Annotated in this window: 53 protein-coding genes; 39 read left to right on the forward strand and 14 right to left on the reverse strand. The window is 68.0% G+C overall.

Features of this window, described 5'->3' with window-relative positions; genetic code table 11:
• Positions 1-69: 69 nt before the first annotated feature.
• On the reverse strand, positions 70-978 hold the full coding sequence (locus ACVBEQ_RS20400; protein ID WP_447155145.1) for a hypothetical protein: 909 nt from the start codon (positions 976-978) through the stop codon (positions 70-72).
• Between the two features lie 24 nt (positions 979-1002).
• Between ACVBEQ_RS20400 and dapE the strand changes: the two genes are divergently transcribed.
• The 10 genes from dapE to ACVBEQ_RS20450 all read left to right on the forward strand — a co-directional run bounded on the left by dapE (position 1003) and on the right by ACVBEQ_RS20450 (position 9942).
• The gene (dapE, locus tag ACVBEQ_RS20405; RefSeq protein WP_447155146.1) at positions 1003-2064 is read left to right on the forward strand and encodes a succinyl-diaminopimelate desuccinylase; all 1062 of its coding nucleotides are present in this window, start codon (positions 1003-1005) and stop codon (positions 2062-2064) included.
• A gap of 115 nt (positions 2065-2179) precedes the next feature.
• Positions 2180-2968 carry an LOG family protein gene (locus ACVBEQ_RS20410; RefSeq protein WP_447155147.1) on the forward strand — a complete coding sequence of 263 codons (789 nt, stop codon included), beginning with the start codon at positions 2180-2182 and terminating at the stop codon, positions 2966-2968.
• 87 nt (positions 2969-3055) lie between these two features.
• The gene (locus ACVBEQ_RS20415; RefSeq protein WP_447155148.1) at positions 3056-3850 is read left to right on the forward strand and encodes a hypothetical protein; all 795 of its coding nucleotides are present in this window, start codon (positions 3056-3058) and stop codon (positions 3848-3850) included.
• A gap of 50 nt (positions 3851-3900) precedes the next feature.
• The gene (gene aroC / locus ACVBEQ_RS20420) at positions 3901-5136 is read left to right on the forward strand and encodes a chorismate synthase (RefSeq protein WP_447155149.1); all 1236 of its coding nucleotides are present in this window, start codon (positions 3901-3903) and stop codon (positions 5134-5136) included.
• Complete coding sequence (locus ACVBEQ_RS20425; protein WP_447155150.1) at positions 5133-5660, forward strand: shikimate kinase; 528 nt, start codon at positions 5133-5135, stop codon at positions 5658-5660. Before aroC ends, ACVBEQ_RS20425 begins: the two co-directional genes overlap by 4 nt.
• Positions 5657-6799, forward strand: coding sequence for a 3-dehydroquinate synthase (gene aroB, locus ACVBEQ_RS20430; protein WP_447155151.1), 1143 nt, complete (start codon positions 5657-5659; stop codon positions 6797-6799). The genes ACVBEQ_RS20425 and aroB overlap by 4 nt, the downstream gene beginning before the upstream one ends.
• Entirely contained in the window at positions 6796-7965 is a 1170-nt protein-coding gene (locus tag ACVBEQ_RS20435; RefSeq protein ID WP_447155152.1) for a M24 family metallopeptidase, read from the forward strand. The genes aroB and ACVBEQ_RS20435 overlap by 4 nt, the downstream gene beginning before the upstream one ends.
• A 37-nt stretch (positions 7966-8002) precedes the next feature.
• Positions 8003-8566, forward strand: coding sequence for an elongation factor P (gene efp, locus ACVBEQ_RS20440; RefSeq protein WP_447155153.1), 564 nt, complete (start codon positions 8003-8005; stop codon positions 8564-8566).
• Between the two features lie 48 nt (positions 8567-8614).
• Complete coding sequence (gene nusB, locus ACVBEQ_RS20445; protein WP_447155154.1) at positions 8615-9049, forward strand: transcription antitermination factor NusB; 435 nt, start codon at positions 8615-8617, stop codon at positions 9047-9049.
• 35 nt (positions 9050-9084) lie between these two features.
• On the forward strand, positions 9085-9942 hold the full coding sequence (locus tag ACVBEQ_RS20450) for an ERCC4 domain-containing protein (RefSeq protein WP_447155155.1): 858 nt from the start codon (positions 9085-9087) through the stop codon (positions 9940-9942).
• A gap of 19 nt (positions 9943-9961) precedes the next feature.
• On the opposite strand, the gene bldD is transcribed toward ACVBEQ_RS20450, so the two are convergent.
• Positions 9962-10444 (reverse strand): transcriptional regulator BldD, encoded by a 483-nt coding sequence (bldD, locus tag ACVBEQ_RS20455; RefSeq protein WP_447155156.1) that lies wholly within the window; start codon positions 10442-10444, stop codon positions 9962-9964.
• Positions 10445-10740: 296 nt separating this feature from the next.
• On the opposite strand from bldD, the gene pyrR reads away from it, so the two are divergent.
• The 8 genes from pyrR to pyrF all read left to right on the forward strand — a co-directional run bounded on the left by pyrR (position 10741) and on the right by pyrF (position 20894).
• Positions 10741-11346 (forward strand): bifunctional pyr operon transcriptional regulator/uracil phosphoribosyltransferase PyrR, encoded by a 606-nt coding sequence (gene pyrR / locus ACVBEQ_RS20460; protein ID WP_447155239.1) that lies wholly within the window; start codon positions 10741-10743, stop codon positions 11344-11346.
• A 92-nt stretch (positions 11347-11438) separates the two neighbouring features.
• Positions 11439-12398, forward strand: coding sequence for an aspartate carbamoyltransferase catalytic subunit (locus ACVBEQ_RS20465; RefSeq protein WP_447155240.1), 960 nt, complete (start codon positions 11439-11441; stop codon positions 12396-12398).
• Complete coding sequence (locus ACVBEQ_RS20470) at positions 12395-13780, forward strand: dihydroorotase (protein ID WP_447155157.1); 1386 nt, start codon at positions 12395-12397, stop codon at positions 13778-13780. Before ACVBEQ_RS20465 ends, ACVBEQ_RS20470 begins: the two co-directional genes overlap by 4 nt.
• An 11-nt stretch (positions 13781-13791) precedes the next feature.
• Positions 13792-14358: a PH-like domain-containing protein gene (locus ACVBEQ_RS20475; protein WP_447155158.1), complete on the forward strand. Its 567-nt coding sequence runs from the start codon at positions 13792-13794 to the stop codon at positions 14356-14358.
• Positions 14355-15575: a glutamine-hydrolyzing carbamoyl-phosphate synthase small subunit gene (carA, locus tag ACVBEQ_RS20480; RefSeq protein ID WP_447155159.1), complete on the forward strand. Its 1221-nt coding sequence runs from the start codon at positions 14355-14357 to the stop codon at positions 15573-15575. Before ACVBEQ_RS20475 ends, carA begins: the two co-directional genes overlap by 4 nt.
• Positions 15575-18955 carry a carbamoyl-phosphate synthase large subunit gene (gene carB, locus ACVBEQ_RS20485; RefSeq protein WP_447155160.1) on the forward strand — a complete coding sequence of 1127 codons (3381 nt, stop codon included), beginning with the start codon at positions 15575-15577 and terminating at the stop codon, positions 18953-18955. The genes carA and carB overlap by 1 nt, the downstream gene beginning before the upstream one ends.
• A 4-nt stretch (positions 18956-18959) precedes the next feature.
• Positions 18960-20027, forward strand: coding sequence for a quinone-dependent dihydroorotate dehydrogenase (locus ACVBEQ_RS20490; RefSeq protein ID WP_447155161.1), 1068 nt, complete (start codon positions 18960-18962; stop codon positions 20025-20027).
• A gap of 33 nt (positions 20028-20060) precedes the next feature.
• Positions 20061-20894 (forward strand): orotidine-5'-phosphate decarboxylase, encoded by an 834-nt coding sequence (pyrF, locus tag ACVBEQ_RS20495; RefSeq protein WP_447155241.1) that lies wholly within the window; start codon positions 20061-20063, stop codon positions 20892-20894.
• A gap of 14 nt (positions 20895-20908) precedes the next feature.
• Here the strand turns inward: pyrF and ACVBEQ_RS20500 are convergent, their stop codons facing one another.
• The 6 genes from ACVBEQ_RS20500 to ACVBEQ_RS20525 all read right to left on the reverse strand — a co-directional run bounded on the left by ACVBEQ_RS20500 (position 20909) and on the right by ACVBEQ_RS20525 (position 27931).
• Positions 20909-21700, reverse strand: coding sequence for an MBL fold metallo-hydrolase (locus ACVBEQ_RS20500; RefSeq protein WP_447155162.1), 792 nt, complete (start codon positions 21698-21700; stop codon positions 20909-20911).
• Entirely contained in the window at positions 21697-22596 is a 900-nt protein-coding gene (locus ACVBEQ_RS20505; RefSeq protein WP_447155163.1) for an alpha/beta hydrolase, read from the reverse strand. The genes ACVBEQ_RS20500 and ACVBEQ_RS20505 overlap by 4 nt, the downstream gene beginning before the upstream one ends.
• 33 nt (positions 22597-22629) lie before the next feature.
• A complete protein-coding gene (locus ACVBEQ_RS20510; protein ID WP_447155164.1) occupies positions 22630-23466 on the reverse strand; it encodes an alpha/beta fold hydrolase in 837 nt (278 codons plus the stop codon).
• 75 nt (positions 23467-23541) lie between these two features.
• Positions 23542-26337 carry a helix-turn-helix transcriptional regulator gene (locus ACVBEQ_RS20515; RefSeq protein WP_447155165.1) on the reverse strand — a complete coding sequence of 932 codons (2796 nt, stop codon included), beginning with the start codon at positions 26335-26337 and terminating at the stop codon, positions 23542-23544.
• Positions 26338-26451: 114 nt separating this feature from the next.
• Entirely contained in the window at positions 26452-27603 is a 1152-nt protein-coding gene (locus tag ACVBEQ_RS20520) for a LacI family DNA-binding transcriptional regulator (RefSeq protein ID WP_447155166.1), read from the reverse strand.
• 4 nt (positions 27604-27607) lie between these two features.
• Positions 27608-27931 (reverse strand): hypothetical protein, encoded by a 324-nt coding sequence (locus ACVBEQ_RS20525; protein WP_447155167.1) that lies wholly within the window; start codon positions 27929-27931, stop codon positions 27608-27610.
• Between the two features lie 388 nt (positions 27932-28319).
• Here ACVBEQ_RS20525 and ACVBEQ_RS20530 point away from each other — a divergent pair, with 388 nt between their 5' ends.
• The 10 genes from ACVBEQ_RS20530 (at position 28320) to ACVBEQ_RS20575 (ending at position 40352) form a co-directional block, all read left to right on the forward strand.
• Entirely contained in the window at positions 28320-29582 is a 1263-nt protein-coding gene (locus ACVBEQ_RS20530) for an MFS transporter (protein WP_447155168.1), read from the forward strand.
• Positions 29583-29869: 287 nt separating this feature from the next.
• On the forward strand, positions 29870-31981 hold the full coding sequence (locus tag ACVBEQ_RS20535) for a glycosyltransferase family 2 protein (protein WP_447155169.1): 2112 nt from the start codon (positions 29870-29872) through the stop codon (positions 31979-31981).
• Positions 31981-32310, forward strand: coding sequence for an STAS domain-containing protein (locus ACVBEQ_RS20540; protein ID WP_447155170.1), 330 nt, complete (start codon positions 31981-31983; stop codon positions 32308-32310). Before ACVBEQ_RS20535 ends, ACVBEQ_RS20540 begins: the two co-directional genes overlap by 1 nt.
• Positions 32307-32729, forward strand: a complete 423-nt coding sequence (locus ACVBEQ_RS20545; protein ID WP_447155171.1) for an ATP-binding protein — start codon at positions 32307-32309, stop codon at positions 32727-32729. The genes ACVBEQ_RS20540 and ACVBEQ_RS20545 overlap by 4 nt, the downstream gene beginning before the upstream one ends.
• Positions 32726-35269, forward strand: coding sequence for an OpgC domain-containing protein (opgC, locus tag ACVBEQ_RS20550; RefSeq protein ID WP_447155172.1), 2544 nt, complete (start codon positions 32726-32728; stop codon positions 35267-35269). Before ACVBEQ_RS20545 ends, opgC begins: the two co-directional genes overlap by 4 nt.
• A 19-nt stretch (positions 35270-35288) precedes the next feature.
• Positions 35289-36494 carry a PP2C family protein-serine/threonine phosphatase gene (locus tag ACVBEQ_RS20555; protein WP_447155173.1) on the forward strand — a complete coding sequence of 402 codons (1206 nt, stop codon included), beginning with the start codon at positions 35289-35291 and terminating at the stop codon, positions 36492-36494.
• Positions 36495-36635: 141 nt separating this feature from the next.
• Positions 36636-37115 (forward strand): response regulator, encoded by a 480-nt coding sequence (locus ACVBEQ_RS20560; RefSeq protein ID WP_447155174.1) that lies wholly within the window; start codon positions 36636-36638, stop codon positions 37113-37115.
• Positions 37112-37516, forward strand: a complete 405-nt coding sequence (locus ACVBEQ_RS20565; RefSeq protein ID WP_447155175.1) for a response regulator transcription factor — start codon at positions 37112-37114, stop codon at positions 37514-37516. The genes ACVBEQ_RS20560 and ACVBEQ_RS20565 overlap by 4 nt, the downstream gene beginning before the upstream one ends.
• Positions 37513-39378: a sensor histidine kinase gene (locus ACVBEQ_RS20570; protein WP_447155176.1), complete on the forward strand. Its 1866-nt coding sequence runs from the start codon at positions 37513-37515 to the stop codon at positions 39376-39378. The genes ACVBEQ_RS20565 and ACVBEQ_RS20570 overlap by 4 nt, the downstream gene beginning before the upstream one ends.
• A 122-nt stretch (positions 39379-39500) precedes the next feature.
• Positions 39501-40352, forward strand: coding sequence for a glycoside hydrolase family 26 protein (locus ACVBEQ_RS20575; protein WP_447155177.1), 852 nt, complete (start codon positions 39501-39503; stop codon positions 40350-40352).
• 249 nt (positions 40353-40601) lie between these two features.
• Here ACVBEQ_RS20575 and ACVBEQ_RS20580 read toward each other — a convergent pair whose 3' ends face one another.
• Complete coding sequence (locus ACVBEQ_RS20580; protein WP_447155178.1) at positions 40602-41327, reverse strand: winged helix-turn-helix transcriptional regulator; 726 nt, start codon at positions 41325-41327, stop codon at positions 40602-40604.
• 136 nt (positions 41328-41463) lie between these two features.
• Between ACVBEQ_RS20580 and ACVBEQ_RS20585 the strand changes: the two genes are divergently transcribed.
• From ACVBEQ_RS20585 to ACVBEQ_RS20600, 4 genes are all read left to right on the forward strand, one after another.
• Positions 41464-42288: a methyltransferase domain-containing protein gene (locus ACVBEQ_RS20585; protein ID WP_447155179.1), complete on the forward strand. Its 825-nt coding sequence runs from the start codon at positions 41464-41466 to the stop codon at positions 42286-42288.
• Complete coding sequence (locus ACVBEQ_RS20590; RefSeq protein ID WP_447155180.1) at positions 42285-42464, forward strand: hypothetical protein; 180 nt, start codon at positions 42285-42287, stop codon at positions 42462-42464. Before ACVBEQ_RS20585 ends, ACVBEQ_RS20590 begins: the two co-directional genes overlap by 4 nt.
• A 132-nt stretch (positions 42465-42596) precedes the next feature.
• Positions 42597-43259 (forward strand): hypothetical protein, encoded by a 663-nt coding sequence (locus ACVBEQ_RS20595; RefSeq protein WP_447155181.1) that lies wholly within the window; start codon positions 42597-42599, stop codon positions 43257-43259.
• A 12-nt stretch (positions 43260-43271) separates the two neighbouring features.
• Positions 43272-43517 carry a hypothetical protein gene (locus tag ACVBEQ_RS20600; RefSeq protein WP_447155182.1) on the forward strand — a complete coding sequence of 82 codons (246 nt, stop codon included), beginning with the start codon at positions 43272-43274 and terminating at the stop codon, positions 43515-43517.
• Between the two features lie 306 nt (positions 43518-43823).
• On the opposite strand, the gene ACVBEQ_RS20605 is transcribed toward ACVBEQ_RS20600, so the two are convergent.
• On the reverse strand, positions 43824-45416 hold the full coding sequence (locus ACVBEQ_RS20605; protein ID WP_447155183.1) for an FMN-binding glutamate synthase family protein: 1593 nt from the start codon (positions 45414-45416) through the stop codon (positions 43824-43826).
• Between the two features lie 317 nt (positions 45417-45733).
• On the opposite strand from ACVBEQ_RS20605, the gene ACVBEQ_RS20610 reads away from it, so the two are divergent.
• The 3 genes from ACVBEQ_RS20610 to ACVBEQ_RS20620 all read left to right on the forward strand — a co-directional run bounded on the left by ACVBEQ_RS20610 (position 45734) and on the right by ACVBEQ_RS20620 (position 48275).
• Positions 45734-46690 carry a homocysteine S-methyltransferase family protein gene (locus ACVBEQ_RS20610; RefSeq protein WP_447155184.1) on the forward strand — a complete coding sequence of 319 codons (957 nt, stop codon included), beginning with the start codon at positions 45734-45736 and terminating at the stop codon, positions 46688-46690.
• 1070 nt (positions 46691-47760) lie between these two features.
• A complete protein-coding gene (locus tag ACVBEQ_RS20615) occupies positions 47761-48000 on the forward strand; it encodes a hypothetical protein (RefSeq protein WP_447155185.1) in 240 nt (79 codons plus the stop codon).
• 77 nt (positions 48001-48077) lie between these two features.
• Positions 48078-48275, forward strand: coding sequence for a hypothetical protein (locus tag ACVBEQ_RS20620; protein ID WP_447155186.1), 198 nt, complete (start codon positions 48078-48080; stop codon positions 48273-48275).
• Here the strand turns inward: ACVBEQ_RS20620 and ACVBEQ_RS20625 are convergent.
• Positions 48240-48668, reverse strand: coding sequence for a M28 family peptidase (locus tag ACVBEQ_RS20625; protein ID WP_447155187.1), 429 nt, complete (start codon positions 48666-48668; stop codon positions 48240-48242). The genes ACVBEQ_RS20620 and ACVBEQ_RS20625 overlap by 36 nt on opposite strands.
• Positions 48669-48713: 45 nt before the next feature.
• On the reverse strand, positions 48714-48914 hold the full coding sequence (locus ACVBEQ_RS20630) for a hypothetical protein (protein ID WP_447155188.1): 201 nt from the start codon (positions 48912-48914) through the stop codon (positions 48714-48716).
• A gap of 789 nt (positions 48915-49703) precedes the next feature.
• Here ACVBEQ_RS20630 and ACVBEQ_RS20635 point away from each other — a divergent pair.
• Both ACVBEQ_RS20635 and ACVBEQ_RS20640 read left to right on the forward strand, forming a co-directional pair.
• The gene (locus ACVBEQ_RS20635) at positions 49704-51749 is read left to right on the forward strand and encodes an eCIS core domain-containing protein (RefSeq protein ID WP_473163195.1); all 2046 of its coding nucleotides are present in this window, start codon (positions 49704-49706) and stop codon (positions 51747-51749) included.
• Entirely contained in the window at positions 51742-52359 is a 618-nt protein-coding gene (locus ACVBEQ_RS20640; protein ID WP_447155190.1) for a hypothetical protein, read from the forward strand. Before ACVBEQ_RS20635 ends, ACVBEQ_RS20640 begins: the two co-directional genes overlap by 8 nt.
• Before the next feature lie 649 nt (positions 52360-53008).
• On the opposite strand, the gene ACVBEQ_RS20645 is transcribed toward ACVBEQ_RS20640, so the two are convergent.
• Together ACVBEQ_RS20645 and ACVBEQ_RS20650 are read right to left on the reverse strand one after the other, a co-directional pair.
• Positions 53009-53704 (reverse strand): LmeA family phospholipid-binding protein, encoded by a 696-nt coding sequence (locus ACVBEQ_RS20645; protein ID WP_447155191.1) that lies wholly within the window; start codon positions 53702-53704, stop codon positions 53009-53011.
• A gap of 83 nt (positions 53705-53787) precedes the next feature.
• Entirely contained in the window at positions 53788-56067 is a 2280-nt protein-coding gene (locus ACVBEQ_RS20650; protein WP_447155192.1) for an MMPL family transporter, read from the reverse strand.
• A 475-nt stretch (positions 56068-56542) separates the two neighbouring features.
• Between ACVBEQ_RS20650 and ACVBEQ_RS20655 the strand changes: the two genes are divergently transcribed.
• Both ACVBEQ_RS20655 and ACVBEQ_RS20660 read left to right on the forward strand, forming a co-directional pair.
• Positions 56543-56770 carry a hypothetical protein gene (locus ACVBEQ_RS20655; protein WP_447155193.1) on the forward strand — a complete coding sequence of 76 codons (228 nt, stop codon included), beginning with the start codon at positions 56543-56545 and terminating at the stop codon, positions 56768-56770.
• A 46-nt stretch (positions 56771-56816) separates the two neighbouring features.
• Entirely contained in the window at positions 56817-57149 is a 333-nt protein-coding gene (locus tag ACVBEQ_RS20660) for a DUF932 domain-containing protein (protein WP_447155194.1), read from the forward strand.
• The last annotated feature ends 110 nt before the right edge of the window (positions 57150-57259 follow it).

Genomic DNA, 57259 nt, shown 5'->3' on the forward strand with positions numbered 1-57259 from the left:
GCACGCGTGCCGCCGCGGCCGCCATCTCGGTCGTCACGGGGCGCTCGGGGATCACGGGGATCACGGGGATCACGGGGAGACGGTGATCTCCGCCTGGGACGGGTCGGCGAGCGACGGCCCCGCCGTCCACTCGTCGTCGGACCACCGCTGGTCCTGCACCGCGACCCCGCTCACCCCGAGGCCCGCGGTGTGCGCGACCGCCCAGGCTGCGAGGGTGCGGCCCGCGGTAGCAGGCTCGAGCTCAGAGCCGGCCAGGCGCGCGGTCCCGGTCAACCCATCCGGCGAGACGGATTGCACGCTGATCCCGCCGAACTCCGCGTTCGCAGCGGCGAGCACTGACGCCAGGGCCGGCTGCGCTCCTTCGATGCCGGGCGGCGCCGCCCGCTCAGGGCCGGCCGCCGTCGGCTGCTCCGAGCGCGGATGGCAGGTGAGCGCCAGCGGCTGGGCGCCGCTCAGCGCGCGCACCAGGGTGGTGGCCTGTGGTTCCCACTTGGCGTAGGCGTCCGGGAAACCGGAGTACTGCACGGCCTGCGCAGCCTGCGTCAGCGGGAGGTCCTGCCAGCCATCGACCTCCACCAGCGCCTCGTAGAACTTGCCGGCCGCGTAGATCGGATCGCTGATCTCCCCGATCGTGCCCCACCCCTGCGACGGTCGTTGCTGGAACAGGCCCACCGAGTCGCGGTCACCGTCCGGCAGGTTCCGCAGCGTCGACTCCTGGTAGGCGGTCGCCACGGCGATGATGCGGCCGCGTTCACCGATGCCTCTGGACAGCCCGACGGCGTTGATCGTCGAAGCGTGTTGCAGCTGGACGGCCGTCGCCTCGACGGCCGGCGAGGCGGTCGGGGCGGCCGGGTCCCCGGGCACCGTGCACTCCGGCCCGGAGAGCAGCCCGGAGCGCCAGACCAGCAGGCCACCCGCGGCGACGATGACCAGCACCAGGCCGGCGATGGCCAGGCTGATCTTCACCGACGTGCGCACGGAGCCGACGGTACTGTGCCTGACGTGCCTGACGCCTTGGATCTGAAGTCCGACCCCGCCGACCTCACCGCGGCGCTGGTCGACATCCCATCGGTTTCCGGGAACGAGCTGGAGATCGCCGACGCCATCGAAACGGCCCTGCGGCGGGTGCCGTCGCTGGAGGTCCTGCGGCTGGGCAACTCCGTGCTGGCCCGGACCGATCTGGGCCGGTCGACCAGGGTGATGCTCGCCGGGCACATCGACACCGTTCCGATCGCGGACAACGTCCCGTCCAGGCTGGACCGCGACACGCTGCACGGCTGCGGCACCACGGACATGAAGTCCGGCGACGCGATGCTGCTGCACCTGGCCGCCACCCTGACCGAACCGTCGCGCGATCTGACGTTCGTGTTCTACGACTGCGAAGAAGTCGAGTACGAGCGCAACGGGCTGACCAGGATCCAGGCCGAGCATCCCGAGTGGCTGACGGCCGACCTCGCCATCCTCGGGGAGCCCACCAACGGCCAAGTGGAGGCCGGCTGCCAGGGCACGGCGGCGGTACAGGTCACCGTCCGCGGCCGGCGCTCGCACTCGGCACGATCATGGTTGGGGGACAACGCGATTCACAAGATGGCCGGCGTGCTCGACCGGCTGGCGGCGTTCGAGGCGCGGATCGTGGACATCGACGGCTGCGAGTACCACGAGGGCCTGAACGCCGTGTCCATCACCGGCGGGGTGGCGTCCAACGTCATCCCCGACGAGTGCTCGATCAAGGTCAACTTCCGGTTCGCCCCCGACCGCAGCCCGCAGCAGGCCGTCGAGGTGCTGGCCACGCTGTTCGCCGACGTCGAGATGACGGTGCTGGACGTCGCGGCCGGGGCGCTGCCGGGACTGTCGGCGCCGGCCGCCGCGGAGTTCGTGGCCGCGACCGGCGGCACCGCACAGGCCAAGTTCGGCTGGACCGACGTGTCCCGATTCGCGGCGTTGGGGATCCCGGCCGTCAACTACGGCCCGGGTGATCCGTCGCTCGCGCACACCCGGGAGGAGCACGTGTCGCGGGAGCAGATCCGGCAGATGACGGAGCAACTGCGGGGTTTCCTGGCGTGACGCCCGGTTCTCCTCCTGGTGGCCCCGGTGCTGGGCCGTGAACGGCTGATGAACGCGTCGCGACAGGGCGGGGCAACGGCTCCTGCGGCCACTGGGCGTCATTACTGTTGCTGCTGTGACTGAATTCGAAGATCCGGACATCCCGCAGGCGGACGGCCACGTCTCGGAGCGATTCCGCGGCCCGGTGCGGCTGCGCGGCGACCAGCGCGACCCCAGCAGCAGCACCACGGACCAGCGATTGCTCGACTCCAGGGGGCCGAGCGACTGGGTGCACACCGACCCGTGGCGGGTGCTGCGGATCCAGGCGGAGTTCGTCGAGGGCTTCGGTGCGCTGGCAGGGCTGCCGCGGGCGGTCACCGTGTTCGGGTCGGCCCGGACCAAGCCGGGCAGCAAGTACTACGGCAAGGCGGAGGAGATCGGCGCCGCGCTGGCGCAGGAAGGCTTCGCGGTGATCACCGGCGGCGGGCCGGGGATCATGGAGGCCGCCAACAAGGGCGCGAAGGCCGCCGACGGCATGTCGGTCGGCCTCGGTATCGAGTTGCCGTTCGAACAGGGCCTGAACCAGTACGTCGACCTCGGCATCAACTTCCGGTACTTCTTCGCCCGCAAGACGATGTTCGTGAAGTACTCGCAGGCCTACGTCTGCCTGCCCGGCGGATTCGGCACGCTCGACGAGCTGTTCGAGGCGCTGACCCTGGTGCAGACCAAGAAGGTCACCAAATTCCCGGTCGTGCTGTTCGGGTCGGAGTACTGGGGCGGGCTGGCGGACTGGATCCGGGCGTCGGTCTGCGAGGCCGGGAACATCTCCGAGGCCGACCTCGGCCTGCTGCACGTGACCGACGACGTCGACGACGTGATCCGGGTGGTGCACGACGCCTACGCCGCCTGGGAGGCCGCGCACTGAGCCGTCCCTCGTCGGAGTGAGCGGTCTTGATGGGCCGCCGATCCAGCCGATACGTTGGCCCCGGGGTGCACTTCTCGGGGGGTAACGGTGGACGGTGGACCGGCGACTGACGCGACACCCGTCGCAGCATCGGACCTTCGGGGCCCACGTCCGTTGGGGATTGCCACCGGGCTCACGGTGCTGGCCGGGCTGTTGTTCCTGGTGGCGGGCGGCCTCTCGATCATGGCGGCTCGGCTGCGCTGGGGCCCGGCCTGCAGCGACGGCTTCGACAATGGTCCGTGCGTGCTGCTCCAGGACCATCGGTACGACTACCTGCTGCCGACGCAGCCGTGGGATCCGATACCGGGAGCGGCGGAGCTCGCCGGGGCGAGCTACATCGTCATCGGGTTCGCCATCGCGCTGGTCTTCGCCGCTGTGCGTTCCGTGATCTGGGTGCGAATGCTGCAGGCGCTGCTCGTGCTGTCGGTCCTGCTGCTCGGTGTCACCACATTCCTGAGCGGCCGAGCGGGCGTGCCCATCGAACCCGCCACCGCTGTCGCGTCGTGGCTCATGCCGCTGTGGATGGTGGCCGCGCCGATGGCTCTGGTCGTCATGTTCACCCGCTGGGCGGTCGGGCCGGAGGACGGCGGGTTGCTGCCGGCGTTGGCCTGGGCGCTCTGGGCGGGCCTGCTGGTGCTCGCGACGCCGTTGCCGGAGTACTTCATCGTCTCGCTCGCTGTCGGCTACACCTCCCACGACACCACGCCGTGGACCGGAGCGGCGTCGGGGGTGATGGTCGCGTTGGCGGGCATCGTGGTGCTGGCCGGGGTGGCCTGGAACTCGGCGCAGCGGAGACGGTTGTCCGGCGCCGGAGGATCGTCGGCGACCGCGTCGCCGGGCTGAGTTCCCACGCGCAGTCGTCGGGGACGGGCCACCGCGGCGGGCGTGGGAGGATGGCGCGCGTGTTGCGCTGGCTCACCGCAGGTGAATCCCATGGTCCCGCCCTGGTCGCCGTCCTCGAAGGACTGCCGGCCGGGGTGCCGGTGACCTCGTCCGATATCGCCACCCAACTTGCCCGCCGCCGGCTCGGTTACGGCCGCGGTGCCCGGATGAAGTTCGAGCAGGACCGGGTGACGCTGATCGGCGGGGTGCGGCACGGGGTGTCGATGGGCGGGCCGTTCGCCGTCGAGATCGGCAACACCGAATGGCCGAAGTGGGAGCAGATCATGGCCCCTGACCCGCCCGGGGACCAGCAGGCCGCCGACGCCTTGAAGGCCCTGGCCCGCAACGCACCGCTGACCCGGCCGCGGCCGGGCCACGCCGATCTCGCCGGGATGCAGAAGTACGGCTTCGACGACGCACGCCCCGTCCTGGAGCGGGCGTCCGCCCGGGAGACCGCGGCCCGGGTCGCGCTGGGAACCGTTGCGCAGCAGTTCCTCCGGGCCGTCCTGGGCGCGGAGGTCGTCTCCCATGTGGTGTCCATCGGCGAGGGCGACGCGGTCGACGGGCCGCTGCCGACACCGGCCGACCGGGACGCGATCGACGCCTCACCGGTGCGTGCCCTGCACCCGGATTCGGCCACCGCGATGATCGCCGAGATCGAGGCGGCGAAGGCCGACGGCGACACCCTCGGCGGCGTTGTCGAGGTCCTGGTCTACGGCCTCCCACCGGGTCTCGGGTCGTTCGTGCACGGCGACCGGAAACTCGACGCGCGGTTGGCGGCGGCCCTGATGGGCATCCAGGCGATCAAGGGTGTGGAGATCGGTGACGGTTTCCTGACCGCCCGCCGGCGGGGCTCGAAGGCGCACGACGAGATCGACCCGCGCCACCCCGGCGTCACCCGGCGGTCCAACCGGGCGGGCGGCATCGAGGGTGGGATGACCAACGGCGAGGTGCTCAGGGTGCGGGCGGCGATGAAGCCCATCTCCACCGTGCCGCGCGCGCTGGCGACGCTCGACGTCGCCACCGGCGAGGAAGCCGTCGCCATCCACCAGCGCAGCGACGTCTGCGCGGTGCCGGCCGCCGGTGTGGTCGCCGAGGCGATGGTGGCGCTGGTCGTCGCGGACGCGGTGACTGAGAAGTTTGGCGGGGACTCGGTTCCCGAGGTCCGCCGCAACGTGCAGGCCTACCTCGCGACACTCGCGGACACCATGCCGCTGGCGGCGGCGCCGCCCGTCCCGACCCGATGACGGCGCCACCGTCCACCGGTCCGCTGGTCGTGCTCGTCGGGCCACCGGGATCGGGCAAGTCATCGGTCGGCAGGGCACTGGCCAGGATGACCGGTACGAAGCTGCGGGACACGGACTCCGACATCCAGGCCCGGGCCGGCCGGCCGATCCCGGACATCTTCTACACCGACGGGGAGCCCGCCTTCCGCCAGATGGAGCGCCGTGCGGTCGCCGACGCGCTGGCCGAGCACACCGGCGTGCTCGCCCTCGGCGGCGGCGCCATCCTCGCCCCGGAGACCAGGCAGGCGCTCGCCGGCCGGACCGTCGTTTTCCTGAGCGTCACGATGCCGACAGGGGTCAAGCGCACCGGGCTGGCCTCCAACCGTCCGCTGCTCACCGGGGTGAACCCGCGGGCCACCTACAAGTCGCTGCTGGACGCCCGGCTGCCGCTCTACGAGGAGGTGGCGACCATCTCGGTACAGACCGATGCGCTGACCGTCGACGAGGTCGCCACGGTGATCATCGAGAAGCTGGGTCTGTCATGAGCAGCCCGGACCTCGAGCCCGACGTGAACGCCGACCCGGTGACGGTGCGGGTCGCCTCCGGTGCGCCGTACGACGTGGTGATCGGCCGTGGCCTGCTCGACGAGCTGATCGCCGCGACGGTGGCCACCGGTGCCGGCCGGGTCGCGCTGATCCACCCGCCGACGCTGACCCCGACGGCCGAGGTGATCCGGGAGGCGATCGCCGACGCGGGTCTGGACGTGCACCTGCTGCAGGTCCCGGACGCCGAGGACGCGAAAAACCTGACCGTTCTGGGGTTCTGCTGGAACGTGTTCGGCCAGATCGGTCTGGACCGGCGCGACGTGGTCATCGGCCTGGGCGGGGGTTCGGTCACCGACGTCGCCGGGTTCGCCGCCGCCACCTGGATGCGGGGGGTCGCCGTCATCCAGGTGCCCACCACGCTGCTCGGGATGGTGGACGCAGCCGTCGGCGGCAAGACCGGCATCAACACCGACGCCGGTAAGAACATGGTCGGCGCGTTCTACGAGCCGACCGCGGTGATCGCGGACCTTGCGACGCTGGAGACGCTGCCGCCGAACGAGCTGGTCGCGGGGATGGCCGAAGTCGTCAAGTGCGGGTTCATCGCGGACCCGGCGATCCTCGATCTGATCGAGGCCGACTCCGCCGCCGCTGTCGACCCGACCGGTGCGGCGCTGGCCGAACTGGTCCGGCGGGCTGTCACCGTCAAGGCGGAGGTGGTGGCCGCCGATCTGCGCGAGGCCGAGCTGCGGGAGATCCTCAACTACGGGCACACCCTCGCCCACGCAATCGAGAAACGCGAGCGGTACAAGTGGCGACACGGGGCCGCCGTGTCGGTGGGGCTGGTGTTCGCGGCCGAACTCGCCAGGGCTGCCGGACGGCTCGACGACGCGACCGCGGACCGTCACCTGACGGTGCTGCACACCCTGGGGCTGCCGACGACGTACGACCCGGATGCGCTCGGGGAACTGGTCACCATCATGGGCTCGGACAAGAAAACCCGTTCCGGCACATTGCGTTTCGTCATCCTGGACGCGTTGGCCAGGCCCGGTCGGCTGATCGGCCCCGACCCCGTTCTGCTGGCTGCGGCGTACTCGGTGGTGGCCGGGCAGCGCTCGCGAGGGAGGACGATCGACCTGTGAACGGCGAACGGACATCCCCTCATGCCCTGCGCAGGGCCCTGCTGCGCGCCGGGATGGTGCACCACGGGGTCGATGCCCTGCTGGTCACCGACCTGATCAACATCCGCTACCTGACCGGGTTCACCGGATCGAACGCCGCGCTGCTGCTGGTCGGCACCGACGACGAGGACGGTGACGCCGGTCGGCTGCGATCGGCGGAGGCCGGCACCACCGGCGGCGATCCCAGGACGCGGTTCTGCACGGACGGCCGGTACACCACCCAGGCGGAGCAGGAAGTGCCCGACCTGCCGCGACTGATCGCCCGGCCCTGCGATGCCGCCCTGCTCGGGCAGGCACCGGCGGGCGCCGTCGGTTTCGAGGCGAACGCGGTGACCGTCGCCGACCATGGCCGACTCTCCGCCGTCGTCGCCGGCCGCGGTGACCACGAGATCGAGTTCGTGCCGACCGTCGACCTGGTGGAGACGCTGCGCGCGGTCAAGGACAACGGCGAGGTCGACGCGCTGCGACGGGCCTGCGCCGTCGCCGACCGCGCCCTCGAGGAGCTGATCGAGGCCGGCGGGATCCGGCCGGGCCGGACCGAGCGGGAGGTGGGCCTGGATTTGGATCAGCGGATGCGTCAGCTGGGCGCCGAGGACCCCTCGTTCGAGACCATCGTCGCCGCCGGCCCGAACAGCGCCGTTCCGCATCACCGGCCGACCGGGTCCGTGCTGGCAGCGGGGGACTTCGTCAAACTCGACTTCGGCGCCACCGTCGACGGCTACCACTCGGACATGACCCGGACGTTCGTGCTGGGTCAGCCGGCGGACTGGCAGCGGGACATCTACCGGCTCGTGCACGACGCGCAGGCCGCCGGGCGTGCTGCCTGCACCATCGGGGCAACCGGGGCACAGATCGACGCCGCCGCCCGTGAGGTGATCGCCGACGCCGGGTACGGTCCGCAGTTCTCGCACGGTCTGGGACACGGTGTCGGGTTGCAGGTGCACGAAGCGCCGAGTCTGGCGCGCGAATCGCCCAGTATCATGGTCCCGGACATGTGCGTCACCGTGGAGCCCGGGGTTTACCTGCCGGGGCGCGGCGGTGTTCGCATCGAAGACAGCGGCGTGATCCGCGCGGACGGCTACCACGTCCTCACGCAGACCTCCAAAGAACTCTGCGTGCTTGATTGAGCCCGTCGGGCGGACAGCGAAAGGCAAGCGAAACTTCATGGCTTCAACCAGCGACTTCAAGAACGGCCTCGTGCTCAACCTCGAGGGCCAGCTCTGGACGATCACCGAGTTCCAGCACGTCAAGCCGGGCAAGGGCCCCGCGTTCGTGCGAACGACCCTCAAGAACGTGATGACCGGCAAGGTCGTCGACAAGACCTTCAACGCGGGCGTCAAGGTCGACACGGAGACCGTCGACAAGCGCGACATGACCTTCCTCTACAAGGACGGCGCCGACTTCGTCTTCATGGACGGCGACACCTTCGACCAGATCACCGTCCCGGCCGCCACGGTCGGCGATGTGGCGAACTTCCTGCTGGAGAACCAGCAGGCGATGGTCGCGCAGAACAACGGTGTGGTGCTCTACATCGAGCTGCCGGCCTCCGTCGAGCTGCTCGTCTCGCACACCGACCCCGGCCTGCAGGGCGACCGGTCCACTGGCGGCACCAAGCCGGCCACCCTGGAGACCGGTGCGGAGATCAACGTGCCGCTGTTCCTCAACACCGGCGACAAGATCAAGGTCGACACCAGGGACGGCCGGTACCTGGGTCGGGTCAACTCCTGATCTCCCGCAGCACACGGAAAACCCCTCACCGCAGAAAGCCGGCCTCTCTTGTCCGCCCGTAGCAAGTCCCGCAAACGCGCGCTCGACGTGCTCTTCGCGGCCGAGGCCCGTGGGGTCGACCCGCTCGTCGTGCTGGCCGAACGGATGGAGCGGCCGACCGGCCAGGAGCTGCACTCGTGGTCGCCGATGGGCGACTACGCCGAGGGCATCGTGCGGGGCGTGGTCGAGCACCGGAGCCGGATCGACGGGCTGCTGTCCGAGCATTCCCGAGGGTGGACGCTGGACCGGATGCCGGCGGTGGACCGGGCGATCCTGCGGATCGCGCTCTTCGAGCTGCTCTACTCGGTCGACGTCCCACCGGCCGTCGTGGTGAACGAGGCGGTGGACGCCGCGAAGCTGCTGTCCACCGACGACTCACCGAAGTTCGTCAACGGCGTGCTGGGGCAACTCGTGGTGATCACCCCGCAGTTGCGCGGAGCCTAGGGGCATTAGCCTGCCGCGGGTGGCATCCTTTTCGCATGCCGGACGACCTGCTGATCGCCCGGAATCCCGAACCGGATTCCACCCTCCCGTTCCTCGTTCGGATACCGCTGGGTCCGCACGGCATCGTCGTCAAGGCCAAGGAAACGTGGCCGCGGGAGAAGAAGGTCTACTGCCACCGGGCACCGGGGTGGCCGGAGAACGCGGAGATCGTCGAGCGGCTCGCGGTGCGGTCCTGTGTCCGCAGGGGACCGGCGATCGACCTGGTGCTGACCCGCGCGCGCGAGAACCGTTCACAATTCGTCATCGCCATGGCCCGCGGCCGGGAGATCATCTTCTGGCAATCCCCGCGTACTGCCAAACAGGCCCGTCCGGCCGTTCGAATCCCGACGGCGCGTGCGCACGGCCAGGTACTCGAGATCGTTGTCGACACGGCCGAGAAATACCCGTACCGATTCACCGGCCAGCAGGCGAGCACAACGAGGCGGCGTCTGGCGGCGGGGGACTACGCGGTTCTGCTGGACGACGAGGTGGTCGCAGCAGTGGAACGCAAGACCCTGGAAGATCTTTCGGCGAGTCTGCTGTCCGGACGGTTGACCTATGCGCTCGCGGAATTGACCGCGCTGCCGCGGGCGGCCGTCGTGGTGGAGGACCGGTACAGCAGACTGTTCAAGCTGCCGCACGCACCGGGCGCGACCCTGGCGGAAGCGCTGGCGGAGGCGCAGGCCCGGTTTCCCACCGTGCCCGTCGTGTTCTGCGAGACCAGACCGCTGGCGCAGGAGTGGACGTACCGCTGGTTGGGTGCGTGCCTGGTGGAACTCGGTGCCGCCGCCGACCACGCCGACCTGGAGGCGACCTTCGCCGCGGCCGGCCCTGTTGGCCCACCCGAGGGGTGATGGTCGCGACGCGGTCCGATCAGTCCAGCTCGGTACCCTGCGGCAACACACCCCAGTGCATCAGCTGATCGGTCAAGTCCTCGGCGCTCATGTCGTAGATCACGGCGAGTGACCGAAGGTCCTCGGATCGGATTGTCAGGATCTTGCCGTTGTAGTCGCCGCGCTGGGACTGGATCGCGGCGGCGTAACGGGCCAGCGGGCCCGCCTGATGGGTCGGCAACTCGCCGAGGCGCTGGAGGTCGATGACCAATTTCGGGCTGGACGACCCACGGCGTGTTGCCCGGGCGTCGGGCAACAGTTCTGCCACCGGCACGCCGTAGAACTCAGCAAGTTCAGCGAGCTTTGCCACCGTCACCGCTCGATCGCCACGTTCGTAGGAGCCGACGACCACGGCCTTCCAGCGGCCCTCGGACTTCTCCTCGACGCCGTGCAGGCTCAGACCCTGCTGTGCCCTGATGGCGCGCAGTCGCGCACCCAATGCGTGGGCATAGTCCTGGGACATCGTGACTCCTTGGGGCAAGGTACGAAGCGACACTGCTGTTGTATACGCAGAGTAGTCGAACTCGGGACTTCCATGCCAACCGGACTCGCCGCCCGCCCACCTCGTGACCGCGCGTCCGGGTGAATCTTGCCGAGGGACCGGCATCACACCGGCGCCCGTCCGCGCCGGCCGGGACGCCGGCCGGTGGTTGGTAACATTCCGGGTGCATCGGCTCCGGCACGCTCCACGCCGGGCTGCCGCTGCGCCAGACATCCTTTAAGGACCGTCCAGTGAGGCGGGAAAGGAGGTCTCGAGTGGTGCAACCGCGCCCTGCTCAGGCCGGCACGAACGGGGCTGATCCGACGGCCCCCGGCAGTCAGATCCTCGGTCCCGCCGACATCGGCCGGACCATCGACCGGATCGCCCACCAGATTCTCGAACGCAACGGCGACCGCCCCGTCGTCCTGCTCGGCATCCCCACCCGCGGTGTGTACCTGGCCCGCCGGCTCGCCGAGCGGCTGACCACTTTCTCCGGCCGGCCGACCGCCCTCGGGGCGCTGGACATCACCCTCTACCGCGACGACCTCCGGCTGCACCCGCCGCGGGCGCTGGAGGAGACCAGCCTGCCCGACGGGGGCATCGAGGACGCCACCGTGGTCCTCGTCGACGACGTCCTGTACTCCGGCCGGACCATCCGGGCGGCACTTGACGCGCTGCGCGATCACGGTCGCCCCGCGGTCGTCCAGCTCGCCGTGCTGGTCGACCGTGGGCACCGGCAGCTACCGATCCGCGCCGATTACGTCGGCAAGAACATCCCGACCGCCTTCGGTGACGACGTCGCCGTCCGGCTCGCCGAGATCGACGGCTCGGACGGGGTCGACGTCACCCGCGGGCCGGCTTCCGTCATTCAGGGGGACTCATGACGACCGGCGTACGGCACACCGAAACGGCCGGCCAGGCTCTGGACCGCCCGGCCGTCCAGCGGTCCACCGACGCCCCCGCCGGGTCCGTCGAGCTGCCGCGACACCTGCTGTCGGCCGGCGACCTCAACCGGGCAACGGCCGAGCACGTGCTGTCCACCGCAGCGCGGATCGAGCAGGCGATAGCCGGCCGCGAGGTGCGCAAGCTGCCGACGCTGCGCGGCCGGACCGTCGTCAACCTGTTCTTCGAGGACTCGACCCGCACCCGGTTGTCGTTCGAGCTGGCCGCGAAGCGGCTCTCGGCGGACGTCATCACCTTCTCGGCCAAGGGATCGTCGGTGTCCAAGGGCGAGTCGCTCAAGGACACCGCCTGGACCCTGCAGGCGATGGGCGCCGACGCCGTCGTCTGCCGGCACTCGTCATCCGGTGCGCCGCAACAGCTCTCGGGTTGGGTGGACGGCCATGTGATCAACGCCGGAGACGGCACCCACGAGCACCCGACCCAGGCCCTGCTGGACGCTTTCACCCTGCGCCGGCACCTCGGCGCGCTCGCCGGCCGGCGGATCGTGGTGGTCGGCGACGTGCTGCACTCCCGCGTCGCAAGGTCCAACGTGCTGCTGCTGTCCACCCTCGGTGCGCAGGTGACGCTGGTCGCCCCGCCCACATTGCTGCCGGTGGGTGTGACGGCGTGGCCCGCCGACGTGTCCTACGACCTGGACGCGTCACTGGTCGGCGCCGACGCGGTGATGATGCTCCGCGTCCAGCGGGAACGGATGAGCGGCGCCTTCTTCCCGACCGCCCGCGAATACAGCCGTTCCTACGGCCTCGACCAGCGGCGCCGGGAACTGATCGCGCCGCACGGCGTCGTGCTGCATCCCGGTCCGATGAACCGGGGGATGGAGATCACCCCGGAGGTCGCCGACGGCGCCGGATCGGTCATCGTCGAGCAGGTCGCCAACGGCGTCACGGTGCGGATGGCCGTGCTGTACCTGCTGCTGTCCGGCGAGATGGGCGACAGCGGCGGACATCACCAGACGAGTGGGGGACCTGCATGACGCGGGACGCTTCGATCAGGGACGCATCGATCAGGGAGGCTTCGATCAGGGAGGCATCGATCAGGGACGCTTCCATCGGTGGCGCCGTGCTGATCCGGGGCGCCGCCCCGTACGGCGAGGAGCCACTCGACCTGTTGCTGGCCGACGGCGTGATCGTCGCGACCGGACCGGCCGCGTCCACCGACCGGCGCGCAGTGGACGCGGAGATCGTCGATGCCGCCGGGCTTGTCGTCCTGCCGGGACTGGTGGATCTGCACACCCACCTGCGCGAGCCGGGCCGGGAGGATGCCGAGACGGTCGCCTCCGGGTCCGCCGCCGCGGCGCTCGGCGGGTACACCGCGGTGTTTGCGATGCCCAACACCGACCCCACCGCCGACACGGCGGGCGTGGTGGAGCAGGTCTACCGGCTCGGCCGGGACGTCGGGCTGGTGGATGTGCACCCGATCGGTGCGGTCACCGTCGGGCGGAAGGGCGAACGGCTCGCCGAGCTGTCCGCGATGGCCACCTCGGCCGCCGCGGTGCGGGTGTTCTCCGACGACGGCGACTGCGTCTCCGATGCGTTGCTGATGCGCAGGGCGCTGGAGTACGTGAAGGCCTTCGACGGGGTGATCGCCCAGCATGCGCAGGAACCGCGGCTGACCCAGGGCGCGCAGATGCACGAGGGCGAGGTGTCGGCGCGGCTCGGGCTGACCGGCTGGCCGGCGGTCGCCGAGGAGGCGATCATCGCCCGGGACTGCCTGCTGACCGACCATGTCGGCTCCCGCCTGCATGTCTGTCACCTCTCCACCGCCGGATCGGTCGAGGTGGTCGCCGCGGCGAAGCGCCGGGGGACCGCGGTGACCGCCGAGGTGACGCCGCACCACCTGTTGCTGACCGACGACCGGGCGGTCGGCTACGACCCCGTCTTCAAGGTGAACCCGCCGCTGCGGACGGCGGTCGACGTCGATGCCCTCCGGCAGGCGCTGGCCGACGGGGTGATCGACATCGTCGCGACCGACCATGCACCGCACGCCAGCCAGGACAAGGAAACCGAGTGGGACAACGCCAGTCCCGGGATGCTGGGTCTGCAGACGGCGCTGTCGGTGGTGGTGCTGACGATGGTCCGGTCCGGTCTGCTCGACTGGCGCGGGGTCGCCCGGGTGATGTCGGAAGCACCTGCGCGTATCGGCGGGCTGACCGACCAGGGTCGGCCGATCGCGACGGGTGAACCTGCCAACCTGGTGCTGATCGACCCGGACGCCGGGTGGACCGTCGACGGCAAGTCGTTGGCCTCGCTCTCGGACAACACACCCTTCGAGGGCATGGAACTGCCCGGCCGGGCGGTCGCCACCTACCTGCGCGGACGGTGCACGGCGTCTGCCGGCGTTCCGGCCGGACGCTGAGGAGTCACGCCATGGAACGCGCACTGCTGGTGATCGCGCTGGTCGCGGTCTGCGTGCTGGCCGGCTACGGGTTGTGGGTCGGCTGGCGTCACCGCTCTGCCCGGCAGTCGGACATCGCGGCACCGCCGCCGACCCCCGACGACCTCGGTCCGGACCTGGTGCCGCCGCTCACCGGCGTCTACATCTCGACCACCGCCGCCGGATCGTGGCAGGACCGCATCGTCGCGCATGGCCTCGGCCGACGGGCGGCCGGAGCGGCCAGGCTGTCCGTCGAGGGCGTCTGCATCGAACGCGACGGCGAGGGCGACATCTTCGTCCCCATCTCCGATCTCGCTGCGGTGACGACGGCACCCGGCATCGCCGGCAAGGTGATGGGACAGCCGGACGGCATCCTGATCGTCCGCTGGAACCTCGGCGGCACCCTGGTGGACAGTGGCTTCCGGGCCGACGACCGCGACGCACAGGACGACTTCATCGACGCGGTGATCGGCATCATCCCCGCCGTTTCTGCGATTCCGCACCCGATTCCTGGGACCGAGAAGGACACCGACTCGCCGACGAACGGAGCACCACGATGACCGGGCACGCCGCAGCGGCACCCGCCCTGCTGGTCCTGGAGGACGGCCGGACCTATGCCGGGGAGAGCTTCGGGGCGACCGGCAGCGCCTTCGGCGAGGCCGTGTTCGCCACCGGTATGACCGGCTACCAGGAAACGCTGACCGACCCGTCGTACCGCCGTCAGGTGGTCGTCGCGACCGCGCCGCAGATCGGCAACACCGGCTGGGTGGCGGGCGACGGACCCGGCACCGGGCACGGCCCGGACAACCCGTCCGACAACGAGTCCGCTGAGATATGGGTGTCGGGGTTCGTCATCCGCGACCTGTCGCCGCGGCCGTCGAACTACCGGTCCACCACCACACTTCCGGCCGAGATGGAGCGCCAGGGCGTGGTGGGGATCTCGGGGGTCGACACCCGCGCGCTGACCCGGCACCTGCGGACCGCCGGCGCGATGCGCTGCGGGATCTTCAGCGGAGAAGCACTGTCTGCCGGCGTCGACGAACTCGTCGCGCAGGTCGCCGCGCAGCCGTCGATGGCGGGCGCCGACCTGACCGGTGATGTCAGCACCGCCGGTGGCTACACCGTCCCGGCCGACGATGAGGAGATCTTCTCGGTCGCCGCCATCGATCTCGGGATCAAGGCGAACACCCCGCGGATGCTCGCCGCGCGCGGCATCCGGACGCACGTGCTGCCGGCGACGACGACCATCGAGCAGATCCGCTCGCTGGGCGTCGACGGGGTGTTCCTGTCCAACGGGCCGGGGGATCCGGCAACGGCCGATGTCATCGTGGAGTTGACCAGAGCGGTTCTGGCTGCGCGTATCCCGCTTTTCGGTATCTGCTTCGGTAACCAGATCCTCGGCCGGGCACTGGGTTTCGGTACCTACAAGCTCAAGTTCGGGCACCGCGGGATCAACCAGCCGGTCCGCGACCACGGCACCGGAAGGGTGCTGGTCACCTCGCACAACCACGGTTTCGCGGTCGACGCCCCGCTGGACGGCATCACCGATACCGAGTTCGGCAGGGTAAAGGTCGCCTTCAGCTGCCTCAACGACGGGGTGGTCGAAGGACTGGAATGCCTTGACCGGCTTGCCTTCTCCGTGCAGTTCCACCCGGAGGCGGCGGCCGGCCCGCACGACGCCGGATACCTGTTCGACCGTTTCGTGGACCTGATGGTGGAGGACACCGGACGTGTCCCGCGCAGAGTTCCCGACCCGACCCGGAAAGTGACCGCCTGATGCCCCGTCGTACCGACATCTCGCACGTCCTGGTGATCGGGTCGGGCCCGATCGTCATCGGCCAGGCCTGCGAGTTCGACTACTCCGGAACCCAGGCGTGCCGGGTGCTGCGCAGCGAGGGCATCAGGGTCTCGTTGATCAACTCCAACCCGGCGACGATCATGACCGACCCGGAGTTCGCAGACGCCACCTACATCGAACCGATCAACGCCGAGTTCGTCGAGAAGGTGCTGGCCGACCAGCTCGCCAGGGGCTTCCCGGTCGATGCCGTGCTGGCCACCCTCGGCGGGCAGACGGCGCTGAACACGGCCATCGCGCTGGACGAGCGCGGGGTGCTGGAGAAGTACGGCGTCGAGTTGATCGGCGCCGACATCCCCGCGATCAACCGCGGCGAGGACCGGCAGATCTTCAAGGACGTGGTCCGCTCCGTCGGCGGAGACGTGCCGCGGTCCGCGGTGTGTCACACGATGGCCGAGGTGCGCGAGGCGGTCGCCGAACTGGGGCTGCCGGTGGTGGTCCGGCCTTCGTTCACGATGGGCGGCCTCGGCTCCGGGATGGCCTACACCCTGGACGATCTCGAGCGGATCGCCGGCAGCGGGCTGGCCGCGTCACAGGCGTCGTTCGGGCCGGCAGGCGAGGAGCACTCCGACGGCTACGTCCCGTCGCATGCCTCGGTGCTGATCGAGGAAAGCGTGCTCGGCTGGAAGGAGTACGAGCTCGAGCTGATGCGCGACGGCAACGACAACGCCGTCGTCGTCTGCTCCATCGAGAACCTCGACCCGATGGGCGTGCACACCGGCGATTCGATCACCGTCGCACCGACCATGACGCTGACCGACCGCGAGTTCCAGCGGATGCGTGATCTGGGCCTGGCGATCCTGCGCGAGGTGGGCGTGGCGACCGGCGGCTGCAACATCCAGTTCGCGATCAACCCGGCGACCGGCCGGATCATCGTCATCGAGATGAACCCGCGGGTGTCCCGCTCCAGCGCACTGGCCTCCAAGGCGACCGGTTTCCCGATCGCCAAGATCGCCGCGAAGCTGGCGATCGGCTACACCCTCGACGAGATCGCCAACGACATCACCCGGGCCACCCCGGCGGCGTTCGAGCCGTCGCTGGACTACGTGGTGGTGAAGATCCCGCGGTTCGCCTTTGAGAAGTTCCCCGGCGCCGACCCGACGCTGACCACCACGATGAAATCGGTCGGCGAGGCGATGGCCATCGGCCGGTCGTTCGCCGAGGCGCTGGGCAAGGCGATGCGCTCGATGGAGACCAAGCAATCCGGCTTCTGGACCGGCCCGGCCGTGCCGGTCGGCGACGTGGACGCGCTGCTGGAAGAGCTCAGGGTGCCGTTGGACGGCCGGATCTACGGCGTCGAACGGGCATTGAGCTGGGGAGCCACGGTCGAGCAGGTGCACGAGGCCACCGGGATCGACCCCTGGTTCCTCGACCAGATCGACCTCGTCCGGGGGATCGGTGACCGGGTGCGGCAGTCGCCGGAACTGACCGCCGAACTGCTGCGGGTGGCCAAGCGGTACGGGCTGTCCGATCTGCAGATCGCCGCGCTGCGGCCGGAATTCGGCTCCGAGAAGGCCGTCCGGGAGTTCCGCCGGGAGCACGGGATCCGGCCCGTCTTCAAGACGGTGGACACCTGCGCGGCCGAATTCGCCGCGACCACGCCCTATCACTACTCGGCCTACGAGACCGACCCGGCGGCCGAGTCGGAGGTGGCACCGCAGACGGAGCGACCCAAGGTGATCATCCTCGGGTCGGGCCCGAACCGGATCGGCCAGGGCATCGAGTTCGACTACTCCTGCGTGCACGCCGCTCTCGCGCTGCGCGACGCGGGGTTCGAGACCGTAATGGTCAACTGCAACCCGGAAACGGTGTCCACCGATTACGACACCTCCGACCGGCTCTACTTCGAGCCGCTGACCATCGAGAACGTCCTGGAAGTCATTGCGGCGGAGGAGGAGTCAGGAACCGTTGCCGGGGTGATTCCCACCCTCGGCGGCCAGACGCCGCTGAAGCTGGCGCAGGAGTTGCTCGACGCCGGCGTGACCATCCTCGGCACCTCACCGGACGCGATCGACCTCGCCGAGGACCGCGGCCGGTTCGGGGACCTACTGAACTCCGCGGGCCTGCCGGCGCCGGCGTTCGGTACCGCGAGGTCGTTCGAGCAGGCCAGCGCGGTGGCCGCCCGGGTCGGCTACCCGGTGCTGGTCCGGCCCTCGTACGTGCTCGGCGGCCGCGGGATGGAGATCGTCTACGACGAGCCGTCGCTGGCCGACTACATCGACCGGGCCACCGAGATCACCGACGATCACCCGGTGCTGGTGGACCGGTTCCTCGACGACGCCATCGAGATCGACGTCGACGCGCTCTGCGACGGCACCGAGGTCTACCTCGGCGGCGTGATGGAACACATCGAGGAGGCCGGCATCCACTCGGGCGACTCGGCCTGCGTCCTGCCGCCGATCACGCTGGGCCGCAGCGACGTTGCGAAGGTCCGCTCGCACACCGAGGCGATCGCGCTCGGGGTCGGCGTCAAGGGACTGCTGAACGTCCAGTACGCGCTCAAGGACGAGACGCTGTACGTGCTCGAGGCGAACCCGCGGGCGTCCCGGACCGTGCCGTTCTCGTCCAAGGCGACCGCGGTGCCGCTGGCGATGGCGGCCGCGCGGATCATGCTCGGCGCCACCATCGCCGAGCTGCGGGCGGAGGGATTGCTGCCGGCCGCCGGTGACGGCGGGTCGCTGCCGCCCGGGGCCCCGGTCGCCGTCAAGGAGGCCGTGCTCCCGTTCCACCGGTTCCGCCGCCCGGACGGCACCGGCGTCGACTCGCTGCTCGGCCCGGAGATGCGGTCGACCGGTGAGGTGATGGGGATCGACAAGGCGTTCGGCCCCGCCTTCGCCAAGTCGCAGACCGCCTCGTACGGCTCGCTGCCCACCAAGGGAACGGTGTTCGTCTCGGTGGCGAACGCCGACAAGCGCTCGATGGTGTTCCCGGTCAAGCGGCTCGCGGACCTCGGTTTCCGGGTCGTGGCCACCGAGGGGACCGCGGAGATGTTGCAGCGCAACGGGATGGACGTCGAGGTGGTGGCGAAGTACTTCGAGGGTCACGGCACCGGCGAGGGCACCGTGGTGGAGATGATCAAGGCAGGCGAGATCGACCTGGTGATCAACACCCCGTACGGCCAGTCCGGCCCGCGGGTCGACGGCTACGAGATCCGCACCGCCGCCGTGTCGGCCGACATCCCCTGCATCACCACCGTGGCCGGCGCGGCAGCGGCCATCCAGGGGATCGAGGCGCTGACCCGGTCCGACGTCGGGGTGGCGCCGCTGCAGGTGCTGCAGGCCCGGATGCGGCAGGGCCGGTGACCGCGTGCGGGTGAGCGCCGCGGCATATCGCAGGGTGGCCCGGCCGGTGCTGTTCCGTGCCGGCAAGGGCGACCCGGAGGTCGCGCACCACCGGACGCTGCGCGCGCTGTCGCTGGTGTCACGCTCCCGTCGCGCCGTCGCCCTGCTGGGCGCGCTCCGGCGCTCGCACCCGGCGCCGCGAACCGTGTTCGGTGTCGATTTCCCGTCCCAGGTCGGCCTGGCCGCCGGCATGGACAAGGACGGTGTCGCGCTGAAGGCCTGGCCGGCACTGGGTTTCGGCTTCGTCGAGGTCGGCACCGTGACGGCGCACGCCCAGCAGGGCAACCCGCGTCCGCGCCTGTTCCGGTTGACCGAATCCGAGTCGATCGTCAACCGGATGGGATTCAACAACGCCGGGGCGGCGGCGCTCGCCGCGACCCTGGAACGGACCGGGCCGATCGGGGTGCCGCTGGGTATCTCGCTCGGCAAGTCCAAGGTCACCCCGGTCGAATCGGCCGTCGGCGACTATCTGACGTCGCTGCGGGCGGTCTACCGGTACGCCGACTACATCGCGGTCAACGTGTCCAGCCCGAACACCCCGGGGCTGCGTCAGCTGCAGGACCGCGCGCCGCTGGACGAACTGCTGGCGGCGTTGACCACCGAGGCCGGCAGCCTGGCCTGGAGCCACCAGCAACCCAGGCCGGTTCCGGTGTTGGTGAAGATCGCCCCCGACCTCAGCGACGGCGCCATCGGCGAGATTCTCGAGGTGTGTGCCGATCGCGGCATCGCCGGGGTGATCGCCACGAACACCACGGTCGGTCGGGACGGCGTCACGGCGCGGGAGTTGGCGTTGGCCGCCGAGACCGGTGGGCTCTCCGGACGGCCGCTGGCCGAGCGGGCGCTGGAGGTCGTGCGCTTCGTGACCTCGCACTGCGACCTGCCGGTGATCGGTGTCGGTGGCATCTCCAGCGCGCAGGATGGGCTGCGGATGCTGGATGCTGGGGCGAGCCTGTTGCAGATCTACACCGGACTGGTCTTCTCGGGGCCATCGCTGGTGACGGACGTGAACAAGGCGATCGCCCGCCGGGGGTGACCGCCCGACCGGAGGGAGACCGCGTTGTCGATCATGGAGCCGTTCGGTGCGCGACTCGTGGCAGCGATCGACAAACGCGGTCCGCTGTGCGTCGGTATCGATCCGCATCCGGGGCTGCTGCAGGCCTGGGGACTGTCCGCGACGGTCGCCGGACTCGAGCGGTTCACCATGACCGTCGTCGAGGCGCTCGGACCGACAGTTGCTGTGCTGAAACCACAGTCGGCGTTCTTCGAAGCCTACGGGTCGGCCGGAGTCGCCGTTCTGGAAAAGGCGTTGGCGGCCACCAGGGACGCCGGTGCGCTGGTGCTGCTCGACGCCAAACGTGGTGACATCGGCTCCACCATGGCGGCGTATGCGGCGGCCTACCTGACCGGCACGTCGCCGTTGGCCGCCGACGCGCTGACGGTGTCGCCCTACCTCGGATTCGGGTCGCTGACGCCGGCTCTGGACGTCGCGCTGGCCGAGGGCCGCGGCCTGTTCGTGTTGGCGTTGACGTCGAACCCGGAGGGTCGGCAGGTGCAGCACGCCACGCACGAGGACGGCGACAAGACCGTCGCGCAGTCGATCATCGACCAGGTCGGTGCGGTCAACGCGGGGGACTACCCGATCGGTTCCATCGGGCTGGTGGTCGGCGCCACGATCGGCAAGACCGGGGTCGACCTGTCCAACGTCAACGGCCCGCTGCTGGCCCCCGGCCTGGGAGCGCAGGGGGCGACGGCCGCCGATCTCAAGCTGGTGTTCGCCGATGCGCACGGTGCGCTGCTACCGACGACCAGCCGCGAGGTGCTGGGCGCCGGGCCGTCGGTGTCCGGGCTGCGCGAGGCCGCCCAGCGGGTGGTCGACGAGGTGCGGGCCGCACTGGGCTGATCGGCGCGCGCTGATCAAGCGGTGAGCTCGGCCGGCTTTCCGATCTCCACCCAGCGCAGGCTGTCGCGGACGTCATGTGGTGCCCGGTCGAACCCCGCCTGGATCACGGTTCTCGACTGCCGGAAGTGTGACCAGCCCTCGTAGTGAACAGGGACCGTGGTACGCGGACGCATCAGCTCGCACAGCTCGACCGCATCCCGGGCGGTCATCGAGTACCGGACAGGCCCGGTCACCGAGAACCGCACGCCGCCGAGATGCAGGACGGCCGTGCCGATGTCCAGGCGGCCGGCGACCTGCCGGACCCCGTCGTACAGCACCGTGTCGCCGGAGATCCACACCGCGCCGTGTTCCTGGCCCGGCCAACGGAGGGCGAAGCCGTTCACCTCGCCGGTGATCGGCCCGCTGCCCGGCGGGCCGTGCCGGCACGGCGTGGCGGTGACCTCGATGGGCGGCCGGCCCGGCGCTTCCAGCCGGGTCGACGCCCACGGTGCGAGCCCGATCGCAGTGCCGCCCAACCGTTCCGCGCCCCGGCGGGTGGTGACGACGACGCCCGCGGACGGTAGCAGCGCGCGTCCGGCAGCATCGAGGTTGTCGGCGTGCTGGTCGTGACTGAGCAGCACCGCATCGATCGGACCGAGGTCTGCCGGGGCGATGGCCGGCGCGCTGAGCTTGCGTGAAGCCGAGCCCCAGCCGAAGGTGTAGCGCCGCCCCGGGGCGTCGAAGGTGGGGTCGGTCAGCAGGCGCCAGCCGTCGAACTCGATGAGCGTCGTCGGCCCACCGATGTGCGTCAGACGCAGTGTTGTCATGCCGTCCCACGGTCGGTTGCCGGTACGTCGGTTGCCGGCACGTCGGTTGACGTGGTTCCCGATGCCGGCACGCCGGCCGCAGGGCTGCCGGCGCCGGCATGTCGGACGGCCCAGTCCAGCGCATAGTCGGCGACCTGCTGCCAGCCGTCGATCGACGGCAGGAGGTGGGGGCCTTCGAACTCCTTGATCTCCGTGACGGTGTTCGACTTGTAGTGCTTGGCATTGGATTTCTGCACACTCGGCGGCATCAGGTGGTCCTCGCTGCCCGAGATGAACAGCAGCGGCGGCCGGTCGTCGTTGTGGTAGTTCACCCAGTTCCCCTGGTGCCCCGGCGTGACGTTCGCCAGTGCGGTTTCCCAAAAGATGTTGCCCGATGCCGGGATGTGATAGCGCTCGTACAGCTCCCTCGACCGATCCTCCGGGAACGTGTTGGTGAACGCGTAATTCCATTGTTCGAAGGTGAAGCCGACGGCGCGGTGCCGGTTCGCCGGGTTCTTGAGCACCGGGAACGTGGAGCGGAGCTGCGAGAAAGGAATCACCGGAACGCCTTCCGTCGGTGCCGAGTTGATCGCGACGCCGACAGCGCCGTAGCCGTGGTCGAGCAACACCTGCGTGAAAACGCCGCCGGCGGAGTGCCCGATCAGGATCGGCGGCGTTTCGAGAGCACCCACGACCTCCTGCAGGTGGTCGACGATCTGCGGAACGGTCACCTTCTCGATCGGACCGGGATCGGCGTTGAGCGCTTCGACCTCGACCTCGAAACCGGGGTAGGCGGGGGTGAGCACCCGGTAACCCTGCTGCTCGTAATACGCCTTCCAGTCCTCCCAACTGCGGGGTGTCACCCAGAATCCGTGAATCAGCACGATGGTGTCGGGGGTGTTCGGGGCGGGGGTCATGCGTCCTCCTCGTGCGGTCCTGCGTGGATGGGGTCAGGCGGTCGCTTCGAAACTGAGGTACGCCAGCAGGTCCGCTGACAGGTCTTCCTTATGGGTGTCGGTGATGCCGTGCGGTGCGCCCGGGTAGATCTTGAGTTCGGCGCCTTTGATCCGGGCGGCCGACGCCTTGCCTCCGACGTCGATCGGCACGATCTGGTCGTCGTCGCCGTGGATGACCAGGGTGGGCACGTCGATCCTGGCGAGGTCGGGCCGGAAGTCGGTGGCGGAGAACGCGGCGATGCACTCCAGGGCGTTGCGGTGTCCGGATTGCATACCCTGCAGCCAGAAGGCATCCCGGATTCCCCGGGACAGGTGAACGCCGGGCCGGTTCCCGCCGAAGAAAGGCCCATCTGCGAGATCTCGGTACGTCTGAGACCGGTCGGCCAGCGAAGCGGCCCTGATGCCGTCGAAGACCTCGATCGGTACCCCGCCGGGGTTGTCCTCCGTTCTCAGCATGAACGGCGGGACGGCCGACACCAGCACGACCCTGTTCACCCGGGCGGTGCCGTGCCGGCCGACGTATCGCGCGACCTCACCACCCCCGGTCGAGAAGCCTACCAGTGCAACGGCTGTCAGATCGAGCGAGGTGATCAGCGCGGCCAGATCGTCCGCGTAGGTGTCCATGTCATTGCCGTTCCAGGTCTGCGCCGAGCGGCCGTGGCCGCGCCGATCATGCGCGATGACCCGGAACCCGTTGGCCGCCAGGAAGAGCATCTGCGCTTCCCAGCTGTCGGAGTTGAGCGGCCAACCGTGACTGAGCACGACAGCCGGCCCGCTGCCCCAATCCTTGTAGAAGATCTCTGCGCCGTCACCGGCGACGATGTAGGACATTGCGCCGCCCTTCCGATGAGTGATCCACGGAGTCTGGCGCCGGCTGGACAGTGCCGAATCCCGTGGTGCGCGTAGTCAGGTCGGCACCCTCCGGACGAGTTCCCGGCGGGAGGAGATGCCGAGCTTCCGGTAGATCTTGCGGAGGTGGTAGTCGACCGTGTGCGGGCTGATCACCAGGGCCGTGGCGATCTCGGCGTTCGTGGCGCCGGTCGCGGCAAGTCCGGCCACCGCACGCTCCTGGGCAGTGAGCGACGAGTCTCCTGATGCACCGGATGACGCCTGCGGATGACCTTGACCCGGGCCGGTTGCCGCCAATTCCCGTCGTGCCCGCGCGGCGAACGCCGTCGCGCCCATCTCCTCGAAAAGCGCCAGGGCGCACCCGAGCTGAGCGCGCGCATCGCGCCGCCGTTTGCGCCGTCGCAGCCATTCCCCGTACAGCAGGTGCGTCCGTGCAAGGTCGGACAGCGCCCGGGTCCCGGTGAGGTGCGCGATCGCGGCCGAGTAGGCGGGCTCCGGGTCGCCGTCCTCCGCGAGAACCGCCGCCGACCGTTCGAGAAGTCCGAGCACCCTCGGCGTGCCCGACGCGACGGAAATCTCCCGCAGTTCGTCGAAGGCGGCGCGTGCCTCATCCGGCCGTCCCGATCTGGCCGATGTCTCGATGAGGTCGGGCAGCGCCCGGATGCTGATCTGCATGAAATCGAGATCGTGGTTCCGGCGGGCGATCCGGTATGCCGTGTCGTAGTCGCCGGCGCAGATCCCGGTGATCATGGTGGCGTTCCGGGCCAGCGTTTCCGCCCCGCCCAGGCCGAGGTACAGAGCGGCCTGCGCCGAGGATTCGATGCATCCCGGCAGATCGGGTTCGGTCGCGCGCCACGCCAGGTACTCGATGTTGCGGAACATCTCCTGCTGCGCCTGGGACATCCCCAGCGCATCGCGTACCCGGCGCAGCTCCGCCAGCAGGTCCCCGGCGGCCGCCAACTGGCCCAACTCGGTCGCCGCCACCGAGGAGATGTACAACAGCGCGTCGAGCGAATGCAGGTTGCCGGTCCGACGGGCGATGTCCATGCTGCGGGACAGGATGTGCCACTTCGCGTCCTCATCCCACAGCGCCGTCGTGAGGGCGACGCTCAACCAGCCGTACCGCAGCAGGTCCGCGTCGCCGGTGTCCGGGGAGCACAGCGCCTCGACGGCGGATCGCAGATCCGGCGCGGCGTCCCGGAACGGTGTCGTGACCAGCCGGCCCAGCGCAATGAGCAACAGGTCGGCCAACGAGCCCCGCTCCGCGGAGGCCAGCCGCAGTGCAACGTCAGCGAGCTCGCGCAGGGTCGTGCCGGACATCAACCATTCCGCGGCGAGAGATCGTTCGAAGGCGGTCAGCAGTGCGTCGCGGGCGAGTGCCGGGGCGGTGTGCTGGAACGCCGCAGCGGCCTCGGCATAGATCGCGGGAACCCCCGCCATCGCGCCCGCCGTTCCGGTGAATGCCTGCGCCGAGGCCCTGATCATCAGAGCGCGGCCCCGATCGGAGCCGGTCAGCTCGACGCCGTCGAGGTCGTCCAGCAGGGCGAGTGCCGGCCCCGGTCGGCCTGCCGTCAGCGCAGCCTCCGCGGCGAGCAGGGACCTTCGGGTGTGCCCATCGCCGTCGGCCGACAGCTCGACGGCCCGGGCGAGAAAGGTTGCCCGCGCGGAATAGCCACCCCGCTCACCGGCCCGCTCAGCGGAACTCTCCAGCATCGCCGCCACGTCCTCGTCGTGTCCGACGCAGCCCGCGGCGCGGTGCCATGCGTGTCGATCGATGTCCCGCTCGCGGCGGATGACAGCGGCCAATGCGTTGTGGGCGCGCCGTCGCTGGCCACTGGTGGCGCCGGAGTATATCGCCGAGCGGACCAGCGGATGACGGAACTCGATCCGCCGGTCAACGCGGACCAGGTTGCCGGCCTCGGCGACATCGGCTGCGGTGGACCCGATCCCGAGCACCGCGGCCGCACCGGCAACAGCAGCCGGATCACCGGTCGGCTCGGCGGCGGCCAGCAGCAGCCAGTTCTGGACGTCGTCCGGCAGTTCGCGGGTGCGCCGCAGGTAGTGCGCCTCGAGGTGACTGCCGACGGGGAGCGGCTCCGGCACGAGCGTCAACCCGACGAGCTGATGGGTCGACAGCTCCTGGGCGAGATCGATGATGGCGAGCGGGTTCCCCGCCGTCGCGGTGACGATCTGGTCGGCGATCCGGGCGTCGAGCCGGCGCGTGACGACCGTGCGCAGGAGGGTCAGCGCATCCTCGCGCTGCAAACCGTGCACCACCAGCTCGGTGAAGCCGTCGAAGGCGGGCACGGGTTGGTCGGTGCGCCGGCCCAGGACCAGGCCGACCCGCTCGGTCCGCAGCCGCCGGGCGGCGAAGGCCAGTGCATCCGTGGACTCCTGATCGAGCCACTGCAGATCGTCGACGATCACCAGGATCGGGGCGTCCTGCGCGGCGGCGGCGAGCAGGGATTGAACCGCGAGACCGACGAGGAACCGGTCAGGTGGCTGTCCGGTCGGGGATGGGAGGGCCTGCAGGCCGATGGCGACCCGGAGCGCCTCGCGTGGCGGTGGCGGGAGCAGGTCATCGCCCACCGGGCACAGCGACACCAGTCGCTGCACCGCCGCGAACGGCAACTGCGCCTCGGTCTCGACACCGACGAGCCGGACGACGGTGAGGAGTTCGGCGAGCTCCTCCAGACGGTGCAGCAGGAGGGTCTTCCCGATGCCGGCGTCCCCGGTCATCAGCAGCACCGCACTGGAGCCCTGCGTGACGGACCGGATGGTCCGGTCGAGCGCGGCCAGCTCCGCCGCGCGGCCGATCAGCATTTCCGTGGAGCCGTTTGCGTCGTCCGGCACGTGCTCGTCCCTCGTTCGGATCAGGGCGATGGGTACAGACAGCATCGAACGGGACGCGGTCGAGCACAAGATCACTTCTGGATGTGATCGATTCCGATCGCCATCCGAATGGACTCACCGCCCGCGCGGCGGTCCCGTCGTCGCGCCCAGATGGAAGGTGCTGGCGAACCGGACCGGGTCCGGGTGACCGCCGTCGAGCAGGTCGAGAACCGCCTGCCCCGCCGCCCTGCCCTGTTCGGCGGCCGGCTGGGACATCGTTGTCAGATCGTGCGGGATGATCCGGTCCAGCGCGATGCCGTCGTACCCCACCACGCTCAGATCGCGGGGTACGTCCAGGCCGAGTTCGCCGGCGGCCTTGATGACGCCGGCGGCCAGCAGATCCGACTGCGCGATGATCGCGGTCGGCCGGTGATCGGGGTCGTCCAGAAGAGTGTGGCCGGCGATCATTCCCTCGTCGACGAAGCTGCCGGCGCTGACCACACCCGGGCAGCCCGGGAAGACGGCGCGGACCCCGCGGAGCCGGTCGAGGGTGACCTGCACGGTGCCCGCCCGTTCGCGCTCCTCGCTCAGCGCGCCGCGTTGTGCCGTCGAGTCGCTCCCGTCGACGACACCGTCCAGGGGGAGGGCGACGATCGCCACGTCGCGGTGTCTGAGGTCTGCCAAGTGACGGGCGACCACGGTGCTGGCCTGTTCGTCATCCAGGGTGATCGTCAGCACGCCGGGGAATTCGGGGCCGCCAAGGGCGACGGTGGGTGTGCCGCGCCGACGCAGCACATCGATCGACCGGGCGACGTGGGTGCTGCAGCTCAACAGCACCACCCCGTCCATCGACGCGGTCTCCAGGGTCGTCGCGCTCTCGCCGACGTCGGTCAGCAGCAGCAACCCCCGGCCGTCCGCGGTGGTCGCCTGCGCGATGCCGTCGAGCATTGCGATCCGGATCGGGTCACGAAAGGCGGCCAGCACCCGTTCCTCCATGACGACGCCGATGATGCCGGAGCGGCCCTGCCGCAGTGAACGGCCTCTCGGGTCCGGCCCCGCGTAGTGCAGCCGTTCCGCCGCGGCCAGCACCCGATGCCGGGTTGCCTCCGACACCGGGCCGGCCCCGCTGAACGCCAGCGAGGCGGTCGAGACCGAGACCCCGGCCAGTGCCGCCACCTGGGCCAGCGTCGTTCGCTTGCCGCCCATCGGCGCGGCGCCGGGAGCGAAGGCCGCCGCGGCGGGCTCCAGCGAGCCGCCGTTGGACTGCCGTTCGGTGTCGATGGGCATGAATTCATGATAATCGAAACGATTCGAGATCGGCTCGATGCGCCGACGGCGCAGCGATGCCGAAGGTTGAGCTGCTGATCCTGCGAACGGTGTAGCCGGCGGCCGTCAGGATCATCTCCGCGGTGGCCGACATCTCGGCGCAGTCCCGAGCCTCCATGCCCATGGCCTCGGGTGTGTCGCCGTAGTTGCAGTAGGCCGTCACGACGCACGCCGTGTCACCGAGACCGGCAATGACCCGCACGCCGTCACGTTTCTCGCTCCGCACGGGTTTCAGTCCACCTCGGCGCAGTTCGGCCGCGACATCCCGTCGGATTCGGTTCGTCCCCATCGACTTCCGCCTATCCGTCATCGTGCTCGGAATAGACCCCACCCCGGAAGATCAGCGAGTCGCCGGCCAACCGGTTGCTCGCACAACCAGTGTGTCGATCGAGTGGAGTGACCGGCCATCGGCCGCAGGGGTGGACTTCCTGAGCGCGGAATGTCGTTACGCGAAGTAACGGAGCCTGGGCGGCGCGGCGTCCCCTGTCTGACCCGATGTGGGTGGCCCGGACGCGCCATCGGCTTCGGTCGCCGAATCTGTGGGGTGCTGCGGCTGTCCGGGAATGAGTGGGGGTGACGTGATCGACGCCCGCGCGATCTTGACGCGACGCTGCCACGCCGCCTATCGTTCGAAACGATTCGACTCGAAACGATTCGATTACTGCCGACCGTGAGGAATGACGTTGTCCGAGATTGCCCCCGCACCCTCCGACGTGGGGTCCGTCGCGCTCACCCGATCGCAGGTCGTTGCCTGGCGCAACGCAATTTTCGTGAACTTTGCGCTGTCCGGCATCGCCCTCGCGAGCTGGGTCGCCCGCACGCCGTCGATCAGGGACGTCCTCGGCGCCAGCACCTTCCAGATGGGCATGATCGTCTTCGGTCTGGCTCTCGGGTCCATCGTCGGCCTCACCTCGTCGAGCCACCTGCTGGCCCGGATCGGCTCGGCGGCCACCATCCGGCTCTCGCTGATCGCGGTCGCGCTCGGCCTGGTGATCACCGGCATCGGCGCGACGATGGCCAGCTTCGCGGTCGTCGTCCTCGGGCTGGCACTCTTCGGGCTGGGCAACGGCACCTGCGACGTGTCGATGAACGTCGAGGGCGCCGCCAACGAGCGGGCGCTCGACCGCACGGTGATGCCGCTGTTCCATGCGCTGTTCAGCGGCGGCACCATCGTCGGCGCCGGGCTCGGTGCCGCGGCGGAGTTGGCGGGGCTGTCGATCGTTGCCCACCTCTCGATCATTGCGGCCGTCATCCTCGCGGGTGCCGTCGTCGCCGTGCGCTTCCTCCAACCGGACCCGGCCGTTGCGGCGGCCGAGCAGGCCGCGAGCGAGAAGGCGACCAGCGAGGGCAGCAGTGGCTGGCGGTCCCGGCTGGGTATCTGGCGCGACCGGCGGACCCTGCTGATCGGCCTGATCGTGCTCGGCATGGCCTTCGCCGAGGGATCGGCCAACGACTGGCTGGCGCTGGCCATGGTCGACGGCCACGGGGTCGACAATGCCACCGGGGCGCTGGTTTTCGGATTGTTCGTCACCGCCATGACGGTGGGCCGGGTCGGCGGCGTCTACCTGCTGGACCGGTTCGGCCGGGTGCCGGTGCTGCGCGTGTCCGCGGTGCTGGCCGCTGTCGGGCTCGTCGTGGTGATCTTCGCGCCGACCGCCTGGCTCGCCGCTGTCGGGGTGGTGGCGTGGGGCTTCGGGTCCGCGCTCGGATTCCCGGTCGGCATGTCGGCCGCCGCGGACGACCCGGTGAACGCCGCGGCCAGGGTCAGCGCGGTGGCGACCATCGGCTACCTCGCGTTCCTGGTGGGGCCGCCGCTGCTCGGGTTCGTCGGCGAGCACGTCGGCCTGTTGAACGCGTTGCTGCTCGTGCTCGTGCTGGTGGCGATCGCGGGCATCGTCTCGCCGGCCGCCCGCAAGCCCGAGCATCAGCCGCAGGGCTGACCTTCCCCTGGGATCAACCCGACGCCGCGTCCGGTTCAGCCGGCGCGCCGCCGAGCAGACCGCCAGTTCCACCAAGCCGATCGGTGAACCGCGCGCCGCGACCCCGCAGACAGCGGGCCAATGCCTGAGCCGGCCCCTCCACCAGCCACGGCGGAGTGCGCCCCGTAAACCTGCGCCATCGCCGCTGGACAACCAGTTAGCCCGTCATTCCCGGCGGCATCGTCCCGATCTCCGCCCTGAGTAATCGCGCAATCACGTACAGTAGGCGAGGCGCTGGGGATGGGGGGATGATGGCAGTTCGTCCGCGCACCCGACTGTTCGTCATCAGGGTGCTGATCACGCTCACGATCCTGTTGGGCTTCAACTACGTCATGTGGCGCTGGCTGTTCTCCGTGAACTGGACGGCGTGGTGGATCGCGGTCCCGCTGGTCATCGTGGAGACCTACAGCCTGATCGACTGTGCCCTTTTCGGGCTGATGATGTGGCGGCTCAAAGAGCGGCCGGAGCCAGACCCTCCGCCGGTGGCGGCGACCGTCGACGTGCTGATCACCACCTACAACGAGCCGATCGACATGGTCATGACGACCGCCCGGGCCGCGCAGCGCATCCGTTACCCGCACCGGACCTGGATTCTCGACGACGGCGGCCGACCGGACATGCGGGCCGCCGCAGAGGCGGACGGCGTCGGTTACCTGACCCGGACGGCGGACTGGGCAGGCCACGAACGACACGCCAAGGCGGGGAACCTGAACAACGCGCTCGCAGCCACCGACGGTGAGTTCCTGCTGATCCTGGACGCCGATCAAGTGCCCAAGCCGGCGATCCTGGACCGAACGCTCGGGTACTTCGCCGATCAACGGGTCGCGCTGGTTCAGACGCAGCAGGTCTTCATCAACGTACCCGCCGCGGATCCGCTCGGTAGCCAGGCGCCGTTGTTCTACGGTCCGATCCAGCAGGGAAAAGACGGCTGGAATGCCGCCTTCTTCTGCGGTTCGAATGCCGTACTTCGCCGCGAGGCGATGATGCAAATGGGTATCCGCGGTTACGTCGACGAGATCGATCGGTCGATCCGCCGGGCGCTGCGGAACGCGAATCGAGTATTGGTCGCCGCGCGACGGAAGGCTGTCGGCGAGCGGGCCGTCGCCGATGCGCTCGACCACGTGCTGGCCGCTGTCGCGGTGGCTCGTGGTCGGCTGGCCGCCGGCGAACCCCTGGCGGATGTGACCTACGCGTTCCAGAAGACCGTCGACGAAGCAGCTCGCAGCGTCGTCGCGTTCGATCTCGAGGTGCTTCGCGCCGATCTGGGCGACATTGCGGCATTGACCTCCGATCCGGGTCCGATGCTCGACGACGCGGCGCTCGACCGGCTCGCCCACCGCGACTGGTCGCCCTTGGGGGCGCTTGACTCGGTGCGGGAATTGATTCGCTCCGTCGACGTCGATCGGGGCGACGAGGCACAGGCGGTCATGCCGATGGCGACGATCTCGGTGACCGAGGACATGGCCACGGCGATGCGGTTGCACTCCCACGGATGGCGCACCGTCTACCACAACGAATCGCTCGCCGACGGCCTCGCGCCGGAGGATCTCGGCACGATGATGACCCAGCGACTCCGGTGGGGTCAGGGCACCATGCAGGTCATGCTGCGCGAAAATCCTTTGCTGAAAAAGGGTCTCAGTCCCGGGCAGCGACTGATGTATTTCGCAACCATGTGGAGTTACCTGTCGGGGTTCGCTGCCATCATCTACATAGCCGCCCCGATCATCTATCTGTGTTTCGGTGTTCTGCCCGTGCAGGCATTCAGTGTCGACTTCTTCGTCAGGTTCATCCCGTTCATCGTCGTCAATCAGATCCTGTTCATGGTCATCGGCCGCGGCATCAAGACCTGGCGTGGACAGCAGTACAGCCTGGCACTGTTCCCGATCTGGATCCGGGCATTCACGACCGCGTTCAACAACGTGGTCTTCGGCCGTCCGCTCGGCTTCGCCGTCACCCCGAAGACCAAACAGGAATGGTCGCCGCAATGGCGACTGATCAGGCCGCAACTGATTGCCATGGGGCTTCTCGCGACCTCCGCCATCGTGGGAGCGGTCCGGTTGGCGGCCGGGCAGGGACAACTGGTCGGCACGACCATCAACGTCGCCTGGGTACTTTTCGATCTGCTGCTGCTCAGTGTCGTCATACAGGCCGCCCTGTACCGCGGATTCCCGATCGCCGAAGCCGAAACCCACGACCTCCGGACAGTCACCGACGGGTCTGCCGGATCCACGTCCGAACCGCATGCCAAGCCGGCGCCGCGACCGGCGGCGCCCCCCGCAGAACAACCCGCGGCCCGATCGGCCGAGCCGGCCGGTGAGCGGGTCGCCCACCATCCCGACAACAAGAAGGCGCCACGCTGATGGACTTCGACGTGCAGTACCCCGCCGACGGCGCCGCAGTCATACGCACGATCGGCCGCCTCAACATGGTGGCGGCGCCGGGTCTTCGCGAGCTCGTGACGGCAACCGTGCGGGACGGACGGACGCGGATCGTGGTCGATCTCTCGGACACCGACTTCATCGACTCCTCAGGTCTCGGCGCCTTGATTGCGGGCCTGAAGGTGGCTCGTGGCGCCGGCGGTGACCTACGGATCGCCCGCGTACCGGAACAGGTCAGCGTGGTGCTGGCGCTGACCAACCTGAACCGCGTGCTGCGCCCGTACGCCACCGTGGCAGAGAGTCTGGCGTGACCGACCCGCAATCTGCGGAGTTGATGATCGCGGACTGCGTCGACCTGGAATGCCTGAACCGCATTCACGACGCCCTCGATTCATGGTGGTCGGCGAAGCGCGATGTCTCCGTCGTCGACCGGATGATGTTCGAACTCGCGATCATCGAGGTCGCCGGCAACATCCTGGCGCACCGAAGTGAGTCGGAAGCCTTCACATGTTCCTTACGCGTGACGATCACCAGTTCCACCTTGGGCGCCGAGTTCCGTGACAGCGGAGCACCGGTGCAGGTCGATCTGTCGGCGCTGACCCTCCCCGGAGCAGACGCCGAAGGCGGCCGGGGTCTGCCACTGGTGCGGGCCGCCGTCGACGACCTGTCCTACGAGCGGATCGAGGGCGAGAACCGTTGGCGGATGAGCCGTCACCGTCGCGATCCATGATCTACGACCCGCGCCCCGCAGCCAGTGCACCGCGGCCGAGGTCGCCCCTCTGGAAACTCGTCGGCCGCGCAGTGTTGCTGTGCTTGTCGTTCCTGCTGTCCCTGGGGTCCGCCTCGTTGCTGGCGGGTACCGACGTCGCCGCGGCCGGACCGGACCCCGTCGCAGTGGAGGGGGACGATTCCCTCGACCGGCTCGCGCGGCCCGGGGGCGCGATCGCCTGGGGGACGGTGCTGGACTGGCAGAACGACAATGCCGCCGACTACACATCACGACTTGGTGTAGCTCCGGCGGTGTTCGCCAAGGACGCGCCGCTGCCGTTGGACGACGCGAACAAGCTGTACGTGCAGCAGTTCCTCGAGCAAACATCCCGACAGGGCGGTACGGCGCTGCTCTCGCTGCAGCCGCTCGGCGGGCTTTCGACCGTCAAAGCGGGGGACATCGCAGATACTGCAGCCTTTCTCGGCGAGCAGGCCGACCGGCTGGCGGTCCCGCTGCTGCTGTCCATCGCACCGGAGATGAATGCGCCCTGGAGGACATGGGGTCAACAACCCGCGGCATACCGGGAGCTTTTCCGGGCCGTCAGCGCAGCGGTGCGGACCGACGCTCCAATGGTCAGAACGCTCTGGGCACCGGCAGACGGGGCTGACTACCCGTTCCGCAGCGTCGCTGACACGACAGGCATGGAACCCGAGGTGCTGACACACCTCGACACCAACTCCGACGGCTCCCTGGGCCCGGACGACGACGCCTACCTGCCGTACTACCCGGGAGACGACGTCGTGGACTGGGTCGGGCTGGTCGACCAGTACGGGAACGTGGACGATCTGACCACCGACAACGCCGTCGCCCCGGCCGGCACCTTCGAGGCGGATCTGGCCGGTGCCGACGGCGCACCCACGGACCCGGACAACTTCTGCGGCCGCTTCGCCACCTCGCGGAACAAGCCACTGCTGGTGGAGACGGCGGCACGGTTCGTCCATGGCGGCCCGGGCGCGACAGAGGTGGCTGTCAAACAGGGGTGGTGGCGACAGACCTTCGACGCGACGACAGCCCGCCGCTTCCCGGCGCTCGCGGTCGTCGTGTGGCGGGAACTCGGCACGGCATCCGACGGCAGGACCGACCTGCGTGTCACCGCGTCCGCTCCGCTGGCACAGGCGTTGCGCGCGGACATGACCACCGCGGGGGTAGAGCTGGGCGAGGACGTCAGCCCGGCCGTTGCACCCGTTGTCGACCCAGGGAAGGGGCCCATCGCGACCGGAGCGGTGGGCTGGCTGGTCAGTGCCGGAGTTGCGCTCGCGGGCATCGGCCTGCTGGTGATGGCGTTCCGGCCAACCGTACGGAAGCTGCACTATGTGGAGAGCACGCCCCGAGACCTGCGGGTCGACCTGCTGCGCGGCGTTGCCATCGTCTTCGTGGTGGTGAATCACATCAACATTCCGTCGCTGTACCAGGTGATCTCGCAGGAAGCGCTCGGCGCGATCTCCGGCGCCGAACTCTTCGTGCTGCTGTCGGGGGCCGTGCTAGGCATGGTGTACCGGCCGCGGATGGATAGGGACGGTTTCGGAAACAGCGCGGTGGCGTTGGTCAAACGCGCCTGGAAGCTCTACTACACGGCACTGGTCGTCGTGGTCTCGGTCTACCTGCTGAGCCTGATCCCCGGGGTCGACGCCCGGGCGCTGACCACCTTCACCGATCAGGGCACCGGAGCCGCAGGAGGCCAGGCCGCGGGAACCGTGTACCAGTTGTACGGCTCAATGGACCTGCTGCTGACCTACCCGGTGCCGCCTTCGGTGTTCGCCGACGTCCTGCTGTTGCGGATCGGCCCGTGGCAGTTCAACGTCATCGGCCTGTACGTCGTGCTGCTGCTGTTGGCTCCACTGATGCTGTGGCTGCTGAGGCGCAGGCTGGTACTGGTGGTGTTGGGCGCGAGCTGGGCGCTGTACATCGCCAGCGCCATCCACCCGATCCGAATACTGCCCTCCCAATTCGAGGATTCGTTTCCGCTGATGACCTGGCAGGTGCTGTTCGTCCACGGGATGGTCGCCGGGTTCTACCGTCACGCGCTGCTGGGCTTCTTCCGGCGACCCTGGGGGCGTGTCGTGCTGGTCGGGGTGCTGCTCTCCTACCTGGCGTTTCTCTTCTTCACTTGGAACAACCCGTATCAGGCCAACGCATTCGACCCGCGGCTGGCACTCATCCCTGATGACGTCTTCCGCGGCCTGTACCAGAGTTACTTCACCCGAACTCATCTCGGACCCGGGCGGCTCATCAATGTCTTCTTTGCCGTCATCACGCTGTACGCCCTGCTGACCGCCTACTGGAAACCGATCAATGCCGCGCTCGGCCGGTTCTTGACTCCACTTGGGCAGGCCAGCCTGTATGTCTTCATCATGCATGTGTATTTCGCCGTGCTCATGGCGAACATTCCCGCCCTGCGCGAAGGCTCGATACTGCTCAACACGGCCGCCTACACGGTGGTGCTCGCCGCCTTGTGGCTGATGGTCAAACGCAGATTCCTCTTTCGATGGGTGCCACGATGATGGAAAACAGGAGCGTCAGATGACCGAGCCCGGAATCGTGCTGGTAGTCGAGGACGACTCGGACCTCGGCGCCTTCCTGCGGGAGGCGCTGCGGCGGCGCCTGGATCAGCCCGTGCTGTTGGCCTCCGACGGTCGCGAAGCACTGCGGATCTTGCAGGAGAAACCAGTGGACGTGTTGGTCACCGACATCCAGATGCCCGGCATGACCGGCCTCGAATTGGTCGAGAACATCAGGCGGACCCAGCCGGCGCTGCCGATCATCATGATGACCGCACACGCCAGCGTCGACTACGCGGTCAGTGCCCTGCGCCATCAGGTTGACGAATTCCTGGTCAAGCCGGTGGCGGCGGCGGAACTGGTGCCCAAGGTGCGCGCCCTGGCCGAACGCGGTGCGGCCGCCCGACTGGGAGCCAGGGCTCTTGCCGATATCGACCCGGCCACCGTCGACGCCAATGACGTGACCCGGCTCGAACGGCAGATGTTGATGGACCTGGCCGCGGTGATGGGCCAACAGATCAGCCTGTCGCAACAACTGGACCGGGCAGCCCAAGTGCAGCGGGATCTGCTCCCGCACAGCGCGCCGGTCCATCAGGGCTACGACCTCGCCGCCGTCTGCGTCCCGTCTTTCGCCGTCGGCGGCGACTTCTACGACTGGTACCCACTGGCTGTCAACGAGCAGGACGGCGTCGACTTCACGGTCGCAGACGTGATGGGTAAGGGCATCCCTGCCGCCCTCGTGACCGCTACGGTGCGGGCGGTGATGAGAGGTGTCGATCGCGGTCGCGGGCCGGCCGCCGCGTTGCGCGCCGCCGCGACGTCCCTGGCCGGGGATCTGGAGGAGACCGGCACCTTCGTGACCGTCTTCCACGGCTCGCTGTGCACCGGGACCGGCGTGTTGACCTACGCCGACGCCGGACATGGATTGACGCTGCACGTCCGCGCCGACGGCAGCTTCACCCAGCTGGTCGGCCAGGATCTCCCGCTGGGCGTGTTCGAGGGAGATTGGTCGGACTCGAGTATCACGCTGGAACCCGGCGATTGGCTGGTCTGTTTCAGCGACGGACTTTTCGACCTGCTGGGAGGGACATCCGACGCCTTCGAAGACGTCGCGGCGATCGTGCGGACCTCCGCCGACTGCTCGCAGGTGATGCGCCGGATCACCGATCTCACCGGGTCGGAAGTGCTGATCGACGACGTCACGGTCGTCGCAATGCGACGCCGATAGACGGCACGCACGCCTTCGCAGGGGATTCACTTTCCGTACTCGCTCGATTGCGTACGGTAGCGTAGAGATGTAGCAGGGGCAGCGATGTGCGGCGTCCTCGCGGGCGCCCGGCCGAGGGGGCAGACGATGAGAATTGGCGCTGTGAGCACGGGGACCGTCGGCTCCGGAACGGACGGCACGGCGATCGACGGCGAACCGACCGCCGGCAACCACGCGCATCACACGGCCGCGTCAGCCCGAACAGCAGCCGCCGACGAGGCCCGACCGGCGTTCACCGCGCTCATCGTCGACGACGAGCCGGACCAATTGTCACTGCTGACGACGTATTTTCACCGGGCCGGTTGCTCCGTGATTGCGGTGCACGATGCCGAACGGGCGTTGGCTCTACCGGCTGACCTGGCCCTGGATCTGATGGTCGTCGACCTGCGACTTCCAGGTATGGACGGTTGGCAGCTCGCGGAACTGCTACGCGAACGATATCCACGCTGCCCGATTGCGATCACCTCCGTGCTCGATGTCGACGACTACCCTGATGCCGACGCCGTCCTACCGAAACCCGTTACCAGGGCCCACATCCAGAACCTGATCGCGACGATCAGCGCCGCCCGGGCGCGGCAATGACGGCCCACTCTCAGGGATCGCCGCCGACGGTCGTGATCGCCGACGACGACGCCGATATCAGGCATCTGGTCGGCGTCGCCGCTCGGCGGGCAGGTGCCTTGATCGGAGCGACCGTCTCCGACGGCGCCGCAGCATTGCAGGCAATCATCGCCATCCGGCCCGACCTGGCGATCCTGGACGTGGCGATGCCCGAACTGAGCGGGCTCGAAGTCTGCCGCTCATTGCGAATGGACCCTGCGACAGCACACACCCGGGTGATGCTGCTATCCGCGGCGGTCCACCAGGACGCCATCCGTGCCGGCTCGGACGCCGGCGCTGACCTTTACGTGCACAAGCCGTTCAGCCCGCGATCACTGGCCGGTCAGATCGAGGGACTGCTCGCCGCAGAGCGTGTCCGGTGACGGCCGCGGCCATCACAGCACATACTTCCGGCGCGGCCACCAGCGAGTCGGCGGCACATCGGCGGAATCGGCTCGTCCGACTCATCCAGGGTTTCGCCACCGACCCCAACTCCGTGTTGGAACGCCAATTGTGCACGGCGGCCGTCTTTCTGCTGTCCCAGCTACTGTTGTTCATCCCGGGCGTCTCCGTGACCGCGGTCACCGAGGTCCTGATCGCCAACCTGCTGGCCCTGGCCGCGACCGCGGGTGCGTTCGTCCTTCGTGCTCCACACGTGCCGCCGCGGGCGGCGATGATCATCCCGCTCGTTGACATCCTCGCCGTCGGGTTGTTGCGCGCAGGGACCGGCGGACAGACGTCAATCTTCACCATCATGATGGCGCTGCCGGTGCTCTCGCTCGGCGTCGAGCCGGGCCGGCTGCCGATGCTGATCGGCGGCCCCGTCACAGTGGCGGCGCTGCTGCTGCCGTTGGTCGGAGATCCGAACGCCCTCGCCGACGGTCAATGGAGCCGCATCATCTTCGGCCCGGTCATACTCGGGCTGGTCTGCCTGTCCGCCAACGAATTGACCCGCCGACTCCGATCCCGGGTCAAGGCCGTCCAGAAACTGCAGCGGGAACAGCAACAGTTGCTGATGGCCGCCGAGGACCAGGCAGCCATGGCGGCCGCCGCATCCGGCATGCTGCGCGAGTCGTCCGGTCAGCTGTCCAGTGTGATCAACGCGGTCACCGAGCAGTCGATCATCGCCACCGACCGAACCGGCAGGATCGAGGTCTTCAACGCCGGAGCCCAGAAGATGCTGAAAGTCGCAGCACACGACGCCATCGGTCGCCCGATCACCCAGTTCCACCGCCCCGACGAGTTGACCAGCGCTGAGAACGGCCCACTCATGCAGGACGCCGCGGCGGTCCGCCCTCACGCCGACAGCACACCGTTCCGCGTCCTGACGGCCGAAGTGAGACCCGGGTCGCCGAGGCTGGGGGACTGGACCTATGTCACCGGGGACGGCTCCGAGAAACGCGTCCAAGTGGCTGTCACGGCCAAACGAGACGCCGGCGACGACCTCGACGGATTCCTCTTCGTCGCCACCGACGTCACCGCCGAACGCGAACAGGCAAAGACCAGGGACGAATTCGTCAACCTGATCTCGCACGAACTCCGAACACCCCTGAGTTCCATTCTCGGCTATCTGGAACTGATCTCCGACGATGAGGAGAACCCACTGTCCGAGGAACAGCACCGGTACCTGGTCACCGTCGAGCGCAATGCCAACCGCCTGCTCCGACTGGTTTCCGATCTGCTGTTCACCGCACAGGTGGAATCCGGGCGGTTCCAGTTGCAGGAACAATCGGTTGACCTGCACCGCGTGCTCGCCAACGCGGTCGAGACGGCCACGCCCGTGGCGGCAACCCGGGACGTGCGTGTCCGGCTCGCGGAGTCCACCGACGACATCCGGGTCTGGGGCGACCCTGTCCGGCTGGGCCAGGCCGTCGACAACCTGGTGTCCAACGCGGTCAAGTTCACCCCCTCCGGCGGACGGGTCGCCGTCACCCTGGGAATCGGCGGCGGAGAGGACGGCAAAGAAACACGCGCACTCGTGTGCGTCAGCGATACCGGCATCGGAATCCCCGCGGACGAGATGGACAGGCTGTTCTCCCGGTTCTTCAGGGCAACCACCGCCACCAAGAATGCCGTCCCCGGAGTTGGTCTCGGCCTGACGATCACAAAGGCCATCGCTGCCGCGCACGGGGGCGAGATCCGGGTGGCCAGCACCGTCGGGGAAGGCACCACCTTCACCCTCGACCTGCCGATGATCGACGATGTCAACGCCGACACGACTGTGGCAACCGCCCGGTCGGAATGATCGACGGCAACGCAGGAACAACGGCAACACGATGGCGCGCCACCATTGCGCTCCTGACCGTGACCGTCCTCATGATGGCTGGCACGTCCTGCACGGGGCCACCACCACCACGGTTGTTCGGGATGTCGGTCGACGCACGAACGATGTCGTTGGTGGTGGCCGCCGACCGAGCGGGATCGTCGGTCGGCCGCAAACTCGACGTGATCAACATCTATGAAGCCTGGCAACGGGGCGATGACCTTCCGCTCGAGCAGATCCGTGCCATTGCGCGGTACGGCGCCCTACCGGAAATCACCTGGGAGCCGTGGAATCCCACGTCCGGCGCCGAACAACCGGACTACACCCTTGCCGCCATCGCCAACGGCGAATTCGACGGCTACATCAGCACCTGGGCGCGATCGGCGAAGGCATACGGTGAACCGCTCTTCCTGCGTTTCGCCCACGAGATGAACGGCGACTGGTACCCGTGGTCCGTTTCGCGCAACGGCGGATCGCCCGCACAGTACGTGCGGGCCTACCGCCACGTCCAGGAGGTGTTCGCGGCAAACGGTGCCGCGAACGTCCGCTGGGTGTGGAGCCCGAACGTGATCCTGCGCGGTGACGTCCGGGCGATGGTCGACTCCTTCCCCGGAGCCGACGCGGTCGACGTCATCGGCGTGGACGGTTACAACTTCGGTCCTGCCGTCGCGGGATCCGCCTGGCGGAGCCCCATCCAGCTGTTCAGAGCCACACTGGAGGTGCTGGACGTGCTGGCCCCCGGTGTGCCGATCTGGATCAACGAAGCCGGATCCGGGTCGACCGGCGGGGACAAGGCGCAGTGGGTCAGCGACCTCTTCGACTATTTGCGAACCAGCCGCGTCAGCGCCGTCATCTGGTTCGACATCCACGCACCGGGCGAGGACTACTGGGGTCTCACCGCGGACGACGGGACGAACGTCCTGAGCGCTGCACGGTCGAATTTGCGTGACTGGTAGCACCTGGATTTGGCCCCACGACGCGGCCGGCCCGGTTCTCAGCAACTGCGACAGCGAAGGAAGCCTGTCGTGCCACCGGCGGCGCAGCCGCAGCTACGGGCGTTGGCCCTCTCGGGCCTGACCCACAGACGTCGGCGGAATCGACGCTGGGATCAGCCTTCAGCCGAAACCAACAGAGGGCGGCGTCGACGCATTCGCCACACCCCCAAAGTCGGGTCGCATTCAAAGGCGGACGGCACGATTACTCACTCAGGAATTGATCTGCACAGAACTCCGCTCCTTGAGGCGGACCGGGTCTGAATTTCTGGGCCGTGCGACCGCTGCGAAGTCGGATCGGGTGAGCCAACGTGGGAGATTTCGCTGTACGGCGCTTGGACCGTCGATTCTGAGTTCCCCGGACCGGAATGCTTGCGCCCATTCGATGTCGCCGCGCCAGACACGGGTGAACAAGCGAAGTGGGGTGTCGATCCTGCCGGTCAGCGGGTGGCCCGGATCGAAGTCGCACAGGTCGACCGATTCCGCGCTCAGCACCAGCCACCAGTGTCGTTGAGCCGGCGGAACATCCGGGAACGAGAACTGGAGAACAGTGCGACCGGGCGGTAGGGCGTCGACGTCCACGTTGCGCTGTACATCCCACATCAGCAGGTGGGGGTCGTAGTCCTGTTCGCCCAGTTCGGGCATCCACCGGATTCCCCACGCGCCGATGGATTCGATGACCGGTCGCAGTTCGCGGCCGGCCGGGGTGAGCGTGTAGTAGACCCGCTTGCCTTGCTCGAGCCGATCGATGACGCCGGCGCGGGATAGCGTCCGCAGTCGCGTCGACAGCAGGGTGGGCGACATCTTCGGGACTCCGCGTTGCAGGTCGCCGAAGGTCCGGCTCCCGGCCAGCAATTCGCGCACGACGAGCATCGTCCACCGTTCGTCCAGCAGTTCCATTGCCTTGGCCACCGGGCAGAACTGGCCGTATTGGGACATACCGCGCTCCTTCCGACTCCAGATGTTGTAGTGGACCACTACAGAAGCTGCACTGACCAGCGGTCGGGACCTGATAGCACCCTTTGGTTCGTCACAAGGCCGGAACCGTCGGCCGGAAGAACCCCAGGAGGACATCATGACGATCACCACCGACGCAGGAGCGGACCTCGCCGCCCTCAAAGCCGTGCAGCATCAAACCTGGAGCAGCGGTGATTATCCCGCAATTGCGTGGATCACGGTGTCGCTCGCCGACGAGCTGGTCGCGGCCGTCGACCTGGTACCGGGCAGCTCGGTGCTCGACGTCGCAACGGGCACCGGGCATGTCGCCATCGCAGCCGCACGGGCGTTCTGTTCGACCACCGGTATCGACTACGTCTCAGCGTTGGTCGACACAGCCGTGCGCAGGACGCAAGCGGAAGGATTGGACATCACGTTCGACGTCGGGGACGCGGAGGCGCTGCCGTATGACAGCGATCGATTCGACTACGTGTTGTCCTCGATCGGCACGATGTTCACCGCGGACCACCGCAGGGCGGCCAATGAGATGGTGCGGGTGTGCCGCCCCGGCGGCCGCATCGGCATGGCCAACTGGACGCCGTCCGGGTTCGTCGGTCGAATGCTCCAAACTGTCGGCCGGTACGTCACGCCGCCGGCAGGTGCGCAGCCCGCTACCCGTTGGGGAGACCCGCAGGTCATCTCCGAGCTGTTCAGTGGGCAGGTCGACGCGTTGCATACCTGGACGACGGCCGTGCGGCAGCGATTCCTCAGCACCGAGCATTACGCCGACTTCTTCTTGACCAAGTACGGACCCACGTTGAAGGCCGCGGCGAAGTTGAACGAGGCGCAACGGGTCGCCTTCCGCGCCGACCTGATTGCGCTGGCCGAGGAGTTCAACCTTGCCACCGATGGCACCTTCGTCTCCGATTGGGAATACCTCGTGGTGTCCGCTCGGAAACAATGACCACCACCACCGCCGCCGACGGCACCACCTTCACCAATCACCCCTGTTTCGGGCACCGACACTGTGACGATGGCAGACGACTGCTTGCGGCCCGGACGTCGAGTGAGAGTGCGCTGTGCCGGATCATCGCCTTGATCATCCGGCACGGCAGGCTCGTCTGGCGGCCGGAAGTTTGAACCAGCCGTCAGGGCCACTCACGATGCAGCCGCTCAGGTGGTGTCGCCATCAACAATTTGCGGCATGGCATTGCGCACGGGGCCGGCCCGGCTTGCGACCTCATCAAACGCAACGAACGGTTACCCTGTGTCATGACCGCGTTTCTTGGTGGTCTTGTCGTTCCGTTGTTCGCGTTGGGGTTCGAAAACGTTCCTTGGTGCGAGCAGTCATTCGTACGGCTTGCGGCGGCAGATCGCGGGGTGGTCGGTGCGGCGACCGCGCCGCCGCTGGCGGCGCCTATTGACCCGTGGGTGGCGGGCGGTGCGCTGAGCCTGATCATCGCGGTGGTGGTGGCGGTGATCGCTGTGGCCGGGGTTGTGTACAGCGCGGTGCTGCAGCGCCGCACGGGTAGGGAAACCGTTGCGGAGGCGCGGAAGGCGGCCGAGGCGGCGTTGGCGTCGGCGGCGGCGTCGGACAAGGCTGCGGAGGCATCGGCCGCTGCCGTCCGGGAGGCTCGGACCGCCGATACGAAGCTGCAGGTCTGGCGGCAACGGGAAGAAACGATGCGGATGGTCCGCTGGGGGCTCGAACAGGCGGCGTCGACCAACCCGAAGGCCGCCACGATCGGCCAGAACACCCTGAACGCGCTGCAGAAGGGGAGCCTGGTTCAACCCGCCGATACCACCTTCGTTGCGACGGTGACCGGGTTCGTCGCCGCCCTGGTGGATGACGTGGTGGATACGGAGGTCCAGAATGCTTTGAGCGGGTATCAGCCGGACGACGACTTCGAGCTGAACAACGGCATCACCGACTAGGAGGTGCGGGTCGTGGGCAAGACCATCCAGGTCACCTCCGCGCAGGTCAACGCCGCTCGACTCTGGATCGAACGCGCCGACCGCGAGGGCACCGGGGTGCCGGATGCCATCCGCAAGCTCGCGCAAGCCAAACCCCGCCCGATCATCGGCGAACCGCCGACCATCGCCGGATCACCGGACACCACCGGCGCAGCTGCAACCGCAGCCAACCCACCCGGAGCAGACCACGACGCCACGCAGTGTCCGCACGGACATTGATGTGGACCCGCCGTCGGTGTCCCATCAACACCAATCGTTACCTTCCTACCATTGTCGTTGGTCACGACAACGGCAGGACGGGTCCATCTGCCCTTCAGGTTTACGCAGATTCAGTCGATCACGATTGATTTCCTCCGGCATCACGAGCGAGCACCGCGCTCATTGGCGTTACCGCTCCGCCTTTATCGGGGCTATTGCGGGGGACGCCGCGATCCGCTGCAGTTCCTGACGTTGGTCGTCCGATCACCGGCATCGCCGCGCTCAACCAATGTTTTCAGACCACACGCGTAATTCACCGACGCACCCCTAGTTGGGGCCGGTGGCAGTTGGGGATGGTGGTGCGGTTCCGCCTTGGGTTTCGGTGGCGGTCATGAATTCGATGATGGCGGCGCGGTCGGCTGCGGAGGGCAGTCCCCAGTCCGGGGCGTAGCCGTACACGTCGCGCAGCGGTGTGGAGGCGGTGCGTCCGTCGAGTATTTCGACGGAGTCTGTGGTGATGAGTCCAGGGTGCTCGACGCCGCAGGCTTCGGCGACTTTGACCAGGTCCCGGCGGAGTGTCTTGATGTAGTTGGCCGCCCGGACTGACTTGAGCCGGGGGTCCAAGCCGTGCGCGAGCCAGGCGTTCTGGGTGGCCACCCCGGTGGGGCAGGTGTCGGTGTGGCATTTTTGGGCCTGGATGCAGCCGATGGCAAGCATGGCCTCGCGGGCGACGTTGATCATGTCGCAGCCGAGCGCGAACGCGACAACGGCGTTATCGGGCAGGCCGAGTTTGCCGGCGCCGATGAAGGTTACGTCCTCGTGGAGGCCGTGTTCGGCGAAGGTCTTGTAGACCCGGGCGAATCCGAGCTGGAACGGCAGGGAGACGGTGTCGGTGAAGATCAGTGGGGCTGCACCGGTTCCGCCTTCACCGCCGTCGATGGTGACGAAGTCGACGCCGCGGTCGGTGTCGTTCATGAGGGTGGTGAGTTCCTCCCAGAAGTTCAGGTCTCCGACGGCGGATTTGATGCCGACGGGCAGCCCGGTTTCGGCGGCGAGCAGTTCCACCCAGTCCAGGAGGCTGTCGGTGTCGGAGAACTCGGCATGCCGGGAAGGGCTGATGCAGTCCTTGCCTTGGGCGACTCCTCGGGTGGCGGCGATCTCCGCGGAGACCTTGGCGGCGGGCAGGACCCCGCCGAGCCCGGGTTTGGCGCCCTGGCTGAGTTTGATCTCCAGGGCCCGGATCGGCGCGTCCGCGACCAGGTCGAGCAGGCGGTCCAGGTCGAACCGCCCGTGCTCATCCCGGCAACCGAAATATGCGGTGCCGATCTGGAGAATCAGCTCACCGCCGTTGCGGTGGTACGGCGAGACGCCACCTTCGCCGGTGTTCTGCAGGCACCCTGACAGGGCCGCGCCCCGATTGAGGGCCTCCACGGCGGGGCCCGACAGGGAGCCGAAGCTCATCGCGGAGATGTTGACCACCGACTGCGGCCGGAAGGCCTCCCGTCGACCCCGGCTTCGCCCGAGCTGTTTGGCGCTGGGCAGGTCGACCTCGTGGCCGGCGGCCGGACTGGTTGGTGGGATCGCTCGGCCGAACGTGCGGTGTTTGATCACCGGGTACCCGGGCGTGTATTCGATGTCGTTGTCGGTGCCGAAGCCGAAGTAGTTGTTCTGCTTCTTGGCCGAGGCGTACACCCATCGACGCTGATCCCTGGTGAACGGCCGTTCCTCGTTGTTGCTCGCCACCAGGTACTGACGCAACTCAGGTCCCACCGTTTCCAGTAGGTACCTGGCGTGCCCGATCAGCGGGAAGTTCCGCAGCACGGTGTGTTCGCGTTGCAGCGCATCGCGCGCCGCGATCCCCGCCACCGCGGACAACGCCGCCGCAGCGGCTACCCGACCAACGCGTGGGACACGTTTCATGGTGGCAATGATGCGCGCCACCGGGCCGTCCCGGAAGATGAAGCCCAATTCCGATGGGTCCAACGTGCAGCCCGCGCGGCGTTGACCCCGGCACCCCTCGGGTCAAAATCGCACAGCACAGTTCGGCGGCGACACCTCAAAGGGTCAGGGCCGTGTCGTCCAAGGATCGTAGGAGGGGCGACTGCTCGCGGACCGGGCCGATTCGTCGGAGGCGTCGATCAACAGAGGTGAGACCACTGTCAACACGGCCGCCGCCGCAAGGCGCATCAATCACGCACAATTCTCTGACACATCCACCGCCAGATCGGAACCGGCTCATGCCCGCCTACCGTGATCACTTGCCACAACTGGACGCCGACGTTTTTCTCACCGACGGCGGCCTGGAAACGACGCTCAGCTTCATCGACGGCATCGACCTACCCGACTTCGCCGCGTTCCCGCTCCTGGCCGACGCCGCCGGCCGGGAAGCACTGAACCGCTACTTCGACTCCTACGCCACCATCGCCGTCCGCGACCGCGTCGGGATTGTCCTGGAGACACCTACCTGGCGCGCAAACCCGGACTGGGCCGACAGGCTCGGATACACCACAGAGTCCCTGCACGCTGCCAACCGTGACGCCGTGGCACTTCTGACCGAAGTGCGGGAACGGCACGAGAACCCACGAAGCCCCGTGGTGATCAGCGGGTGCATCGGTCCACGGGGCGATGGCTACCAGGTCGCAGGGGCGATGACCGCCGCACAGGCCCGCGAGTACCACGCCGTTCAGCTGCGGTCCTTCGCCGCCACCGAGGCCGATCTCGTCACGGCCATCACCATGACCTACACCGAAGAAGCCATCGGCATCACGCAAGCCGCTGCGGCGCTCGAGCTTCCGGTGGTCATCTCGTTCACCGTGGAAACCGATGGCAACTTGCCATCCGGACAGCCGCTCCGGGATGCCGTCCGAGCGGTCGACGCCGCCACCGACGCGTACCCGGCGTACTACATGATCAATTGCGCGCACCCCAGCCACTTCGGGCACCTGCTTGACGACGCACCGGCATGGACCAGTCGGTTGGGTGGAGTGCGGGCCAACGCCTCAACTCTCAGTCACGCCGAACTCGACGAATCCGAGACACTGGACAGCGGCGAGCCCATCGACCTGGCCGTGCGCTACAGGGACCTGCGCTCCGTCGTTCCCACCCTCCGGGTGCTGGGCGGCTGCTGCGGCACCGATCACCGGCACATCGACCAGATCAGCCGGCACTGCAGGCCGGACATCGCGACCTCCTAACGCACCTGCATTTCAACACCGGGATGTCTTGGGTCCGGTGATGGGTTCATGCGGCCATCCCGCAACCCTGACACGAGCGATCGACCCTGGCGCCGCGCCGCGACCGGTGGCACGGACCTGCGCATCATCGCAATCGCTGTGAAGTAGGGCGACGACGCGCAATTGGACGCTCGAACGCATAGTGCAAAAGCCCCGCGACCTGGATCGACCAGCCAGGCGCAGCGGGGAAAACACCGATTCTCCGCGTTACAGAAAGAATCAGTGGTCCAAAAGTCGTTGTTTGCGCCTAGCGGGCACGGGGAGGGTGCCCGCTAGACGCTGAACGCGCCCGAGGGGGTCGTGAGGTAATGAAGATCGTGCGGGAACACCGCCCAGATGACCAGCACCCCGCTGAGTGAAACGTGGTGCAATTACATCATCGAGCGCTTCACGTGTGCGATATCAACGGATGCAGCATGAGGGCCGAACGGGTGATCGGGCACGTACCGCGTTCCCTTCGGCGGTATTCGCTTTTCATTGGTTGTTGTGGCACCGAGTGAGCGAGCCGGAGACTTTTCTGCGCACCTGAATACTCAACGTTATGCATTAAAGGCAGGTGGTCGGCCGACCTTCATCGGACCGACGTGCGGCTTGAGGGGCCGCGCCGTGAGCAACCCCGGTCATGTGCCCTCCGCGGGACAGGACCTGTCCATCATCCAGGTCCACCGAACTTCCAGGCGGTCGAAAGGCAGCCTTATCGGGTGCTGGACGAGCAAACTGGGCGAACCGACGACAGCAGCCTCAAGTACAAACAACCATCGTGTGCCGGCGGGGTGCGCGATACCACGTTCATCGGCCTGGGGCCGTCACCCTCGTGGTTTGCCATGCGTTTCAGCGCCTAACATGTGCACGCCCGAACAAGTACCGGCACCGGGAGATCACGACCTGCCGTATCAGAAGGAGACTTCAAGTCGAGAGGTGTTGCGCGTAGAGTCACATACTTGGTCCCCGCGTCACCCCCGACGGCGCGGGGCCACTTGTTCGCCCCATTGCCGCTACGCACAGCGATGCTTCCGTGACACAATTGTCCCATGTGGGGCGGGAAGCAGGAAGCGGTACGGGCTGCGCGGCTTCTGGTGCGATTGCAGAAGATCGCAGAACTCGAGACAGAGGTCAACGGAGGCGACTGGATCCCTGACCGCTGGAAACAACGCCCGACCTGGCGCTGCGTGAACAACCATGTCAGCAAGACCTTCGATGCGGCACCGCACGGCCAGCCGTACTGCGAATTCGAGTGCGGCTCTCGGGTATACCCTGACCTTCCCCGGTGACTACAGCTGGCGCACCCCCGGAAGCGGCGGCAAAGCAATCCCATCTAGCAGCAGACGCAGCGAGGGATGATGGTCGGGTGACGAAATTCCAGGTATGGGCCGGAAATCTTCAGGGGCAGGAATTCGACGAGGACAGCAGCTACACCATCCACCCGGTTACCGGGGTGCTCACCATCTATTGGGCCGATGGGCGGACGTCGCATTACTCGCCAGGCACGTGGCAACGAATCGAGGATCAATCAACCAGCGCCGTTGAGGACCGCGGCGTTATTTGAAGCGCAGGTGCAGTGCGGGTGGTTGCTCGCCGGGCTTGCCAGGTGCTGACATGTGGTCACCGGTGACCCAAGGGAAGTGTTCAGTACTGGTACGGCTGCTCGATCCCTTCCGCGCCGGGGAAGATGCCACCAGCAACCCGACCTCGGTGGACCAGAGTAATCCGAGCGCCCATCGAACGGGGTCGTCTCGTCAGCAAGGCTCTGGGGGACCTGCCGCGTCGACAACTGGGGAACGTATTGTGCGGAGCCGGGCAGGCACTGCTCCTCACGGGAGAAGAAGATGAGCCGCACCTTGGTCCGCGGCTGAACGCGCAGCTCGGCCATTTCCTGCGCGGTCTCCAGCATCGTGCTGACGCCGCAGCCGTCATTGTTGGTGCCTGGCCCCTCGGACACCGACTCCAGGTCACCGTCGACGACGGTCCGGCCGGCGCGGCTTCGCTACAAGAAAAGATCCGCCTCCCGCCGGCCCAACGCATAGAACGTGTCGGCATCGGCCGCTACGCCGGTCGCGATATGCCACATCGGGTTTCGTCGGGCGGCAGCATCCCAGAACCTCCGGGAGCGTTCGCCGGGGTCAAATTCCTCGCCCACCTCGCACTCCCTTTTCGCCAATGCCAGCAGCTGTTCAACGGCCGACACGATATCGCTCCAACCCAACGGCGGACCGGACACCGTTGTCGACGGAGCCGCACCCCGGTGGGTGGGCGGCGCGGCAGAACGCGCCGAAGTGCTCGCGCGTCAGCCGTGGCCGGTAATCACGGCGGGGATGGCGGTCGCAGCGCCGTATTTGGTACTGGTCCTGCTTGCCAACCTGGGGAACCCGCGACCATACGGTTCCCCATCAGCGCCCTAAACCTTGCGGTCGGCGTCGCGTGTCTCTGATTGCCTAGCGGTTGACCACTCGGATCGGCCGGCTACCGAGTACGTCCGATGCTGCGATCAACGCGACAGCTTTCGGCGGCTTCCTCACCCCTCCGGTCCAGTCCTCGTTGCATCCCCGGATTTTGGTGGATAGAGGCTTTCCAAGTCCGCCAAGGTTCGTTCGCCTGAGGTCGTCATCTACCGTGCCAGCCAGCATCTGGCCTGGGAATCGACTGAGACACAGACCCACCGCGCTTAACGCGCGATCCTGGCTGATGATCACGATCGCCACAGTCGGTTGTCTGATGTGGCGGAACGTCGCCAATTAGTCCGAACCATCCCACTGATGTCGACGGGCCAGAGACCGCGGGACTTTCGAACCAGCGCTGGCGTATCAGTGCATCGAGGCACAGACTGTGACTGGCCGTGCGAACCGATTACTCACCGTGCGCATCGGCCATTGCACGGGTGGGGGAACGCCGCAAGGGGGCAGTCATGACGTCTACGCGTCCTCAGCACAGGTCCAAGAGCCACGTCGATCGCTCACCCGTTGCCGGCGACGCGCAAGTGGCGCACGTTGAACCAGATTTTCAGGTGGGTTCCTCGGTGGTGCCGGTTCCGGGTTTGGTTCATGGACCGCGGACCGTTCAGATCCGTCGCTGGGGCGATGAGCCGAACGACCCGCTCGGCGGGTCCCGGGTCAGTCCGGAGGTGAACGGAGCCCTGGCCCGACTGCAGGGTCGGGGTCGGCCGCTGCCGGCCAACATCGCCGACGCCATGGGGGAGGCCATGGGCGCCGACCTCGGGGAGGTCAGGATCCACACCGGGGATGAACCGGCCGCGCTCGCCAGATCGGTGCAGGCGACAGCTTTCACACTGGGGCGGGACATCTATTTTGGTGCAGGCAGCTACGCGCCGCAAACGACCTCCGGTCAACGGCTTCTCGCACACGAACTCGCACACACAGTGCAACAGGGCCCTGCCGGCAGGCCGGGCGGTGGCCCGGTCATCGGCCGGGCAGGAGATCCGGCTGAACACGAGGCGGATCGGGTCGCAGACGGTGTCCTGGGAGTCCTCCGGCGGCGGTCCAGCGAGGTGAGTAACCCCGATCAGCGTGCTGGCGGCCTGACCGCGTCACCAGCATTGATGCGCTCAACCGCACCGAGCCGCACTGCTGCGCCGAGTCCGACTCGACTGCTACGGAAAGTCGGCTTCGAGGCGGAGCTGATGGTGCCGAGCCTCGGACCAAGCGCCGACAAACTCAAGTACCTCAAGTCGGCTGCCGACGTCACCGACTCGGTCAAGTCATTCCTGGACGGCGGCGTTCCCTACGGCACCGACATGGGCGGTCACGCGGGCGGCCTCGACGTTCGGCTGGACAGTGATCACGGCGGGTCAATCGATCGCGGCCCCATCGTGCAGAAACTCGCCGATCTGGGCTTCGTCTCGGGCACGCCGCACGAGCCGAGGACGAAGATCGAATTCGTGACAACGGCCATGGACGAGCTTGCTCCGGGTGCCAACAAGAGGCTGCGGACCGTCGGAGAGTCGTTGAAACAGCTGCTCTCCGATGCCCTGACCCAAGCCAAGAGTGGAAAGATGCACCAACTCGGCGCGCCCGCGAAGGCCGGCTTCAAGACCGGTGTACCGGTCGAGGATTTCGACACGTGGTGGTGGTTGGACAAGGAGTCGACCGAGCTCGACGAGATGATTCAGGACTACCTGAAGAACGGCATCCAGGACGAGATCTACCTCCAGGCAACAGTGGGGGTCGTCCCCTCCGCTTTGCTGGCGTTCTTTGCTCAAGCCGCCCTGCCCGGCCGAAAAGTCGAGGTGGCTCCCCCATCGGAGGCGCGCAAACACATTCTCGGCATCGTGCAGGAGGTGGTCGCAGAACTCGACACGACATTCAATCGCGCCCCGGCGGACCATTGGATCACGACACTCGACAAGGATTCCAGGGACGCATTTTTGGGACTGATCGGCCTGATATACAGCTATCTCCTGGGCGACACTTTGCAGCAGACCTCCGGGGGAACTACCGCGACCGTCAAGAACGCCGTTCCCTTCCTCATCAAGACGAGCCCGCACCGCCTCCTGGCCAAGACCGCAACCCAGACCCTCAAGAACGACCCTCCACCACAAGAGTTCGTTCGAAATATCGGCGATCGGTTGAAGAAGACCAAGTATCTGCAGCTCGCCTATTGGGTCGAACAGGCACGAGGAGACGAGCCGAGCGCCGTCGGTGAGGGCAAGCTCGCGGCAAAGCTGGAGGCACGCCCGACCGAGAAACGCCTGATTACAGGCGATTACACCGACTTTACCGAACGGGTTCTCCTGGGGACTGGAGGAGCCATTTCCGTCGTCATCGGGAAAGAGTTGCCGGCACCTGACAAGCCGACCATCAATTCCGGAGACATCAATGTGTTCTACGAGCTCTACAACCAGAATGGGATTCCGCTCGAGTATCGCGCGATCAGTAAGCGCTACACCGTTTCCGAACTCCTACCGGCAATCAATCAGATCATCGGCGACGTTCGCAAGGCCAGCATGAGCGGACTCACCGACGAGCAGAAGGCCAAGGTCAAGGAGGCGTACGAGAGTGATGTCTGAGCATCTGCAATTCACGCAATTGGCTGGCGCCGACGGGGAACTGGAGGGGTCCATCCAGTGGGGCGAGGAAGAAGGCCTTGAGCCTGTGTTGGTGCACGCCATCTCCGTACCGCTGGGGCCTTTGCGACTGAGCGAGAAGGCGTCTGATGAGACACCGGCCCTTCGCCTGCACTCCGTCAGATTCGGTGTGCGAAGCTGGCGAGAGCTGGCGGACAGGACATATTCCTTTCCCAACGTCGTCAAGACCCTCGATGCCGACGGCGAGTCCCACCCGGTGTACGACATATACGGAAGCCTTCAGTTGGGAGCTGACTATCACCAGGTCCTGATCACCACCATCGCGTTCGGCCAGTTTGACGGGTGTCGAGTGGGGACAAGCCTGACCGGCAGCGTCAGGTCGGTGACCGATCCCCCGTCGTTCTCGCCGGCTGATTTTTCCTGCGAAGGTTTCTTGACGATCGGGCCCACCTCCGTGCGGGGCGACTTGGGATCGTCGTCGGTTCCAACGCTTGCCGAAGCGGAGAAGCTGACCGGAAGCCTCCTCCGGCTCGAGGACTACGGGGCGCCCGGAATGCGGAACGGCACCGTCCTTCTCAAACCATCCTGCTGAGTGTGGTGGGCGGAGTCAACCCTTCATGCCGACCGCCATGAGTTGACGGCCGGGGTCGTCGTCGAACCCAGACTCGGTGACGTGCGAAGCGCACCGATCATCATCAGCAGTTGCCGACAACCAGGCGCTATCAGATCCCGTACCGGTGCGGCCGCCCGGATCCTGCGGTGAGTAGATGTGACCGACCTATTTGACGAGGTCACCAACTGGGCTCCTGGACCCAGGACGAACCGCCCCTCGAGCTCGAAGTCGTCTCCTTCGTCACCGACGCGGAGGAGAAGATTCTTTCGTCAGCAATTCGTATTGCTTCAACGCCCTGAAACCGCGGGCCGTGAGGTTCGCTGGAGATTGAGACCAACGGAGAAACAGACGGCTGGTCGTCCAAGGAGGCGTCGCGCGCTTGTTTGGGGCAAGTGCCGCAGGTCGGTAATCATTGCGGCGCATCTGGGTTCAGCCGTCGGCCCGCCCGAGGCGTCTGTCGTCGCGGTAATGACGCTGACGACTTATCGAACCGGGTTCGCCGCGTCAGCGACCAAGAATCCCGGCCAAGCTCACCGTCGAATTTGAGACGACGCTCTACCAGTTGCTCGCAACTGCGGCGTGACAGTTCGAACCCCACGAGTGAACTGAGCTCAGGGCAGACCCGAGTTCACGGCGTGACCAGAAGACTGTCACCGTGCGCACGGATCAGTAAACCTTGCTCTTGCACTTGGATGTCGGTGACCTGCTCGCCGAACGGGAGTGGATCGAGTGGGATGAGGAACGTGAACCGCTCACCGAGCAGCACTTGGCTGAGCGAAGCGAGCGGGTTGTTCGAGATCAAGCGGGTCGGCGTGACCGCGACTGCGTCGCCAGCCGCCGAGATGCGTGCCTCGGCAGTGCCCGTCACGGTCGACGCGCCGAGTCGAATGCTTCCCGTGAGCAGCACCGTCCCATCGTCGTGGCGGCGCTGGACGGTCACCGACTGCCCGACCGCCGCCAGATAGCTGTTGAGATCGTCGTAGGTGAGCAACGCTTGTTCGTCGGCGTGATCGACGGGGAGCGGGTTGACGCTCCCGGTCAGGACGTCGCGGAAAGGCACATGTACTCCGGATAGTCGCGCGTGCACGTCGCGCAGTATCAGCGGCCCGTCGCGCAGTTCGGGGAACGTGATGGCCACCTGATCGTACCGTCCGCGCAGGACCTGTGGGAGAAACACAGGGCCGCCGATCACGACCGTGGGCTGCGCCAAACTCCCTGTCTGATGGTGGATCTCGTCAGCAAGTTGGCTCTGCGCCACCGTACGCGCGAGCCAGTCTGCGGCCCCGAGCAGCAGGGCTACCGTGACCAGAAACAACGCGATCATCAGCCCGGGACGGGAGCGCCGAGACCGGCGGCCGGGCGGTTTCCCAGCCGGATCGGCTGACCTGCCGGGAGCCTGGGACGTCGTCATCGTTGGGTCCTCGCCGGCAGGCGCCCCGCGTCGACGCCCGCGGGCGACGAACCCGACCGAAGGGCGGCCCGCTGCGCGGTCTTCTGGAGGTCCTGGCCGGAGGTGGCCGCCGTTGTGATGCGCCGACTGGGCCAGCCGGCCGACCGCCCGAGCAATGTCAGCACCGCCGGCGTCAGCACCGGCCGGATGATGAAGGTGTCGAGCAACAGTCCGATCGACATCGTGAAGGCGAGTTGGCGGAAGGTGTCGAGCGGGATGATCGCCACCATGGCAAAAGTGGCGGCCAGGATGAGACCCGCAGCGGTCACCGCCCGCGCCGTGGCCGGCATGGCGCGGGCGATCGCGCGGCCGAGTGGATGCCGTGCGGCCTGGCGCCAGATCGCTCCGACCGTGAAGACGTTGTAGTCCGAACCGAGCGCCAGCAGCAGCACCGACGTGGCGAACACGACGTAGAAGGTCAGCCCGGTGGCGCCGCCGACGTCCTGGAAGACCAGCACTGTGAGACCGAGTGCGGCGAGGACGCCCAGGGCGCTGCAGGCGAGCAGGAGCAGTGGTGCCAGGAAGGCGCGCAGGTAAACGATCAGGATCAGCAGTTCGATCCCGAACGCGGCAAGCAGGGTGACGAGCAGGTTCTGCCGCGTGATCGCCGCGAGCTCGGCGGCAATGGCGGTCTGCCCCGTCACGCTGATGCTGACGTCTTGCAAACCGGCCGCGGCGGCGAGCGCCGGTAGCTCGGGGCTCAATGATTCCAAATCTTCGATGCTCTCGCCGCCCAACGGGTCGCCCGCGAAAACGACGATGTAGCGCGCAGCGGTGCCGTCAGTCGACAACACCACGCCGTATTCGTCCGGCAACGGGTTCTGCGCCGGCCCGAGCACGCGGGCGACTCCGGGCCAATCCGCGATGGCGGCTTGCATGGCGTCCAGGGCCTTGCGTTGGGTGGTTACCTTCGGTCCTTCAATGAGGATCTCGGTGGGCGCGGTGATCCCGCCGACGCCGGAGGCGTCCAGCAAGTCCGCGCCCTCGCGTACAGGATCGCCCCGGGGTACCGGACCGGTGAAGGACGCGTCGAGCCTCATGGTGACGATGGGCGCAGCTGCCGCCACGAGGACGCCGATGGCCAGGAGCGCCGCGACCGCGGCGCCCGCCCGGTTGACGAGAATCCGCACCAGCAGGCCCGCGCGGCGCGTGGTCCTGCGGTGCAGTTTCGCCGCCCAGCGCGTTGGGTTCCAAGGCAGGAACAGCCACCTGCCGGCGATGGCCATCAGGGCGGGAACCAGCGTGATCGACACCGCTAGTCCGACCAGAACGGTGACCGCCATCGCGGGTCCGAAGGCCCTGAAGATGGGAAAGCTGGCTGCGAGCAGGGCCGCGGTGCCGCCGGCGACGGTCAGGCCGGCAACCGCCACGATCGGTCCCTCCGCCGCCGCAGCTCGGGCCGCCGCGCCGTGCCGATGGGCACCCCGGACCAGGTGGTCGCGGAACGCGAACAGGAAAAGGACACAGTAATCGGTGACCACGCCGATCAGCAGGGCCGCGAGCAGCGGTCGCAGCTCGTCCGGAAGCGGAAAACCCAGTCGATCGGCGAGCACCCGCAACAACCGGAGGGAGACGACATACCCCAGCCCGGCGACGGCGAGCACGGCCAGGGGGGCGGTGAACGAGCGAAACACGAAGGCGACGACGAGCGCGACGAGCGCCAGCGTCGCGATCTCCACGAAGTCCAGGCGGGAGTACAAATACACGCGCTGGGCCAGTTGTCCGGGCAGCACCCCGGTCACCCACGTCTGGACCGACGCCTGATTGGCGAAGTGGGCCGCGTACCCGTTGGCGAGCGCGACCGTATCTTTCGGCGCCGTCCCCGGCGATGTGTAGAGGTAGGTCACGGCGGTGTCCGGGGTGACCCCGGGAACGGGTACGGCACCGATGATCTGCGCGGGGCCGGGAGGCGTTCGTCCCTCCTGGTTCGCCTTCACGAACGACAGCGCAAACAGGGCAACGTCGGCCTGCGTCAATAAGGTCAAGCCGGCGGGATCGTGCACGACGATCGAGACCTGGGAGATCAATGGCACCGCAAATTTCTCGAGCGACCGCTGCTGCGCGGTCACCGCGGGACTGTCCGCCGGTAGCAGCGTGCCGACGTCACTGCCGATCGTGCCCTCCGCCGACGGCGCCGCCGGCGGCAACAACAGGGCCAACGCGACCCAGCCGACCACGATCAACCAACGGCCGGCCACGACGACGGCCCGGTACGCCGATGTCGCAGCGCCGGTCATCGGGCCGGACCCAGCAGGCAGGTCGGCCCACCGCTACCCGTTGCCGCGGTGCACATAAAGGAGACTGTTCCCCGCCAACCTCAGGGTCAGCCAGACCGACAGATCCCGCGTCGCGCGACGCAGGTGAACGTGGCCGGCGGCGACCGTGCACCTACGGCGACCGCATGAGGTGGAGGCTTCGGGGCGTCGCGCCTGGGGAACACGCTGTTGGACGACAAAGCGGTGTCGACGGCGGGAAGGACTCGACATGGCCGGACCAGCGCCTCAGCCGGTTGGGCGGCGCCGTGGGGGCGGATCCCTCGCGTGGATTCTCGCCGGTATCGCCTTCGTTCTCGGCATAGGCCTCGGCGCCGTCGCAATGGCGTTGCTCAGTGAGGACTCCCAGCCGGTCCGTGCGGCGGCACCGACCACCGTAACGGCCGCCCCGGCAACCGGCCCCCCGTCGGGTACCGAGACCGCGGCTATCACAGCCCAGGTGACGGTCAACGATGCCTGCGTTCGGGCAATCAACACCGCGCAAGACGCCTTTCAGGCCATCACCGAGTTAGGCGATGCCGCCAAGCAGTTCGACATCGCACGACTCGACGACATCGTCCGGCGCCTCCAGCCGATCCAAACCAACCTGCAGAATGACATCGCGGCCTGCAACATCACCACCAAGGTCTCCGCATCTGCACCCTCGACGGGCCCGACGACGCGATAGTCCTGTTCATGGCGAGCCTGCCGAGGCGCGATCAATTCCATCTGGCGTGCAGCAGTTCGCCACGGTGCGGACCAACCCGGTCACCGGGCGACCGGACGTGCTCGGGGTCGTCGGCCCCGTTTGGAAGTCGAAGCGGTCGCAGACGATCGCGGCGAACCGGCGGACCGCGCTGGTGGACCTGTGGCGGCACTCACCGACCGGTGAGGTCATCCGGGGCGCCCGGTGGGGTGCGTACCAGGCGATCACCGAGTACACCGACCACTTCGCCCCGGTCGCGGACAAGCGGAACCCGGCAGCGGCCCGCGCCAAGCGGGCGATCACCTCCGCGAACGACGCCGCCGTGGAGACCCGCGCGTTCGAGCTGGTCGCCGCGAACTGACCCGGTGGGGTCAGGTGGCGGGCCGGGGGATTGCAGCCCCCGGCCCACCGATTGCCCCCACCCCACCGTTACCTGTGAAGGAGAGCAGCACCCATGATGCCCACCCACCA

The organism is Nakamurella sp. GG22, from assembly GCF_052976845.2.

What these genes read in the sequence shown, in the direction of transcription:
- aroC (WP_447155149.1), top strand. Translation starts at nt 3,901, where the DNA reads ATGGCGCGCGTGTTGCGCTGGCTCACCGCAGGTGAATCCCATGGTCCC.
- ACVBEQ_RS20425 (WP_447155150.1), top strand. Translation starts at nt 5,133, where the DNA reads ATGACGGCGCCACCGTCCACCGGTCCGCTGGTCGTGCTCGTCGGGCCA.
- aroB (WP_447155151.1), top strand. Translation starts at nt 5,657, where the DNA reads ATGAGCAGCCCGGACCTCGAGCCCGACGTGAACGCCGACCCGGTGACG.
- efp (WP_447155153.1), top strand. Translation starts at nt 8,003, where the DNA reads ATGGCTTCAACCAGCGACTTCAAGAACGGCCTCGTGCTCAACCTCGAG.
- ACVBEQ_RS20450 (WP_447155155.1), top strand. Translation starts at nt 9,085, where the DNA reads ATGCCGGACGACCTGCTGATCGCCCGGAATCCCGAACCGGATTCCACC.
- bldD (WP_447155156.1), bottom strand. Translation starts at nt 10,444, where the DNA reads ATGTCCCAGGACTATGCCCACGCATTGGGTGCGCGACTGCGCGCCATC.
- ACVBEQ_RS20470 (WP_447155157.1), top strand. Translation starts at nt 12,395, where the DNA reads ATGACGCGGGACGCTTCGATCAGGGACGCATCGATCAGGGAGGCTTCG.
- ACVBEQ_RS20475 (WP_447155158.1), top strand. Translation starts at nt 13,792, where the DNA reads ATGGAACGCGCACTGCTGGTGATCGCGCTGGTCGCGGTCTGCGTGCTG.
- carA (WP_447155159.1), top strand. Translation starts at nt 14,355, where the DNA reads ATGACCGGGCACGCCGCAGCGGCACCCGCCCTGCTGGTCCTGGAGGAC.
- carB (WP_447155160.1), top strand. Translation starts at nt 15,575, where the DNA reads ATGCCCCGTCGTACCGACATCTCGCACGTCCTGGTGATCGGGTCGGGC.
- pyrF (WP_447155241.1), top strand. Translation starts at nt 20,061, where the DNA reads ATGGAGCCGTTCGGTGCGCGACTCGTGGCAGCGATCGACAAACGCGGT.
- ACVBEQ_RS20500 (WP_447155162.1), bottom strand. Translation starts at nt 21,700, where the DNA reads ATGACAACACTGCGTCTGACGCACATCGGTGGGCCGACGACGCTCATC.
- ACVBEQ_RS20505 (WP_447155163.1), bottom strand. Translation starts at nt 22,596, where the DNA reads ATGACCCCCGCCCCGAACACCCCCGACACCATCGTGCTGATTCACGGA.
- ACVBEQ_RS20510 (WP_447155164.1), bottom strand. Translation starts at nt 23,466, where the DNA reads ATGTCCTACATCGTCGCCGGTGACGGCGCAGAGATCTTCTACAAGGAT.
- ACVBEQ_RS20520 (WP_447155166.1), bottom strand. Translation starts at nt 27,603, where the DNA reads ATGCCCATCGACACCGAACGGCAGTCCAACGGCGGCTCGCTGGAGCCC.
- ACVBEQ_RS20525 (WP_447155167.1), bottom strand. Translation starts at nt 27,931, where the DNA reads ATGGGGACGAACCGAATCCGACGGGATGTCGCGGCCGAACTGCGCCGA.
- ACVBEQ_RS20530 (WP_447155168.1), top strand. Translation starts at nt 28,320, where the DNA reads ATGACGTTGTCCGAGATTGCCCCCGCACCCTCCGACGTGGGGTCCGTC.
- ACVBEQ_RS20535 (WP_447155169.1), top strand. Translation starts at nt 29,870, where the DNA reads ATGATGGCAGTTCGTCCGCGCACCCGACTGTTCGTCATCAGGGTGCTG.
- ACVBEQ_RS20540 (WP_447155170.1), top strand. Translation starts at nt 31,981, where the DNA reads ATGGACTTCGACGTGCAGTACCCCGCCGACGGCGCCGCAGTCATACGC.
- opgC (WP_447155172.1), top strand. Translation starts at nt 32,726, where the DNA reads ATGATCTACGACCCGCGCCCCGCAGCCAGTGCACCGCGGCCGAGGTCG.
- ACVBEQ_RS20555 (WP_447155173.1), top strand. Translation starts at nt 35,289, where the DNA reads ATGACCGAGCCCGGAATCGTGCTGGTAGTCGAGGACGACTCGGACCTC.
- ACVBEQ_RS20565 (WP_447155175.1), top strand. Translation starts at nt 37,112, where the DNA reads ATGACGGCCCACTCTCAGGGATCGCCGCCGACGGTCGTGATCGCCGAC.
- ACVBEQ_RS20575 (WP_447155177.1), top strand. Translation starts at nt 39,501, where the DNA reads ATGTCGGTCGACGCACGAACGATGTCGTTGGTGGTGGCCGCCGACCGA.
- ACVBEQ_RS20580 (WP_447155178.1), bottom strand. Translation starts at nt 41,327, where the DNA reads ATGTCCCAATACGGCCAGTTCTGCCCGGTGGCCAAGGCAATGGAACTG.
- ACVBEQ_RS20585 (WP_447155179.1), top strand. Translation starts at nt 41,464, where the DNA reads ATGACGATCACCACCGACGCAGGAGCGGACCTCGCCGCCCTCAAAGCC.
- ACVBEQ_RS20590 (WP_447155180.1), top strand. Translation starts at nt 42,285, where the DNA reads ATGACCACCACCACCGCCGCCGACGGCACCACCTTCACCAATCACCCC.
- ACVBEQ_RS20595 (WP_447155181.1), top strand. Translation starts at nt 42,597, where the DNA reads ATGACCGCGTTTCTTGGTGGTCTTGTCGTTCCGTTGTTCGCGTTGGGG.
- ACVBEQ_RS20605 (WP_447155183.1), bottom strand. Translation starts at nt 45,416, where the DNA reads ATGAAACGTGTCCCACGCGTTGGTCGGGTAGCCGCTGCGGCGGCGTTG.
- ACVBEQ_RS20610 (WP_447155184.1), top strand. Translation starts at nt 45,734, where the DNA reads ATGCCCGCCTACCGTGATCACTTGCCACAACTGGACGCCGACGTTTTT.
- ACVBEQ_RS20615 (WP_447155185.1), top strand. Translation starts at nt 47,761, where the DNA reads ATGTGGGGCGGGAAGCAGGAAGCGGTACGGGCTGCGCGGCTTCTGGTG.
- ACVBEQ_RS20640 (WP_447155190.1), top strand. Translation starts at nt 51,742, where the DNA reads ATGTCTGAGCATCTGCAATTCACGCAATTGGCTGGCGCCGACGGGGAA.
- ACVBEQ_RS20645 (WP_447155191.1), bottom strand. Translation starts at nt 53,704, where the DNA reads ATGATCGCGTTGTTTCTGGTCACGGTAGCCCTGCTGCTCGGGGCCGCA.
- ACVBEQ_RS20650 (WP_447155192.1), bottom strand. Translation starts at nt 56,067, where the DNA reads ATGACCGGCGCTGCGACATCGGCGTACCGGGCCGTCGTCGTGGCCGGC.